Below are 42,410 nucleotides of genomic sequence, written 5' to 3' on the forward strand. Positions count from 1 at the left end.
CCGTGAAAACGGGTGGCTTGTACACCGGCTATAAGCCGCTTCTCTCCAGCGACGTCCAAAGACGTTCGCTGAACTTCGTTCAGGTTATGCTTTCGTTACTTGACTGATGCCCGTAACAACGGGCTTTATTTTGATCTGAATCCACCATCTGAAAACGGATCTTCATATTTCTTAACACTCAATTTATCGAGCGCTATGTCATTTTTCTCTTGCTCGCGTATATATTTCGCTACAGTTTTCTCAGTTAATCCAACTGTACTGACATAATATCCCCTAGCCTAAAACTTACGATTTCCATATTTATACTTTAAATTCGCATGCTTATCAAATATCATCAAAGCACTTTTACTTTTTAAGTAGCCCATGAAATCTGAAATCGCAAGTTTTGGTGGAATAAGCACAAGCATATGGACATGATCTGGCATCAGATGTCCTTCAATAATTTCTACTCCTTTGTATTGACATAGATGACGGAAAATTTCAATTAAATCCTGTCTTATTTTGTAGTAAATGGATTTGCGACGATACTTTGGTGTGAAGACAATGTGATAAACTGTAACTGGTTTTAGCCATAACAGAAAAGGAGATTCTATTGTTCAAATAGAATCATAGAATCCTCAATTTCATTGATATAGCAATAATACTTCCTATAGTGGCTTATCCATATTTTCTGTAACCAAAAAATAATCGTCATCCAAAACATATTGCGGAAAATCGTACAGGCACCTTGGTTCTAAGAAGAGAACCGTCTGATTTGATAATTCAATATACTCTCTTAATTGTTCCAAATCTTTCTTCGATAAATAAGCTCCAGTATTAACAAAAACCAATAACTTCTTTCGCGTTAAGTATTTAAAAACCTGTAATATTTCAAGACACTTTTCAAAAATAGTGTCACTTTGTGTTTCAATCTTAACCCCCAAGGCTTTTATTAATTCTAAAATAGTGATTTCATCATACTCCAAATCTAACTCATTTTCTAAACATTCAAAAGCTATCAACTCTGTTATTGTTGCTGCTAACTTTTCAATCATCGATTTAATTTCTGGCTGTTCATTGAAACACTCTTCTAAATCGGCATGAATCATTTTTAAAATAGTCGGTGAATTAATATCATAACCAAGAATATCAGTAATCAACATTAACTCGGATTGCTTCAATGATTTCAATTTGTCATCAAATAATTTCAGTTTTTCTGCTTCATCATACTGATAGAATTGTTTTACCAAGCTAGAAAATACGGTAACATCCTTAATAACCAAAATGGTCATTTTTTCAAGATTTAATGGGTTATCCAAAAGTGGAAAATTAATCATCACCATGATAACCCTCCCCTAAAAAAACTAAGCGATTATCCGTATTAGCAATACATGTATTTTTCTCACCATGTAAATAAATCATGCGGGCAAATTGTTTCTCTGTTACGGTTAGTAACGTAATATGCCCTTTTTGGGGATTATTTTCCCGTAAACGACCAATCATAGCATTATTTGCTGTACTATTAAGCAAAAGCTTGCTATAAATAGAAAATTGGTGCATGATGAATCCTTCACTCAGTAAAAACTTCCTAAATTTTCGATAGGCTTTACGCTCCTCAGATGTATCCACAGGCATATCAAACATCAAAATCATTCTCATATACCGATAACTCATATCCTAAACTCAGGAACTCCTTTCCCCTCATTATTAAGTGCTTTAATAACTTTTTTAGTATAGTCACTAACAATATTTGACAAGTACATTTCTTTCCCATTATAGGGATAAGTTTCAGAAAATATAGAAAATAATTGTCGCTTGATTTGTCCAAAAGTCTTATGACGATTTTCATAGACGATTCGATCAATTAGAGGTCGAAATGGCTCCATAATATCACTAGCAAAGTTAAACGGATTAAATTGGTTCACATGTTTTAAACCAAATTGAGTCATACAACCACAAATAACGACTTCGCGAGCGAACATGCTAAGTAAAAGGGTATACCCATAATCCAAACTTGCATTAACATCACAATCCTGTTCTCGTGAAAATTGATTTCCAAACAAGGTGTTAAAATAAATTCTTGCCGAATGCCCCTCACGATTGCTAGGATCAAATATTTCCAAACCTTGATATAACTCCATAATGGCTTGGGATTTTTCAAAGTAGGCACACTGTCCAAGGTAATACGATTGATTAAAAATCTTCTGAGCAATAATGTTAGTCCAAACCTCTGCTTTTAACTCCTCATCCCAAGCAATTTGCCGTGCCAACTGCAAACTTGAATCATGTCGTCCATAAAAAGGCATCAATGACGCTGTTGGCAAACGCTTGTCATCACAAAAAATCACTAAAATACGTTCATCAACCAATCGTTTAATCAACATAGTAGACAAAACAATATCTGTTGTCTCTATTAATAAAATATCAATTTCCGATAAATGTATAAGTTCTGTTTTATAAGCATCTTTGAAAATTAAATGGTTATTTTTGTAGGATAATTTAGAATGTGTGTTTACAACTACCGTTCGCCATCCCATAATTCTTCTCCTAATTGGCTTAAGTCAATGCGTGTCTCATAAAGACCTGTGATGGATTGATAGATAAGGGTGGCAGAAAATACTTCATTAGGAGAAGTATAACGTCTTCTATCAATCTTAGTTCCAAAGAAATGAAATTCAGTTGCTGCTTTCATTTGCGTAAAATTCAATAAATTAATAAAGGATTCTGATAAGGAAGTGGCATCAGCATTTTTATTTTTTTCATACAAAGACTTGATCTTTGCAAAATTATTATCTGCTTGAATATACTCTCGATTATAAAATTCAAAAATTGCTAATAATTCCTCAAACGCTTCCTGATGTTCTTCAATACAATAATCACTCGCTTGATTCTCAATGATATTTCCCAAACGTTGCAACTGATACAAAAGTTCTATTAAGTGCTTCGGTAAAGTAATCTGATTTCCTTTTTGTAATTCTCCAGAAGACGCTAGATACCTTCTGCGACCATTTTGAAATTCAAATAGGCTATATTTAGGTAATTTAATGACTTTTTTGATATTAGTATAGCCATTTTCTTCAAGAAAAGCTATCTGATTTTGTTCAAATTCCTTTCGCTCTAAAAGGGAAATTCCTCTCAGTAACCACTGAGGTTTATTTTTCATCTTACCTTTTATGCCACGTGTTAAGATAGCAACAGCATAGGCTTCACTTGGTTCAATAAAGCCACCATATTTTGTAACGTCTAAATAGATACCTTTCGTTTTTCTTGGGATCAGATTATTATTATATCCAACTGCCTTATTAGATGCTTTAAATAAGGCTCCATGATTGGTTTCTGTCTTTCGCACAATGGTTACTGGTGTTTGATAAATAACCTCTTCAACAATTTTCACAACATCTTCTTTTTTCCACAAAATCTCACCAGTTTTACTTTCAATTTTATAGTCTTTGGTAAAGAATTTTAAAATGTTATGATACATGTTCAGACGATCAGTAGCTGATAAGTGTTTCTTATCAAAGATACTTTCATGATAATAATCTCCGTAAACGAGTTCTCTCTTAAGTTTAGGATAGACCGTCAAAACAGCCTTAGCAACCACTGCATTAAGGTAAGCATCGTGAGCATGGTGACAATCATTAAGTTCTCGAATCTTTCGTAATTTAAATTCGCTTCTAAAACGATTGGCAAAGACTGACTTAAGAGTGATAATATCAACCTTTTGGGATCGTTCTCCCTTATCATTGACATTGAATTTTTCATCCAAAATTCTGGCTACGTGCTTAGTGATTTGACGTGTCTCAACTAACTGACGATTAATAAAACCAACTTTGTCCTGCTCAGTTAATGCACCCTTAGTCAAATAGGCAAATTTTCGCTCACTAATAAGACCAGCCTTTTTCAATTGTAACCACCAAGAATAGCGCTTACCCACTACTTCTTGAGATGGCACGTCATCCAATTTCTTACGGTTTTCCTTAGAACTTGTTAAAACTTTATTATCGATAGAGTTATCTTTCAAAAAACTCTGCGGGATGATATGATCCACATCATAAGTAGCAAGGCTTTCTGGGTTGCAATCTAGAGGAGTACCCGTATACATGTCTTTTCCATCTTGAAGATAGTACAAAAGGAGCTTTTCCTTTTGAAGGTCACTGTTATCTTTAATCGGTGATTTAGTTAAAAGATCACTATTTAAATTGTCCAATCCTTCTACAATCTTTTTTAATCGTTGTCGTGAACGATGACGTCCTTGGTTTGTGCCTTGGTTCTCTCTAGCCATTTCGACAACGATTTGACTAGGGTTATACCCCATTACCTTAACCAGTTCATCAACGATATTCAAACTTTGCAAGATCCCCTTTTTGATTTTAGGGCTTCCCGCAATATCATTTACCATAGATTGATAAGTCGTTACATCCTTGAAAAGTTGAGAATTCTTAATGACTTCTTTAAAATCAAGTCCATCATCATTAATCAATTGCATAAAATTACGATTAGTAAAACCATCATCTTTCAAAAAATCTAAGATACTTTTACCAGTTCGTTTATCCTTGATGCCATTAATCAATTTTTCAGAGAATCGTCCCCAGCCAGTGTATTTTTTCCGTGATAATTCAGAAATCTGTTTAGCACTTAAAATACCACTATACCTTGATAATTGTTTTTCAATCATCTTACGATCCTCAAATATCGTCAAAGTATGACTAATATTTTCAAGCATCACTTGATTATCTTCATTGTCTAAAAAGTCTTTACTAAAAATTTTCTTTTTCAAGTCATGATAAGTGGCATAGCTAGCATTGAATTTCTCATCAATCCCTGAAATTTCAACATTTTCATAGCCATCTGCTTTTTCCAAAAAATGCTTCAACGATTTCGCAGAAACATGACGATCCTTTTTGAACAGAGTATTGAAAATTTCCTTTTTTTGACTACCCGTTAAAAACTCCGAATGATGCATGTCTTCAGCGATATATTTCACCTTAGTCAGTTCATTAAAAATCAAAAATTGTTCATAAAGGAGACTGTGACGAGGTAAGACCTTCTCTGTTGGAAGATAGGTGTCATTAACTGTCATTCTATCAATAAAAGCCGTTGCAGATGCACTTAAATCAACTAAATTTTCAAAATTCCACGGACGGATTTTATCATCTGAATTTCTTTTAATCCAAGCAAACTCACTATTTCCACGTGCGAGTGGTCCAACATAGTAAGGAATTCTAAAGGTTAAAATACGCTCAATTTTCTTCTGATTATCCAATAAAAATGGATAAAATTGCCCCTGTCGTCTTAAAATAGCACGCATTTCTTGCAAGTGAACTTGATGGGGAATGGCACCATTTTCAAACGTTCGCTGTTTCAATAAGAAAACTTCCTGATTTATCTTCTCCAAGAATACCTTGCCTTCTGGAATATTTCCAATTAAAGTTTTAGTAAATTTATAAAACTCCTCTTGTGAAACAGGTTTCGAGGTTTGAATAAATTTTCCTAATTTATCTTTTTTGTGAAGACCTTCAACATAGCCCGCATACCCTTTTTGTGATTTATCTTTAAACATAGTATCAAATTGATCAGGAATATGGGTTTTAAAGAAGGCTTTTAAGTCCCTTAAATCGTCCTTGTGATTTTGATAACGTTGCACCATCGATGCAGATAAAGGAGCCTTGGTGGTGTTATCTTTAACTGTCAAAATTGCTGATAAAAGCACTGCATCATAGACAGCCTTAGCAAGGTCAAAAAGGTGTTGCTGATTGTCATCATCAATCACTTCTATCAATTTTTCTAAATCTTCTTCATAGGTATCTTTCGAAAATTGCAACGTCAGTTTTTCTTCTAATTCGTAAACCTTTTTAAAATCCCCTTGATTTCCCACAATTATCTTTAAAAATTGTGCTAATTTCCCAGTGGATTTTTCAGACGGAATCTCTGCTAGTATTAAGTCAACTTTACGAGACTTACTATTCAAACCTGTCAATATTTTCTCAATAACTTGACTGTTGACAACAATCTCTTGACCAAATATAGAATTATACAATTCTAAAAATTCTTGGAATTTTTCTTCAACACCAATATTCTCAAGATTAATAGTGCCTTCTTGAAGAAAATGGCCTCGTGATTTTAAAATATGCGCCAAAGCCAAATAAACAACCCGTAAATCAGCCCGTTTAGTGTTGTCTGCCAAATCACGACGCAAGTGATAAATTGTCGGGTATTTTTTATAAAATTCTTTTTCTTCCGACAATGTTCCAAAAATGGAATACTTCGTAAATTCTTTATCCTCAGCTTTTAGAAAACTTTCGCTTAAACGGTGAAAGAAATTTTCATCAACAAGATTCATCTCATCCTCAAAAATTTCCTGAAGGTACAATAAGCGCTGATGACGACGGTTATAGCGACGTCTTGTTGTTCGATTCAATCTTCTGTCCTCAGAAGTTGTGCCTTCGGAAAATAGCAATGCCCCTAATATCGGTTTCTTGCTGTATTGATGACTGGTATTCCCCATAACGCGCATTTTTTTCGTGATAACCTTATAATTTTCATCAATAATCGAAAATCCAACAGAATGAGTTCCAATATCAAGGCCTATGGAATACGGCTTTCGTTTAGACATCTATCTTCTCCTTTATTTTATCTGAGTTACAATAATTAGGTTCAACAAAACCTCCCCCCAACATTTCAAAAATTGAAATTAAAGCTACCCGTTTAATTCCCTTTCCTCATAACCCATTATTTAAAACCCTAAACTACAACTAAGTTATATAATAATATTTTTGTTTTGTAAACTAAAAATATTATGCTAAAATGTAGTGAAGTTGTAGTTTAGTTTTAGAGCTATTTTTAAATTTCTACTTGATTATTTTTTATAAACGTTGTATAATAATTTCGTTGGGATTATTCAAAATAACATAGCAAGTTAAAATAAGGCTTAGTCCGTATCCAACTTTTAAAAAGGGGAGCACCAGTATTGGTGCTTTTTATATACCTATTTTACCTTTAATACAAAATAAAAACAAGCGCTTTCAAAATGCTTGTTTTCTTTTTTTGAGTTACTACAACAGTTAGTTCCGAATCTAAAAATAAGAGGTCATAATCAATTTATCCTCTTCCAGTAATTAATCGCCCTTTCTTAGAAATTAGACATCAAACCTTCGATAACTTTAGTTAAGGTCAAATCTCTGATAAAAAGAAAATCATTTTATTTCCATAAATTAATTTCCTGCTTAATCAAACCGATATAGTAAGCCACATTAACTTTCTCCAAACTCAACTGATCTATTTCTTCTAATCGTAACTGACGACCAGCCACTTCCTGTAACTGCTCAGATGCCGGTAAGTGGTATTTTTTAAGAAAATCTTGAACAGATGAGTCAGGTTTCTTTTTGGGGCTCTCATAAAATTGTTTATAGGACCAAGCATGATCTGATTGCGAGGCAAAGTAAGCCATAGCAGACTGAACTTCTAAGCACTTGTCTTTTTTATAAAGATACTGGTAACGTTTTTTAAGCGGGTAGATCGGAACCATAAGATATTCTTTTAAGGTATCACTATCACTTTTTTCCAAAGCTGCAAAAACCATCTCCTCTACCAACTCTTCCCTGAAATCACCATAAGTCATAATCATCTGTTGCAAGAGAAAATCTACAAACGGTGGGGTATCAATGTTAGTTGTTACATCTGCGCCATCATGATGATTAAAAGAAGCGCCACGGAAAATCTGCCGCCCCTTACTTTGATCAAAGTAGGTGTAATTATTGGTATCTTTGATAATCAGGTTATCTACTGGACGGTAATCATAGAAAGTTTCCAAAACCTTTAAATGTGCTTCAAAACGCTCTTTCTGAAAATGTGTCGTTTCTAAAAAAATAACTTCATTATTGAGACTGATGGGGCGCATTCCTTCTGAAACCAAAGTAGTTAAAAACCCTACTAACAATAAGTTATGGATTAGTCGCATACTATAAGCATAGCGTGGTGTGTGTAAATTATGTGAAAACGGTGTATCCATCGTTCCTTGAATAGGGTAAAGTAGCCGATTCAGGGCAGGTCGATGATCGGGTTCTTTCTGCCATTTATCCAAAACCTGTCCTAAAGCCTCTTTAAAATAGCTATCTGCAACGATTTCCTTTAAAATCGTTGCTTGAATGTGAGACAAGTCAAGCCTGATGGCTCTTTTATAGCGTAAGGTTTTAATCTGATTAGTCCAACTCTTCTGTGGATTGAAATTTTTTATCTGAAACCCCATAGGCGCAGAAGCTGCGGAGGAAATAACAAAATCACCTAGTTGTGTAATGGCTCCATTTTTACCAAATACCTCGTAGATTGCCTGCTTTGGTTGGCGGTTTTGATAGGCTTGGTAAAGATCTGCCAAACTCCCTTTGAGAAAATAAGTAAAAGGCAAGTATGTCTTGGAAATGTAGACCGATCGTGCATCAGCTAATTTTCCTTGCGTGTAAAAAGATTCGGTTAACTGAGCATCTGTTGTTGTAGCGTTAACAGGGGTAGCAAAATGCCCTGCAAAATTCTTTAATAAATAATACTTTTGCCGAAAAACCCTTTGAAACTCTTTCGTTTGAAAAATAATTTCCAAATGTTTCAGATAGTCCTTTGTTGATTCTGCAGGTCTCAACTGAGCCTGAATTTCCAGTCGGTCAAAACGATTGTGATAGATTCGTCCATCAAAAGTTTCTATATCCAACATGAGAGGTTGGGTCAATAAATCTAGGTAGGCTTGGTAGTAAGTTTTGGAAACCTCCCGTAAAATCTGACCCAAGCGCTTACTAGGTGATCCTTTCAAGCTTTGCAGCTCTTGTATTTTTGCCACAAGGTTATTACTAGGTAGCCCTACTTTGTCCAAAGCCTGAAAAGCAATCATGATGGGTTTCTCCACATGCCCACCTCGATAAGAAATCTTATAAAATGTCTGGTTCTGAGTCAGCCAAGCCACCTTGTCTCCAAAACGTGTCCGATTTTCCAAAAAAGAAAAACTGGCATAGACTCCCTGATACCAAAAATGCAGAACGAGATCGTCTGTGACTGTCATCGTGTAATACATAAAATCTGCCATAAGTCTCTCCTTTGGTAGTACATTGTTACTAATATAACACCTTTAATAATTGATATTGCATCGGTTTATTTCATATACCATTAACTTGTTTTCAGAAATCATTTACTGTTTTTTTCTGTTGAATATAATCACTGTTAACGATAATATAGACTAAAAACAAGCATCTTCTAAACGCTTGTTCTCTTATTTTATTATTTTGATACCTACCGCAAACGACTTACATTCTTCCCCATTTAATAGCCACAACTAACCCCCACATGATTATCTCATAGATGAGTAAAAAAAGGATAAAACAGTGCAGAAAAAAGAGTTCTGGGAGAATCCAAATGACGGGATCTTTTAATGGATCAAAAAGCCAACTGCTATCACCAACAAAAAGAATTTGGTGAAATAGTGTGAAAAAATTGTCAAATCCTATCACGCTAATCATAAGTCCGATTACCAAAGGCAAGCTTGCCATCAATATTAGTGGCTTTTTAACTAAAAATAGGGTTTTATTTTTGATTCTTTGGTAAAAATAATTAAATGTGGGATAGAAAAGTGTTAAACAAATGACTTGTGTTAAGTGGAATAAAAACTTCACATCGCTAAAATGCTTGAGTCCATCAGCAGATGACCCAAAACTGGCAAATTGCAGCTTGGTCACAAAAGGATTGGTCAAATAATTGAGCAAACCGTTGTAATTAGAAAGGATTGACTTCTTACTCATAAAGACAACCTGTTCTAACTGTAAGTAGTCCACTTCCAATGGATACAAAATCCAAGCCAGGTAAATGGTAATCAAGATAGCGAGTGCCAATAAGCCAAGCCAACTCATCCAAAAATGGCATTTAGCTTTTATCATCAGAACTCCCATTCATCAAGACTGGATAAGACATGGTTAGGCTGAACCGGTAGACTTGCCACGTCTTCTGGTCTCGTAAAACCGGTAGTTACCAAAATCGTTGCAATGTCATTTTGAATTCCTGCCATGATGTCGGTCAAGTAATTATCACCCACCATTACAACTTCAGATCGGTTAACTCCTAAAATATCAAGCGATTTGTTCATAATAATAGCATTGGGTTTTCCAATGAAAACAGGTTTCACACGTGTAGCTGCTTCAAGTAAAGCGTTCAACGCTCCTGCTCCCGGCATCAAACCACGCTCTGTTGGAATATTTAAGTCAGGATTGGTCCCAATAAAGAGGGCACCTTTTTGTATCGCTAAGGTTGCAATAGCTAACATATCATAGGTAACTTGACTATCTAACCCAACAACTACATACGCAGGGCATTTTGTATCTTCTACATAACCAGCCGCTGCAATAGCTGACTTCAAACCGGTTTCTCCAATAACGTAAGCCGTTTTCCCACGATTCATATCATTCATGTAATCAACGGTTGCCATGGTTGCAGTGTAAATGGTTTCAATACCTGTTTGAACATGAAACTGACTTGCTAGCATGGCTTGGACCATTTCTGGAGTTCTTGTTGTATTATTGGTCACAAGTAAATAAGGAATTCCTTTCATCTGCAAACGTTCAATAAAACGCTCTCCTGCAAGAATACGGTTTTTCCCTTGATAAATGGTTCCGTCTAAATCAATTAAATAACCCTTGTAAGGCACTAGTCTATCTCACTTTCTGTTTTTGGTTGGTTTTGCCACTCAATAATAGCTTGGGCATTCAAATGCCCATCTGATGTGATTTGATGGTAAGAGGTTAAGTGATCTAGCTGATAACTAGATGTAATGTGACCACCCGGTGAAACTTCTTTGATGTATTTTAAGGTCAAACTGACTGGCTGATGCTCTTTTAAAAACGCGTAACCTAAAACATCATACATCCAATCCAAATATTTGCTATTATTCACATGACCATTCATATCAATATCAAAATAACGCACGTAGTAATCACGATTGATAGGATTTTCTAGTGGATGCATCTTAGGGGATCGCTGCACTCTTTTGACAAAATCTACTTTAAATGGGGTAACTAGTTCTTCTGTAATAAGAGCCACTTTACGAGTATTGGGATCTAATAAAGCAAAATAAGCTAAAATATCAACTAATAATACTTGATTTTCATCGTAAACACGAAACTTTCGATAACAGAATAACTTGTTATAGGCAAGGGTTTCAGTTTCAATCGTAATGATTTCCTTAAAACGAGGTAATCGCTTAATACTTACTTGGTAGTCCGTCACGATCCATATTAGTCCGTACATAGCCAATAGATCATTATTACTCCTTCCAAGCCCAGCTGATTGTCTCCCTGAAACACTCAAACAATAATCTAATAAAAGTGGGTATTTAATGTTAGAATTAACATCACATAATTCAAAAGGAACTTTCATATTCTCTTGATACCTTAATCCCATAACTTTTCTCCTACCCCAATATAAACTTCTCAGCGACTGAATCACCTAGAAAAAGACCTTTTTTTGTCATTCTCACAAATGCATCATCTTTAACCAAAAGCCCTTGGTCTTGCAATTCTTTAACAATTAGACCATAGCGATCTGCAAACGACACGCCAAATTTTTTTTGAAATTTCTGGACTGATACACCTGATTTTTTACGCAAGCCAAGAAAAAACTCCTCTTCCATCATCTCTTCCTGGCTTAAAATCTCTTCATTTAACCGTGCATTCCCATTGGCCACGGTCTCTAAATAATGTTGAATGGGCACTCGATTACGATAACGAATACCGTTTAAATAGCCTGATGCTCCCGCACCACAACCAAAATACTCATCATTATTCCAATACACAAGGTTGTGGCGACTTTCAAATCCTGGTTTTGTAAAATTGGAAATCTCATAATGCTCAAATCCATTAGCTTCCATTTCTGACAAAATATAGTCAAACATTTCTGCTTCTAAATCTTCTGTCGGTAGCTGCAACTTACCACGGCGCATTTTGTTCATAAAGACCGTATGGTGTTCTAAAATTAAACTGTAAAGACTCAAATGTGGAATATCCAATGTTAGAGCCTTAGCAACATTTTCTTTAACCTGATCAAGTGTTTGTCCAGGAAGTGCGTAAATCAAGTCAATGGAGATATTGCTAAAACCAGCTTTTTTTAACGCATCAATGGTTGAATAAATTTGAGCTTCATTATGACTGCGACCAATTTGTTTTAGGTGTTTATCATTAAAAGTTTGAACTCCGAGAGAAATACGATTGACTGATGAAGCCTTCAAAACATCAATTTTATCAGGTGTTAAATCACCAGGGTTAGCTTCAATGGTAAATTCTTCCAAGACACCTAAATCCAAATTTTTAGTTAATTCTGTTAGCAGATAGTTCAGTTGCTGAGCCGTGATAGAGGTTGGAGTGCCACCACCAATATAAAGGGTTTTTAAATTTCTTATCTTATAAGAGTCAAATTCCTGGATCAAAGTTCTGAGATAAGCAGCTACAGGCTGATTTTTGATAAAAACTTTTGAAAAGTCACAATAGTAACAAATTTGAGTACAAAATGGGATATGCACATAGGCTGATGTTGGTTTTTTTGACATGCTATTATTATACCACTTTGCAAGAAAATTTGACCCTGTTTAAAACTTTTAATCTCCCCTTTTCCATTTTCGTAAAAAACGGATGCTCTATTTTAGAACTTAGAATTCTTTCAAGAAACAACAAAAATGGCGTGTCGTAAAAACGACACACCATTTTTGTTAACTAACTCCGATTTCTGCACGAATAACATCTGAAATGGTATCAACATAATAGTTCACTTCGTCATGAGTTGGCGCTTCAGCCATAACACGAAGAAGTGGCTCTGTTCCGCTTGGTCTAACAAGAATACGACCATTCTCCGCCATTTTTTCTTGCATTTCTGCAATAATATCTGCAATAGCAGGAACTTCCATGGCATTTTCTTTCATACTATTTTCAACACGGATATTAACTAATTTTTGAGGGTAAATCGTAACCTCATCAGCTAATTCAGAAAGGGATTTCCCCGTTTCTTTCATAATCTTTGTTAATTGAATAGCCGTTAGTTGACCATCTCCAGTGGTATTATAATCCATGATAATTACGTGACCAGACTGTTCGCCACCTAGATTATAACCAGAACGACGCATCTCTTCAACCACATAACGGTCGCCAACGGCAGTAATTTCCTTGTTAATACCATAACTGTCCAAAGCCTTATGGAAACCGAGGTTAGACATGACTGTCGTCACAATGGTATTTTTAGCAAGAAGCCCTTTTTCGGCTAAATATTTGCCAATGATAAACATGATACGATCACCATCAACAATATCACCATTTTCATCAACAGCAATTAAACGATCGCTATCACCATCAAATGCCAGACCAATGTCAGCCCCTGTTTCTTTGACCAATTCTTGAAGTTGTTCTGGATGCGTTGAACCAACACCGGCATTAATATTTAATCCCGTTGGCTTTTCACCGATAACAGCAATTTTGGCATTCAAATCTAAAAAGACATCACGTGCCGAAACTGAGGCAGCACCATTAGCAGTATCTAAGGCTACTGTCATCCCTTCTAAATCAACACCAGTTGTTACTAAAAATTTTTCATACTTACGAAGACCTTCTGGATAATCCACTAAAGTTCCAAGCCCTTCTGCACTAGGACGAGGGAGGTTGTCTGTACTGGCATCTAAAAGGGCTTCAATTTCTAATTCTTGATCATCTGCTAACTTGAAACCATCATTTCCAAAAAACTTAATGCCATTATCAAGAGCTGGATTGTGGCTTGCAGAGATCATAACACCTGCGCTTGCCTTTTCAGTTCTAACTAAATAAGAAACTCCAGGGGTTGCCAAAACACCAAGCTTATAAACCTCAATACCAACGGATAGTAGACCAGCAATCAAGGCTGATTCAAGCATTTCTCCAGAAATACGAGTATCGCGCGCCACAAAAACTTTGGGTCTTTCGGTTTCATGTTGACTCAAAACGTAGCCACCGAAGCGACCAAGTTTAAATGCTAACTCTGGTGTTAACTCAACGTTTGCTTCCCCACGAACACCATCTGTTCCAAAATATTTTCCCATAATTTACACAAGCCTACTGGCTTCCTCCATTCAATTTTCCTAGCTATTATCCATTATTTTTTAGTCGTTGTCAACTGAACGGTCACTACTGACGGCTCAATAGAAACTTGATTGGAGGTCAAATGAACCGTTTTACTAGTGTTTTTGGTAACATCTGAAATATCAACTTTTGCTACAATTTCATCGATAGCATCAAGTGCTTCACGACTTCCCGAAATAAGGGCCGTCTGTTTGGATAATTTGTATTGAATATCAGATAAACTACTATCCATCACCCCAACAGCCTCAACCCTAATCGGAACGGACTTTGTAATTTTCTTGACACCAACAAATAAGTTAGTCTTTGCCGGATCAATAACACTAGCCAAGATAGTACCATCAGCAGATACCGCCTGAAGGGTCACTCGACTACTATAATTAGCATCCAATACTTGATCATCTGGTAATTTAGCAACAACATGGTCAATCAAGGCAATGATCGATTCATCGCTGGTAACTTCAGCCTTGTTAATGCCAGTCTCAATCTTACTAATTTCATAACCGTTAGCAATCTGTTTAGGGTCAACACTACCACGAACCGGGAACGTTTTTGATGCCTTTTTACCGATCGTAACAGAAATTTTATCTGGCGATACCGTAGCTGTCACACCAGAAGGAAGATTTTGCACCTTTAGCGCTACAGTTACTGTCCCTGGTTGACTTTTGGTCAAGTCAGCAACAACTTTAAAATTACGGGTGTCACTATTAACTTCAGCATCTAATTTGATTCGGTTAGTAGAGGTTAGATAAACCTCCGCACCGTAAGAATAACCACTGATAAAGTATTTGTCACTATCATATTTCATATCAATAGGCACATCTTTAAGGGTATGGGTATACGTTTCAATCGAGCTATAAATCTGTGTCCCAGAATTGTTGTGATGATTTGAAGCCGCTGTGAAAAAAAGAAGAATCGCAAAAAAAACAGAAACCAGACCCAACCAAAGGCGACTGTTAAAAAATCGCTTCATTTTACTTTTCCTCCTAAGATTTTTTTATACCATGGTACTATAACACTTGATTCGCTAATTAAATATGTTCTAAGTACTGTCTCAAACTCACTTGCTGTTAAATCATGTAAAAATTGTCCCTTACGTGCAACTGATGTAGCACCCGTTTCTTCAGATACAATAATGGTCAAAGCATCCGAATTTTCAGAAAGACCAATGGCAGCCCTATGCCGAGTTCCAAATTCCTTTGAAATACTCATGGATTCTGACAGGGGCAAATAAGCACAGGCTGCTACAATCTTATTTTGTCCAATAATAACAGCACCATCATGAAGAGGGGTATTGGGAATAAAAATATTAATTAACAGTTGACTCGAAATATCTGCATTTAAAGGAATACCTGTGGCAATATATTCTTGCAAAGTCTGAGTCTGCTCAATAACAATCAAAGCTCCAATTTTCCGTGGTCCCATATAAGCCACCGATTTGATCAAAGCACCAATTAAAACTTCTTCACTGCTGACGGTTTGTTTTTGTAAAAAGACTTGTGTTGACCGACCAAATTTTTCAAGCCCTGTCCGAATTTCTGGCGCAAAAATAACCACCCCAGCAATGACTCCATAAGTAATGACTTGATTCATTAGATAAGCAATGGTGGTAAAATCAATCCATTCTGCGATAAAACGAATAATCAGAAAGAAAATAACCCCTTGCACCAAGGACATAATCTTGGTTCCCGTCAGTGCCCGAATAAAACGGTAAATCAGGTAAGCCACAATTAGAATATCCAAAAGGTGTACAATCACCATCCAGGGATCGGCGAATAAACTTAATAAAAATTTTGTGTTAATACCATATAAATTACTCATACAATTCTCATTTCTATATAAAATAGATACCAATAACATTATATCACGATTCATAATGTTTTTCTCTATCTAAAATTTAGAAACTTATGATAAAATATAAGCATGAAAATAAAGACATTACTCGGTATTAGTGCCGGCAAAATTGCTCAACTGATTTTAACTAAAATGGGACGAGGGTCTACCTATCCTGGGCATCTTGCATTAGCCTGTGACAGAAGTATCTTGAATACCCTAGCTAAAGATTATGAAATTATTGTCATCACCGGAACGAATGGCAAAACCTTAACCACTGCTTTAACGGTTGGTATCCTAAAAGAAGCGTTTGGAGAGGTGCTAACCAATCCAAGCGGTGCCAATATGATTTCAGGAATCACTTCCACTTTTTTAGCTGCTAAAAAAGGGAAATCGGGTAAAAAAATTGCAGTTTTGGAAATTGATGAGGCTAGTCTTGCTAGAATCACGACCTACCTAAAACCGAGCCTTTTTGTTTACACGAATATCTTTAGGGATCAAATGGATCGCTATGGGGAAATTTACACAACCTATCAAATGATCATAGACGGTGCTAGCAACGCACCCGAGGCAACGATCTTAGCCAATGGCGACAGTCCCATCTTCTCTTCAAAAGAATTGGTCAATCCTATCAAATATTACGGTTTTGATACAGCTAAGCACGCTCCACAATTAGCACATTACAATACCGAAGGAATTTTGTGCCCAAAATGCGAGTGCATTCTTCAGTATCGCCTTAACACTTATGCTAATTTAGGAGATTTTGTTTGCTTAAATTGCCACTTCCAAAGACCTCAGTTGGACTATCAATTAACAGCACTAACAGCCATCACTAACCAACATTCTGAATTTATGATTGATGGACAAGATTATAAAATTAACGTTGGTGGTCTGTATAATATTTATAACGCCCTCGCCGCTGTCGCTGTCGCTGAATTTTTCGGTGTTTCGCCTGAGAAAATCAAGGCAGGTTTCAATAAAAGTAAAGCAGTCTTTGGACGTCAAGAAACGTTTAAAATTGGTGAGAAATCTTGTACCCTTGTCCTCATTAAAAACCCTGTTGGAACCAGTCAGGCGCTTGAAATGATCCAGTTAGCAGATTATCCCTTTAGCTTATCTGTCTTATTAAATGCTAATTATGCTGACGGAATTGACACTAGCTGGATCTGGGATGCTAATTTTGAACTCATTACCCAGATGCCAATTACCCAAATCCATACGGGTGGTGCTCGTCATTCTGAAATGGCTAGACGCCTTCGTGTAACAGGATTTGATGAAAGCAACATATCACAAGTTGAAAAACTTGAAGAGATAATACAAACGATTGAAAGTCAAGAAAGCAAGCATGCGTATATTTTAGCAACCTATACTGCCATGTTAGAATTCCGAGAACTTCTTGCCGATCGTCATATTATTGCAAAGGAGATGGCATAATGACCTATACTTCACTAAAATCTCCCGAAAATCAAGACTATATCTACGACTTTCATATTGCCCACCTCTATGGTAATCTCATGAATACTTATGGAGACAATGGCAATGTTCTTATGCTCAAGTACGTTGCAGAAAAATTAGGTGCCAAAGTTACTGTTGATATTGTTTCAATCAATGATTCTTTCACTCAAAATCATTATGATATGGTTTTTTTTGGTGGAGGTCAAGATTATGAGCAAAGCATTGTTGCCAAAGACCTTCCCTCTAAAAAAGCTGCACTTGCTGATTACATTGCTAACAACAAAGTCGTTCTAGCTATTTGTGGCGGCTTCCAACTCTTGGGACAATATTATATCCAAGCTAACGGGGTTAAAATTGATGGACTTGGTATCTTAGGTCATTACACGCTTAATCAAAATAACAATCGCTTTATCGGTGACATAAAAATTCATAATGATGAATTTAATGAAACCTATTATGGGTTTGAAAATCATCAAGGTCGTACCTTCTTAGCCGATGACGAAAAGCCACTTGGACGCGTGATTTATGGAAATGGCAATAACAAAGAAGACCAAACCGAAGGCGTTCACTATAAAAATGTTTTTGGTAGCTATTCCCATGGACCTATCCTTTCTCGCAATGTCAACTTAGCTTATCGACTCGTGACAACAGCACTCAAAAAAAAATATGGATCTGCGATTTCTCTAGCCAGTTATGAGGAAATCCTCAAAAACGAAGTAGCTGAAGAATATGCTGATGTTAAAAGTAAAATTTCTTGATTGGGCTTCATTTTGCCTATTATAATCTTAAAAATCTAATTCCTATAATAAAATGAACTATTTGGGCACTAATTATAATTCTAAAGGTGTTCACTGATTGTTGTGCTTTACTCTAGCATTGTTAAAAGCCCGTCGCAAAACGGGCTTTTAACATATCCCAAATTCTTCAAATCCATAACCAGATTATTACGGTGGTTTCTTCTTGATTTCTAGTAAAAATGAAACTATTTACTCGCATCCCCAAAAGAGGACTGTTCATTCTAAAAGGTAATTTTTTATCGCTTATTGTTGATAGATAATCTGACCATTTGAAACCGTATATTTAACAACTCCTTTGAGGGTTTCACCAATAAACGGGGAATTACTCGCTTTTGAGGCAAAGTTTTCAGTAATGACACGCTCCTCTTTATCTGCAAAAATCACCAAATCTGCTGGACCATTCTCTGCTAGATAACCCGCCTCAAAGTCATAGAGGGAGGCTGGATTAAGCGTCATTTTTTCTAAGAATGACATGAGCGTGAGATGACCTGGTTCAACTAAGTGAGTTAGACCTAGTGATAAGGAAGTTTCTAATCCAGTCATTCCAGATGGCGCTTGGGTAATATCCTCAACTGCTTTTTCCTCTTTATGATGCGGTGCATGGTCTGTGGCAATAATTGAAATCACACCAGATTTCAAGCCTTCAATAACAGCTAAACGATCTCTTTCTGTTCGTAAGGGAGGATTCATTTTCGCATTGGTACCTGCTAAGAGTAAGAGATCTTCCGTTTTGGAGAAATGTTGTGGTGCCACTTCAGCTGTTACCTTAGCACCTAATTGCTGAGCAAAGGCAACTACTTGAACAGACTCAGCCTTAGACAAATGTTGAATGTGGACATGAGCCTGCCTATCATAAGCAATCATAACGTCCCTTGCAATCATACTATATTCCGCTACACCTGTTGCCCCACAAAAATGAAACTGATCTTTAGCAATATGCTCGTTGAAACCAAGAATACCATTTAACTTGGGATCCTCTTCGTGGAGCGCAATAAAGGTTTGGTTAGCATTAGCTAGATCAAATGCTTCTTTTAACACTTGAGAGTTTTCCAATGGAATGCCATCATCAGAAAAGCTAACTGCTCCTGCCTCCAGCAAAGCCTTAAAATCCGTTAGCTCTTGTCCATTAAACTGTTTGGTCACGCTAGCATTGGTATAGATATGAACCTTTTCTTTAGCAGCACTGGTTAAAACTTCTTGCAAAGTTGTCACATCAGAAATAACAGGGTTAGTGTTTGCCATCATGACAACTGTTGTTACACCACCAGCAGCTGCAGCTAAAGCACCCGTATGAATATCTTCTTTATGTGTCTGACCAGGTTCTCTAAAATGCACATGAATATCTACCAAACCTGGAGCAACGATAAGACCACTTGCATCAATCACCTTAGCCTCTTCACAGTTAATTTCTGGGGCTATCTTAACAATTCGTTTGCCATCAATAAGAATATCTGCCACTTGGTCTCGTTGTGATTTTGGGTCCATAACCCGACCATTTTTGATGAGTAACATGCTCTCTCCTTTCGCTCTTATCTCTTTTACTTACAACACTTTAATATTCTCCAAGGTGAAAAATTCTGTTAAGACTAAGCCTTCTTCAAGAAACATTAGCCTCTAACTGAAGATTCAATGACAATTAATAACAACTTTGTTAACCGGTCGTCAGGCTTATCTAAATGGTCTGTATCCCTTGTCAGACTAAGTGTTGTTGATACCAGTAAACCACAATAAATACCCAAAATTTCAAATCAGAACACTTAATTGCCGTTTATCATCGTCTCCTATTTCAACCAATCAATGGGACTTAGCCCTTCTTTTGCTAAAATAACATTGGCTCTTGAAAAAGGTTTGCTGCCAAAAAAGCCTCGATAAGATGACAAGGGGCTTGGATGGGGACTTTCGATAACATAATGCCTAGGATTACTGATCAAGGCTTTTTTCTTTCTTGCATAGGCTCCCCATAAGATAAAGACAACTGGACTGTCTTTTTCGTTCAAAACCTTAATGATAGCATCAGTAAAAGGTTCCCAAATCAAGCCTGCATGCCCATTTGCCCGCCCCGCCGGAACTGTTAAGCAAGCATTCAAAAGCAACACCCCTTGACTCGCCCAAGTGCTTAAATCATGATGGTCACGAGTCCCAATATCATCAGCAAGTTCTTGTAAAATATTTTGCAGAGATGGAGGCGCAGGAATCTCTTCTGGAACAGAAAAAGATAAGCCTTGCGCCTGTTTTGGACCGTGATAAGGGTCTTGCCCCAAAATCAAGACTTTAGTCTCTTCTAATGGTGTCGCCTGCAATGCTTTAAAAACAGTTTCTCTAGGTGGATAAACAACTCCTGATGAATAAACATCATCTAAAAAACGATTGATTTGACCGTAATAATGGTCTGGTAAAAAGACTTTAATTTTCTCATGCCAAGTTGAATGTTTCATAAAGTTCCTTTCTAAAATGGTTTGCGTGGAATGATAAAAGCTTTGTCTGTTTTTAAAAATCCCAATTTAGGATAATATTCCAAAGCTGATGGTGCTGAAAGTAAAACCATCGCTACATCTTCTCCTAGATTTTGAGACATCATTTCAACTAATTTTTTCCCCACTCCTTGACCTTGATAAGATTTATCTACTGCCAAATCCGAAAGATAACAAACATATGAAAAATCTGTTAAGGCTCGAGCGATTCCAATTAAATGCCCTTCATCCCAGGCAGTCCAAATATAATTGGAGTGCTCTAACATTTTAGTAAGTCTAGCAATATCATCAACTGGTCTATTAATACCCGATACGTTTAGGAGATTTGAAAAAGCTTCCACTGAAATGCTTTGAACTTGTCGAAATAAAAAGGTATCTGTCATCATTTTCCTCCCTTACTGAAACGTAACATTTTGATAGTACTCATAAGTCATCACTTATTAATTTCCTTTCTAGTTTAGCATATTTTCACTAGAAAAACCTTGAAAATAATCTATTTTCAAGGTTAATATTCGTCTTTCATACTACTTTAAGTTAACGCCAGCTTTTTTTCTAAGAATTCTTGGGAACATTCTATTAGAAAAGTGATCAACCAATAGATAAAGGCAATCAAAACATACATGGACATGTAATCCCATTCTCTACCACCAATAATTTTAGCATTTTGGAAAATATCTGGTACGGTAATCATGGCAGCCAACGATGAACTTTTTACCATATCAATGATAACATTTCCTAAAGGTGGTATAGCAATGCGAAAAGCCTGTGGAAGGATAATTTTTTTCACCACGGTAGAATAAGGTAGCCCCAGAGCTGTAGCTGCTTCCCATTGCCCTTTATCAATAGCTTCTATCGATGAGCGAAAAACTTCTGAAATGTAAGCTGCACTAACCAACGAAAAGCCAATATAGGCACATAGTAAGGCAGGTAATTCTACACCATAATAGGGTAACCCAAAATAAAGCACAAAGAGAACAACCATCATCGGAACACCACGCATTATAGAAATATAGGCGCTCACGACATAACGCACAAACAGGCGATTTGAACGCCCTAGCAAAGCTAATAACAGACCCATTAAAAGCCCTGTAAAAAAACTAAGCAAAGAAATCCCTATGGTATAAGGTAAACCCATTAACACAAATCCTAAATTGTTTAACATTAAGGTGATGTTAATCATTTTATTCGGACTCCTTTAACACTTTCTCTTAATCAACACCACTTGTATCAATAACTGGTATTTTCTTGTCTTTACCAAAGGGTTTAGTCAAATCTTGCCCAGCATAGTAGGTTTTTGAGATTTTTTTCAAACTACCATCTTTTTTCATGTCATTGATAACAGCATCAATTTTTTTCTTGAGACTATCATCTTTCTTGCTCATCACAATTCCTTGTTCTGTTGGATTGTATTGAACATCGCTCATTTTCACATTAAGCTTTGGATTCTGTGAAGTCATGTAATCCACAAAAAGTTTTTGAGCAGGGTAGTCATTAGGAATGAAGTCAGTTCTGCCATTAGCCACATCATTAAGGTAAACATCACCTGTCACATTATCATAAGTGACTAATTCAGCCCCTTGTTTTTTAGCAACTTTCATGTATTCTGTTCCAGAAGCGCCTGCTGCTTTTTTGCCCTTCCAGTCACTAAGGTCTGCTTTAGATAAATTTGAAGTCCCGTCAGCACGTACAATCATGCCACCGACCCCATATTTATATGGTGTAGAAATGTTATACTTTTTTTGGCGTTTTGGCGTAATGTCAAAATTATTAAGGGAAATATCAACACGACCACTATCAACTGAGGTAAAAGCTTGATCAAACCCTGTTTCAACAAATTTGACTTTAATGTCAAGTCGTTTTCCGATTTCTTTAACCATGTCCACTTCATAGCCAACAAGTTCATTCTTATCATTATAGAAAGAAGTTGGTTGGTAAGTTCCAGGGGTTGCTACTTTTAAAACCCCTTTTTCTTTAACCCTATCCCAGCTTGATTTTTGTGATTTATGTGAAGCACACGCTGTTAATAAAAGACTAACTAGACCGATAGAAAGTAAGGTAACTGATTTCTTCATAATGACTCCTTTTTTTAGCATAAGGATAGTATAACATCCAAGTACGCTGAAGTTCATTGTTAACGCTCACAACACTTGAAAAGCTAATCTATAATAGAGTCACTCTGTTTTATAATATAATTAATCTGGCACCTTCAATAGTCCCTGTGTTTCAAACTGTTCTGCTATTGCTAACAATAAGTCTTCTCTTCCCTTAGCCGCTATCAGTTGAATCCCCATCGGTAAGCCTTCCTTGGTTTCATAAGTTGGCAAACTAATTGCAGGCTGCCCAGTCAAATTAGGGAGAGCAGTATAGGGATTAATTGCTAAACTCTTGTCAAACATCGCTTCTACTAAATTTAATCGCTCTTCACTGCTAAAAGTTTCGGCATGGGCTAACTGACCCATTAAATCAGAGTCGGGAACCAAAACACCATGCTTAGGGGCTGGTGTATCGGTTGTAAAGGTCAGCAACAAATCATAATTTTTATGAAAGCTAGCCATAGATGCACTATAAGCATCCCACTTTTGAAGTACTTGGGAATACTGCCATGCTGGAATGCTTTTACCCGACTGATAAATAGCCCAAGTCATGGTCTCCATATCATCTTGTGTCACAAGACGTCCTAAAGAGTTTTCAATCTCTGCAAACATCGCGGCTGTCTCAACACCATTCATCATATAATAACTTCTAATGACTTCCGTCATCTTTAAAGGAAAAGTATTCAATGAAACAAGTTGATGCCCTTTTGAAGTTAACCACTGTATCGCTTGTGCCAAGGCTTCTTGAGTATCATCTGACACTGGTTTTCCATTGATTAAACGATCATAAAAAGCAATTCTCAATGGCCTATCCAGTGACCTAAAGAGTTTTTCTTTTGATAATGTTGCCAGTGGAAAAGGGCTTTCCATTTGTTCCACCTGCAAATGGTAAAGCAGATTTCTTGTGTCTCTAACTGACTTTGTTAAGGCAAAATGAACAGATGCACCTTGCCAACCTCGATAATATCCCGGACCAACAGGCATCCTACCTCTACTTGGCTTCAATCCAATGAGACCATTGAAAGAAGCTGGAATCCGAATAGAACCACCGCCATCACTAGCAGGAGCCAGTTGACTAATTCCAGAAGATACCAGGGCTGCCGCTCCACCAGAAGACCCTCCAGCATTTCGGGTTCTATCTCTCGGTAAATTAACTGGACCATGTAAGCGGCTATCACTAATATTTTTAAATCCAAATTCAGGTGTGTTAGAACGTCCTAAAATAATAAACCCAAGTTTTTCTAATCTTTCCACAAAAAAATCAGTTTTATTTGCCCTGTAATCCTTGAATAAATGAGATCCTGACGTTGATAACTCTCCTTTTTGCTCTTGCCCTAAATCTTTCAAAAAAATCGGCACGCCGGCAAAGGGTTCATCTGAAAATTCTCTCTGACTAGCTTCTTCAAGGGCTAATTCAAAGCGCTCCGAAGTAATAGCATTTATATTTGGATTGCATTTTCGAGCTTTTTGAATTGTTTCTTTTACAAGCTCTACCGGACTAAGAGCGCCAGAACGCACTGCCATAGCCATAGCAGTGGCATCATTAACCGTCATGATTGATTTCCTCTCTGATTCTTTCTATAAGCCATTTTATTTAATCACAAATGAAAGAAAACTACCATCAAAAACAGTTCTAACAAATGGTTTATTCGTCTTAAGGTTATCAAAATAGGGAACAAGATTTGCTTTGTTCCCTTGTGTTTTCTAGCTTCTAGGTGATCTTAGAGCCGTCCAATAATAAGCCACTTCTTGATAACCTTGGTGCTCATACATGGCACGATTTTCCTCTTCAGAAATCAAAATGACCTTCTCAAATCCACGACTAGCTTCCCACTGAAGAGACGTTCCAATCCCTTGACCACGATAGGCTTCATCAACAAAAAAGTCATCAATCTCCACATAGTCATCGAAGAACCAAGCTGTCACATCACCAATAATCTCGTCATCTTTTATAGCCAAATAAACCTTAGAACCATTCTCTAAGAGATTTGTTTGAGTATCTGCCTTCATCTGATCTGCATAAAGTTGACCATACTGAAGTGCCTGTCGATATTTCATAGCCACATAGGCATCCAGACGGGTCTCATCCAAAAGCACAATCGACACGCCTTCTACAGCCCTTGGTACAAGCTTTAGATTGACTAACAAATTGGTAAAGATGATATGCTTTTCAAGCTTAAAGTCCGTTTCTTTAAGGTAATGGCTGAGTTCCTCAGTCAGCTCTGCATTTTCCGCAAAAAAGACGAAAGAATAATCTGAATGGTAGTCCATCTGCTCTGCTGCCAAATAAGCCATGTCTCTCTTGAAGTCATGGAGTGAAGGCATATGTTTATAGCTAATATAGTTTGAAAAATAGCACTCAGAGGTCACTGCATTTTTGAAGTACTTGTAACGAACCGTTTCTTTAAAAACTGGCTCACCACTTTCCATTAACGTTTTATAACTCACTATTTTCTCCTCTTAGAAAGAGACTTAGTCTAGCCATGTCTCTTGGTTTTCTTTAAATTTTTTCAAGAGTTGCAAACCATCAGCTGTGATATAGCCTTGAATGTTAGCAACTTTGATGAGTTCTGTATAGTTTGACAAGGTGACCAGTTTTACCCCAGCACTTGCAAAATTCTTTTCTGCCTTTGATAGTTCATAGGTAAAAATAGCAACCACACCAAGGACATCTCCCCCTTCACGTTTTGCAGCTGCAACAGCATCAAGAACTGAGCCACCTGTTGAAATCAAATCTTCAATAATAACCATTTTTTGTCCTTTGGTTACTCGTCCTTCGATTTGATTTCCAGCCCCATGATCCTTTGGTTTAGAACGAATATAAGCAAATGGTAAGTTCATCTTGTCTGCAACAATGGCCCCATGCGGAATACCTGCCGTTGCTGTCCCAGCAATGATTTCAACCTCTGGGAAAACTTCTTTGATTTTATCAACAAAACCATTTTCAATCAAGAGACGTGTTTCAGGGTAAGAAAGGGTGATCCGGTTATCCGTATAAATTGGTGATTTGATCCCTGATGCCCAAGTAAACGGTTCTTCAGGTTTAAGATACACAGCCTTGATATCTAGTAAATCTGCTGCGATTTGTGCTGCTAATGTCATCACATTTATTCCTCCAAAAGTTCAATAGTTGATGTAAAATACTGTTCCAAAAAATAGGTTTGTAACTGGATCGTTTCAATAGTAATCTGTTCGTTTGGTGATGTCAAAACCCACTTATCCTCCACATCATCTTCACGATGAATAATGGCAACTAGTTCTCCTTGAAAATTCTGTAAAGGCTGATTTACCTGTTGAGAAATGATATACACATCTTGTTCTTCACCATCTCCTGCCAACCTATTGGGAATATAGCCATAATTAATGGGGTAATGATTGCCATATTGGTCCTGATAACCAATAGGTCTATCAACGATTGCTTCAAATTGTTTTCTGGGCATTCCATTCCTCTCTAATCATTTGATAGGCTAAGACTGGATTTTCTGCCTGTGTGATGGGACGACCAACAACAATATAGTCAGATCCAATAAAGCGTGCATCAGATGGCGTCATGATGCGTTTTTGGTCACCAATAGCAGAACCCGCAGGACGGATTCCTGGTGTCAGACAAACAAACTCTTTTGAGGTTGCTTCTTTGATACGAGCCACCTCATGGGCAGAGCAAACCACACCATCTAGACCAGCTTCTGCTGTTTTACGTGCGTAGTTTAAAACAGAGTCAGCAAGGCTTGTTTGAATATTTTGGTCAGCCTGCATTTGTTCCTCAGATGTAGAGGTTAATTGGGTCACTGCAATCAAGGTTGGTTTTTCTCCCAATCCGTCACGCGCAGCTTTCATCATTTCGACCCCACCGGCAGCGTGAACAGTCGTCATATCAACACCAAGCTTTGCCAACACCACCATGGCAGAGCGAACCGTATTTGGAATGTCATGGAGTTTCAAGTCCAAGAAAATACGATGCCCCAAGCCTTTCACATAATGAACAACGTCAGAACCACAAGCATAGTAAAGTTCCATACCAACTTTAACGTATAATGTTTCCTCAGACGGAAAAAGAGAAAGAAAAGACTTGACCTCATCAAATGACGAAAAATCTAAAGCGATAATAGGACATTCTTCACGCATAACCTATCCTTTCTGTGACTAGCTTTTCTCAAGCAATTAAAAACCTCGCTTCCAAAGAAACGAGGTAACATCAAACCAAGAGAGAACCCTCTCTTTTTATCTTATGTGCCTTATTCGCCTCTCTGGACGCCATTTAAAGGTTTTATGTAATTTTAATTATTGTATCTTTTTTAACAAAAGAAGTCAACCACTTACCCCCCCTCCCAAAAAGATTTAATCAGTCGTTTGTCATTTCAGCCAAAATAGCTTTGGGACTTTGGTAATGTTTGATAAAGGCTTCCTCTTCCAAATTTACCTTTTTAATATGATCATAGAGCATTTCTGGCACAGGAAGCTCCTTGAGTGATAGGGCGCTAATTTTTAAAGATGAAAAAACATCGATCAAAACACCAAAGACACGAATGCGTTTATCTCCTATAATCGCCTGAAAAACTTCTTTTGATTGACAACGATTAATCAGACCATCAACACCTTTAATCCAATTATCAACGATGTCAAGCGTTTTATTCATCAACTTAAAAGCAGATTCTTCATACCAAAAAGTAGACTCAATTAAGCGCTGTTGTTTGTCTAAAGCATCAATAGCCGCAACAATGTCACCCAATTCTGCCTGAACCAAATGTGCAGGAAATTCTCCTCCAAGTATGGATGGGGTCCTTTCAACCAGCTTCAATTCATCTCGAAAAAGAGTCAAATAGTGAATACTGACCAATAATTTTTGGATTAAGATTTGATGACTACTTTGTTCAGTTACATCCACACGACCACCGCCCTTTGATTAGAAAAAACACAATTGTTAATACTATTAATATAACACAAGAAAAATAAAAGGGCAATGAAATTGCTGAAACGATGCCCCAAAACTTGCCCGTTTTTTTAAGGTTAAAGCCCAAACTATTTTTAAAAATAAGGGATCAAAATCAACCAGTTGATGAACGATTTACACTTGCTTCTTTAAATGTTTTAAGATAGACTGTAGCTATGAGAATCCAACAATTACATTACATTATCAAAATTGTTGAGTGTGGCTCTATGAGTGAAGCTGCCAAGCAATTATTTATTACGCAACCTAGTCTTTCAAATGCGGTTAAAGATTTGGAAACTGAGATGGGAATTACCATTTTTATCCGAAATCCCAAAGGCATTACCTTGACTAAGGATGGTGTAGAATTTCTCTCTTATGCGAGACAAATTATCGAACAAACCTCTCTTTTAGAAGACCGATACAAAAACAACAATACCAGCCGAGAATTATTCAGCGTCTCTTCCCAACATTATGCCTTTGTGGTAAATGCTTTTGTGTCACTCTTAAAGCGGACCGATATGACCCAGTACGAACTCTTTTTACGTGAAACAAGGACTTGGGAAATTATCGAAGATGTCAAAAACTTCCGCTCTGAAATTGGAGTGCTTTTTATTAATGACTATAACCGAGATGTATTAACAAAACTGTTTGAAGACAGCCACCTAACGGCATCAACCTTATTCAAGACCAATCCTCATATTTTTGTCAGCAAATCTAATCCTCTCGCCAGTAAAACGCTCTTAACTACGGAAGATTTGAAAGATTTTCCTTACCTTAGTTACGATCAAGGCATCCATAATTCCTTTTATTTTTCAGAAGAAATGATGGCGCAAATGCCTCACAATAAATCTATTGTTGTCAGTGACCGAGCAACCCTCTTTAATCTGATGATTGGGTTAGATGGCTACACCGTTGCTAGTGGTGTTTTAAACAGTAACCTAAATGGTGATCAGATTGTCGCTATCCCGCTTGACGTTCCTGATAAGATTGACATTGTTTTTATCAAACATGAAAAGGCTAACCTATCAAAAATGGGGGAACATTTTATCAAGTATCTCCTAGAAGAGGTTGCATTTGATAAGGACATTACCTAGGAACACTTTAAAAACACGCTAAAACTGCCATCACGGCATCCATTTTAGCATGTTTTTTTATTTTTAACCTAATTAAACGCGGCAATGGGCTATTCAATTCCTAATGCCATTTCAATGATAGCATTCATCTGATCAAACTAAACATACTAATATTAGTAGAGAGGAATTCTCCGATGGGAGAGAGTACTCACGACTTTTTCTTTGTGTTAAAGGAGAGGTGTCTTGTTAAGTCGTAGGTCCTTTAGGCGCTTGACGTCGTAAAATAAACTGGCAAGGCACCTATTTTAGGTAGAATTTTATCAAAGTATGTGGAACGCTTGACGTCGCGTATTGAAAATGAAATCACTAAAACATGAAATCATTCAAGACAAACCAGGTAATATCATGCGTGCAGTATTTGGGATTGATGTGAGTAAAGCAAGTTCAGAAGTAGCTATAGTAATCAATGGCGAGAAGGTTCATGGCTATACCATGTCTAATGACGCCATCGGTTTCAACCGTCTTCTGAGTGACTTGAACTCTGTCCAAACCCCTAAGATTGTCTTTGAGACAACAGGCGTCTATTCTTGCTTTCTCGAGAACAATGGCTGCGCTTATTCACGTCTTAATCCCTTAGAAGGAAGCAGCTAGATAGCTTCAACTAAGCCACATACGATTGCCTCTATACATCGTCTTCTAAAGAACTAATGTTTTAACATCTTTAGGTAACGAGGATAATACTAATAAATCCACCACACTTCTCGTCGTCACATTCCGAACTTGTTTTTTAGAAAGATAAGCATTGAACAGGTCATGATTGGCATTTCCCATCGCTTGAAAATTCCAAGTGTCATATTGATCATTCTTGGAATCAACAATATAGTCATTAAAATTAGGGATTTCTGCCTGTATTCACCTTAAAAAAAGACGATAAAGAATTAGCGATACTGATCTGACAAAATCAATAATTTCTCCATTTTTAACCTTAACTTCTAAATCTAAGATATAATTGGCAATGGTATTTCCCCTCAATCTGTCTATTTTCTAGTGTATGCTCAAAAAGGTAGGCCAGATTTAATTCACGCCGTTCCTTTAACATTTCCAATAAATAAAGAGCCTGTTTAGGAAAATCTGGTAACGTTCTTGCAATGTTAAAAGCGTGATTATAAGCATAGACATCCAAAAGGATGCCTATCGTATTTTTATCAGTCATTTGTAATTAAAGTTTCCAAGCCAACCATCATCATATCCGTAAAAGTTGTTTGACGTTCTGCAGCAGTTGTGTCCTCTGTGGGATCATTCAAATTATCAGAAATCGTCATGATTCCAAGTGCTTTAACACCATATTTCGCAGCTAAATAATAAAGAGCGGCAGCTTCCATTTCAATAGCTTTGACCCCCATTTTTCCAAGAGCCATATGACGTTCAGGCATATTAGAATAAAAGGTATCAGAAGAAAGCACGTTGCCAAGGTGAACTGTTATCCCCATCTCTTTAGCAATATGATAAGCTTTGTCAAGCAAGCCAAAATCAGCAATTTGGGGAAAATCAAACTCTGGGAAATCATTACGAATAATGTTTGAATTAGTTGCTGCTGCTTGTGCAAGCACCAATTCACGCACATGAACATCAGGATCAATAGCACCTGCCGTCCCTACACGAATTAATGTTTTAACCCCATAGTCAACAATCAATTCACGGGCATAAATCGAAATAGAAGGCATCCCCATTCCCGTCCCCATAACAGAAACACGGTGGCCTTTGTAAAATCCAGTATAGCCAAACATATTACGAACTTCATTAAAACAGACAGCATCTTCCAAAAAATTTTCCGCAATAAATTTAGCACGTAAAGGATCTCCCGGAAGGAGAATTTTATCCGCAATATCACCTTTGGCAGCAGAGATATGAATAGACATCAGTTACGATACAAAGAGCTGTAGCTTTAACAAACTCAGCTCCCTGTCCTTTCTTTTTTGTTTGGATAATCTTGGTGAATAAAGAAATCGAAATCTGTATTCTTTTCAGTTTACATCTTTAATCATGTGTCATTCTTAATCAGACCTCTTAAATTACAATTCAGAAAGAATAGCCTTGACAAGACCTTTGAAATCCTCTTTGATCTGTTGTGTCACTTCAACCACTTCTTCGTGGTTCAATTCTGATTGGAAACCAGCTGCAAAATTAGTAATGGCTGAAATCCCCAACACTTTAAGCCCTGAATGTGCTGCAACGATAACTTCTGGAACCGTTGACATCCCTACTGCATCTGCTCCCAATACCTTAAAAGCACGAATTTCTGCTGGTGTTTCATAAGTAGGACCAGTTAACCCCATATAAACACCATCTTCTAGCTTAATGCTCATTTTTTCAGCGACTTCGTGGGCTTTCTCACGGTAAGTTGCTGTATAGGCATCTGACATATCTGGGAAACGTGGACCAAAATCATCTAAGTTTTCTCCAATTAGTGGGTTATTTCCGGTCATATTAATATGGTCTGTGATAGCCATCAAAGTACCTGGACCGTAGCTAATCCCACCCGCTGCATTGGTTACAAGGACACCCTCACAACCAAGAGCTTTCATGACACGAACAGGGAATGTCACCACATCAAGTGAGTTTCCTTCATAAAAATGGAAGCGACCTTGCAAAGCGAGCACTTTACGACCTGCCAAATCACCATACACTAATTTCCCAGCATGACCAACCACTGTTGATTTGCCCCAGTTTGGAATATCAGCGTAGTCAATCACAATCGCATTGTCAACTTCTTCAGCCAATTCCCCTAGACCTGATCCAAGAATCAAGCCAAATTCTGGTGCAATCACACCTTTAGCTGCTAAAAAGTCTTTTGTTTCAATAATTTTCGTCATTAATGTCATAAATTTCTCCTTCTACAAAATGGGGGTAATAATCTCTCTATCCTTTTTCACAAAAGAGCTAGAAAAAGTAACTGGAAGAATCTCCAAAAATCTCTCAAAAAGCTGACAACGTTTCATTCCTTTGCTCGAAATAAGGACGATTGATTAGAGGATCAATCATTATAGCCTCTAGGCTTCTTCTGAAACTGATAATCAGCTAACCCATGCATGATGATCAACAGTTACTTTCAAAAACTCTCATACCGTCAATCTCATCCCTTGAAAAAGCTCAACTAGCTTTTAACAGATCGATGGTAGCTACAAGCCGTCGATAACTATTGGCTCAATTCCTACATGTCGAGTCATAATCCAAACATGGCGGGATATTTTCCGCAGTTAGGGCTTATGATAACTGATGATTTCTTCCACAACAAAGCAATGTCTTTCTTAAATTAAATGATTTAGGAACGATTTTCCGATCATAGCGGTACTAACACCAAAGTTCTCCGCAACAGTTGCTGAAATATCCGCAAAATGACCTTGTGGAATAACTCCTGTTCCTGTAAAGGATGCGGAATACGCTAATAATGGAATATATTCACGTGTATGGTCAGTACCTGCATATGTTGGATCATTACCATGATCAGCAGTAATAAGAAGTAAGTCATCTTCTTTCATATTAGCAATAATTTCAGGTAAACGCTTGTCAAACTCATGCAAACAATCGCGATAACCTTCTGGATCGCGGCGATGACCAAAATTAGCATCAAAATCAACTAAGTTCGTAAATGAAAATCCTTTTGTAAATTCAGGTAATTGAAGGGTCTTGATTAAGGTATCAACCCCATGACTATTTGACTTATTGTGTCCCATATCGTTGGTAATTCCGGAACCATTGAAAATGTCATTAATCTTACCAACAGCGTAAGTTGGTACACCAGCGTCAGCTAATTTATTCAAAACAGTGTCTTGGAAAGGAGAAACCGCATAGTCATGACGATTGGACGTACGAGTGAAATTTCCTACTTCCCCAACATAAGGACGTGCAATGATACGACCTAAAAGAGCAGGACGTTCAAGGGTGATGGAACGTGCGTATTCACAAATCTTATAAAGCTCCTCAACAGGAATAATGTCTTCGTGAGCTGCAATTTGAAGCACTGGGTCAGCTGATGTGTAAACAATCAATTCACCAGTTTCCATTTGTCGTGGACCAAAGTCATCAATGACCGCAGTTCCTGAATAAGGTTTATTAGCCTCACGAATAATCTTACGACCAGAAAACTCTTCAATTTTAGTAAGAATCTCTTCGGGGAAACCATTCCAAAAGGTATCAAATGGTTCTGTAATGTTCAAGCCCATGATTTCCCAGTGACCTGTCATGGTGTCTTTACCAAGAGATACTTCTTCCAATTTGGTGACATAACCAGTAGGAGTTTCTTCTACTGGAACTGTCTTTAGGGGAACTGGACGAGGGATATTTCCAAGACCAATTTTTGCCATATTAGGAACAGACAAACCTACCGTTTCTGAAATATGACCGAGTGTGTCAGAATCCGTATCAGCTACACCTGCATTAAAGAATTTGTCAGAATCCGGTGCTGCACCAATACCGACAGAGTCTAAAACAACTAAGTGAATACGATTAAATTTTGACATAAGTCTCCAATCTAAGGGAGGTTACGGTTAGCTCCCTAAAACCTATAAAATATTTTTAACACTGTTAAAGCTAGGACTAGACTGCTTTTGGGGCTTCTAAAACAGTAACCCCATCTTTGCTTGCTACAATTACTTTATCAACCATGCCATTAAAAAGACCGTGCTCAACAACACCAACGGTCTCATCCAACAAATGACCAAAAGCCACTGGATCCTCAATGCACCCCAAATCAAGGTCAATAATATAATTTTTCATGTCAGTCACAAGACGATCCTTACCTTTCATTCGGAAAGAAGGTTTGTAGCCAGCTTTTTCAAAGACACGGAACAATCTGTCAGCACCATACTGAACAACTTCGACAGGTAATTTAAAGGCACCCAAATGCTCTACCATTTTAGACGCATCAACAACCCAGATGTATTCTTTTGTCGGTGTTGCGACGATTTTTTCCATCAATAAGGCTGCTCCACCACCTTTGATACCATTAAAGTCTTTGTCAACTTCGTCGGCACCATCAACGGTGAGGTCAATGCTATCAATATCATCTACCGATTTCAAAGGAATACCTAGGTTTTCTGCCTGTTTGGTTGTCACACTCGAAGTCGTTACACCAACAATCTGTAATCCCTCTTCGTTAACACGACGGCCAATTTCTTCAACAAAATAGTAGGCTGTCGACCCCGTACCAAGTCCAACGGTCATGCCATCTGTCACATATTGCGCAGCTGTGACACCAGCAACTTTTTTTAGCGCTTCCATGATTCCTCCTTAATGTCATCATTGTGTCCTAGGATTTTATTATACCATGAAAGCGCCAACTTGTTAATGAAAATATCTGATTTTATTATCATTTCTGATGTATCCGTAGCGATTGGTTTGTTGTCTTACACCAAAGCAGTGTTGCTCTCAACTATCAATGAAAACCCAAAAAGACAGACCTTGCTTGATCTGTCTTTCTAAAACTGTATTTTGGTTTTATTTTTGAAAAAAGATTAGTATTCTCTATATTTAGCAGATAGAGTAAGTAGCCCCGCACTAGTCATCACTGCAACCGCTGCCGCTGTGAAGAATGGGTTAGTGGTTTCGCCAGTAGCTGGCAAGTGTTTTACTGATGTAGAGTTAACAACTGGTTTAGCCAGTTTTTGTTCCTGATGTGGGGTTTGAACCTGTGAAGTGCCAGCCCCTTTTTGGCTTTCAGAAGGGGTCACCTGTGGGGTTGGTTTTACTTCTGGAGTTTGAGGTTGACTTGGAACTTCAGGTTTTTTTGGTTGTTCTTCTGGTTGGCTTGGAACCTCAGGAGTCTTTGGTTGTTCTTCTGGTTGGCTTGGAACCTCAGGTTTCTTTGGTTGTTCTTCTGGTTGATTTGGAACCTCAGGTTTTTGAGGAACTTCTGGCACAGCTGGAGCACCAGTATCGCCCTTGTCGCCTTTTTCACCCTTAGATCCTTGCTCCCCTTGATCTCCTTTTGGTCCTTGAGGTCCCATTGGTCCAGTTTCTCCTTGGATTCCTTGGTCGCCTTTATCGCCTTTTGGTCCGACTTCTCCAGGATCTCCTTTAGGACCTACTGGTCCTGTTGCCCCGGTATCTCCTTTGTCACCTTTCGGACCTTGTTCCCCGCGCTCACCTTGGGCACCGTCTTTGCCGTCTTTACCATCTAGTCCATCTCGACCAGCTGCTCCGGCGTCTCCTTTATCTCCTTTTTCGCCTTTAGCACCATCTTTGCCAGCTTGACCAGTATCACCTTTAGGTCCTTGCTCTCCTTGAGGTCCCATTGGACCAGTTTCTCCTTGGATTCCTTGGTCACCTTTATCGCCTTTTGGTCCGACTTCTCCAGGATCTCCTTTGTCACCTTTTAGACCTTGTTCACCGCGTTCGCCTTTCTCTCCTTTCTCACCTTTTAGACCTTGTTCACCGCGCTCACCTTGGGCACCATCTTTTCCGTCTTGTCCAGCTGGACCAGCTTCCCCTCTTTCACCACGATCTCCCTTGGCACCAGGCTGCCCTGCTGGTCCCTGTGGTCCGGTTTCTCCTTTAGCACCAGTTTCGCCTTTTGGTCCTCGCTCTCCACGTGGACCGGTGTCACCTTTCGGACCTTGTTTACCAGGAACTCCTGGTCTTTTCTCTAACTCCTTTAATGCCTCATGAACAGTCATACCAACAGTACCATAGGCAGTAAATAGTTTATTTAAGTATTTTTCTAATTCCTCTAAATACTTCTTGATACTACCTGTGGTCCAATCATTTCCTAAAGCACCACCTGTTCGACCTGATTGTAACATCTTCGCCACTTGTGGCATCCCAGTTCCCTCAGAAATAGCCTTCTGTATAGCTCCATCAACCCTACCAACAACTTCAGAACTACTTGCCTGCACGGTTGTCCCCACAGCCATTAACAAAACGGCAGCTGAGGTTAAGCCGTAACGGCAGGCTAATTTGTTAATATGTCTTTTTTTCAAAACAATCTCTCCTTTAATTCACTTTAATCAAAAATTACTCACATTTAACCGCAAGTAATCTCTAATAATTTTTACTAAATAATTATATAAAATAAATAAGCGGCACAAAATAGAAGAATCCTTTTTTTCGGGGGGGGGGGGGTAAAAATGTGTTTTGAAAAACGGTCTATTTCAGTAAAACCACATTCATTTGATAATCCATCCCATTGCCTAAGCGTAATTCAAGAACACGAGGAAAAGATATATAAGATCTCGTTTTTTACTGTAATCTGCTAATACTAGTATCTGCGTTTGATTCCGATTAAACGGTACTGTAGTAATACCTTGCTTTATGGCATGACTTGTTTTAAAATAGAGGACATGAGTATAACTAAAGAATTTGATACCATTGCGGCTATTTCAACACCCCTTGGTGAGGGGGCTATTGGCATTGTTCGCCTATCAGGAACTGATGCCCTCGCTATCGCTAAATCGGTTTTTAAAGGCAAGGATTTAAATCACGTGGCTTCACACACCATTAATTACGGGCATATCATTGATCCCAAAACAGGTGATATTATTGATGAGGTCATGGTTTCCGTTATGTTAGCCCCTAAAACCTTTACCCGTGAAGATGTGATTGAGGTAAATACCCACGGTGGTGTTGCGGTTACTAATGAAATTTTACAACTACTGATTCGTCAAGGAGCACGAATGGCTGAGCCGGGTGAATTCACGAAACGAGCCTTCTTAAATGGTCGTGTAGACTTGACACAAGCCGAGGCTGTCATGGATATTATTCGCGCCAAAACCGATAAAGCGATGACTATTGCTGTAAAGCAACTAGATGGTTCACTATCTCAACTCATCAATCATACCCGCCAAGAAATCTTAAACACCTTGGCGCAGGTTGAGGTCAATATTGACTATCCTGAATACGATGATGTCGAAGAAATGACAACTGCCCTACTACGTGAGAAAACCCAAGAATTTCAAAGTCTGCTGGAAAATCTCCTACGAACAGCAAAACGAGGGAAAATTTTACGTGAAGGTTTATCAACTGCTATTATTGGACGCCCAAATGTTGGAAAATCCAGTCTTCTCAACAATTTGTTACGTGAAGAAAAAGCGATTGTTACTAATATTGCTGGAACAACTCGTGATGTCATTGAAGAATATGTCAATATTAACGGTGTCCCGCTCAAATTAATTGATACTGCTGGAATTAGAGAAACCAATGATTTGGTAGAACAAATCGGTGTCGAACGGTCGAAAAAAGCCTTACAAGAAGCTGATCTTGTCTTACTTGTTCTCAATGCTTCTGAACAATTAACTGATCAAGATAGGGCTTTGTTGGCTCTCAGCCAAGACAGCAATCGCATTATTCTGCTAAACAAAACTGACTTAGAGCAGGTCATTTCATTAGAAGAACTGCCAGAAGAGGCTATTCCTATCTCTGTTTTAACCAACCACAATATTGAACAAATTGAACACCGTATCCATCAACTCTTCTTTGACAATGCTGGATTAGTCGAGCAAGATGCAACCTATTTATCAAATGCTCGCCATATTTCTCTCATTGAAAAAGCTATCCAAAGTCTAGAAGCTGTTAATGAAGGTTTGGTTCTTGGCATGCCAGTTGATTTATTACAAATCGATTTAACAAAAACATGGGAAATTTTGGGAGAAATCACAGGTGATGCTGCTCCAGATGAGCTCATTACCCAATTATTTAGCCAATTTTGTCTTGGAAAATAAAATTGCTTCCCTCTCCCTCAAAATAAGTCAAACAAATTAGATTGAAGGAAATCTCACCTTGAGTTAATTTCTTCAATCTTTTTTCTATCCACAGGATAAGTGAAAACTCCTAGAAATGTTGATATGGCAACACTTCTAGGAGTTAGTATCGTTTTTTGTTTTCTCATAAAATGGACTTGTTTATAAATATTATGGACATTCTAAGAAACTCAGAGAAGTTTCTTTTTGGGCTATTTAATCAATTCATAAATAGCTTCAGCGTAAATAGCCGCCGAGCGATAAATATTTTCTAATGGCATGTATTCATTGGCTTGGTGCATGGTATTTTCATCACCTGGGAACATGGCACCAAAGGCGACACCACGATCAAGCAAGCGTCCAAAAGTGCCCCCACCAATAACTTGTTCATAACCTTTGAGTCCTGTTTGTTTTTCATAAACCGCAAGTAAAGTTGACACAAGCTCATCCTCCATTGGCACATAGTGAGGAATATGCTCATGCTCAGAAAGAGTCACTTTTGTTAAACCAGGAAGTTTCTCAAGACCGGCTTTAAGGGTAGCGGCATCAGTTCCTTTTGGATAGCGGAAATTTAAGGCAATGGTATTATCTTCTGAGCGGTTATCAAATTTAAAAACACCAGCATTCATGCTCAAGGTACCCATACGATCATCAGCATAAGCAAGACCAAGTTTTTCAGCTGCAAAATCCTCATGAAGTACGTCACCTGCTACATGTAAATAATCTCTAGCAGCCCCTTCAAAAGTAAACTGAGTCAAGAATTTAGCCAGGAGTGTCGCTCCATTAATTCCCGCTTCTGGAGTTGACCCGTGAGCAGACTTACCAATAATTGTCACTTCAAACTGACCATCAGATTCTATAACAGAACCTGCAACACCATGCTCAGATAAAAATTGTTCTAAAGCTGCTTCAAGAATATCGAGGGCATGCGGTGCTGTAATCAGCGCAGTTGCTGACTCAGGAACCATATTTTCACGCAGACCACCTTCAAAGCGGTGCAAGACAAAAGCACCCGTATTGGCACCGGCAAAATGAAGGTATTCGGTGATATTGCCTTTTTCACCATTAATAATCGGAAACTCTGCATCTGGTGAGAAACCAAAGTCAGGATCTTTCAAGCCATTATGGGCAAAATAATAATCCATATCACCCCAACCGGACTCTTCGTCTGTACCAACAATGAAGCGTACTCTTTTAGAGACAGGAAGCCCTAATTCTTTAATAATCTTAAGAGCATAGTAACAAGCCATTGTAGGTCCTTTATCATCAGAAGAGCCTCGTGCGTAAATCCGGTCGCCTTTAATCACTGGCTCATAAGGATCCGTATCCCAACCACTGCCGGCCGGCACCACATCAAGATGAGCAAAAATGCCTAAAACTTCATCTCCTTGACCAAATTCAAAGTCACCAACATAATTATCAATATTGCGAGTTTGATAACCGTCACGTTCCGCCATTGCCAAGAAATGCTCTAAGGCCTTAACTGGACCAGGACCAAAGGGATGCTTTTCATCAGAAAGGCTGTCATCACGTTCAGAACGAATGCGTAATAAATCAATCAAGTCCGCTAACATGGCTTCTTTGCGTTTATCAACTTCTGCTTTAAAATTAATTGTTGTCATCATATTCTCCTTTACAATTTAGCTTTTATCCTATCACCTATAACGATTAAAAGTTATGACTGACCAAACAGGAATGCATCTTTACCGTCTTTCAATGACTTCATCCACTGGTAAACGATAGCTAGGGTCTGGTTTGTCATCACTATAGCCTACTGTAATCAATAATTCTGGACGAAAGCGCGGATCAATATTTAAAATAGCATTGGTTGCTGATTTGTCAAAGCCAAGAATTATATTTGATGCAATCTTCTGGTCAGTCAAAGCAAGCACTAAATTCATCGCAACAATACCAGCATTAATCGCCAAATACTCACCCGTCTGTACATCATTAAAAGAGGCAAAACGTGGTGGTAGAGTCTCCATATAGTAACCAATTAAATCATCTGGCAATGATTTAACACCGATCCGAGCAATTTTACGCGAGCGTAAAGCCAAATCAGTATCAGAAAAAAGTGCGACAACGTACTGTGCTTGCTCTACCTGACGTTTATTGGCTAATGGTAAATCCTTGGCAAGTTCCGCTTTTTTGTCCTGAACAACAACAAATTTCCATGGTTGAATATTATTAGCACTTGGAGCTAGGGTCGCAATCTCAATAGCTGTTCGTAAATCCTCGTAGTCAACAGGCTTATCATTAAAGGTTTTAATGGCATGTCGTTTTTTGTTCAATTCTAGAAATTTCATCTAAAAAACATCCTATCTAATTCTGATTTTTGATACCTTTTCATTTTACCATAAAAAGAAGTTATGACCTCTTAAAAATGACAATTTTCAAACGACTGTCTTATTTAATCGCTCGCCATATATTGCTTGATGGCTTCTGCAACTGTTTTAGGAATACCAAGTTCTTGAATCTCTTCACGACTGGCTGTCGTAATAGCTGTGATGGTTTTAAAGTGTTTGAGAAGAATTTGCTTACGCTTTGGTCCAAGTCCTGGAATATGATCCAGCTTCGAAGAGAATGAATTCTTGCTGCGTAGTTGCCTGTGAAAAGTTATTGCAAAACGGTGAACCTCATCTTGAATGCGTTGCAATAAGAAAAATTCTTCTGAATGACGCTGCAAAGCCACCACTTCAAGAGGATTTCCAAAAAGCAATTCGTGGGTTTGGTGCTTGTCGTTTTTCCGAAGCCCGGCAATCGGAATTCTAAGCCCGAGTTGGTTTTCAATCACATCTCGTGCCACATTGACTTGCCCTTGCCCCCCATCAATGATAATTAAATCTGGTTCCTGTAGCCCCTCATTTTTCACACGACTATACCTGCGGTAGATCACTTCACGCATACTAGCATAATCATCAGGTCCTACAACTGTTTTGATTTTAAATTTACGATAATCTTTTTTGCTTGGTTTGCCATTAACAAAAACAATCATGGCTGCAACTGGGTTGGTTCCTTGGATATTAGAATTGTCAAAAGCCTCAATCCGTACAGGTTTAGAAATTCCGAGCAAATGGCCTAGATTGTCAACTGCTCCACTGGTTTTTTTGACATCTTTTTCTAAAAGATCAAATTTCTGTTGGAGACTGACGCGTGCATTCTTGGTTGCGAGCGCCACCAATTGTTTTTTCTCACCTCGTTGTGGTTTGATAATCTTTGTTGGTACAATAGCAGCAACTAGTTGATCGTCAATAGCTGTTGGAATAAAAACTTCTTTGGGAATAAAATGATGCTTATCACGGTAGAATTGTCCCATATAGGTTAAAAAATCTTCTTCCGCATCGTTATAGTAAGGAAACATATTGACATCCCGCTGGATCAATTTCCCTTGACGAACAAAGAAAACCTGGACACACATCCAGCCCTTATCAACAAAATAGCCAAAAATATCACGGTCTTGCAAATCCTTGCTCATCACCCGTTGTTTAGTTCGCATAGTCGCAATTCCAGAGATCAAATCACGGTATTCTGCTGCTTGCTCAAATGCCATTTTTTCAGAGGCTACTAGCATTTTACAGCGCAAGCTCTCAATAATTTTGTCGTCTTTGCCATTTAAAAACTGTTTGACGTCTTCAACCAAACCATCCCAGTAAGCTCTATCTGTGTGGCAAATCGTATGGGCATGACATTGACCTAAATGGTAATAAAAACATACTTTATTGACTGGGTTTTTACATTTCTTAAAGGGAAAAATCCTATCAAGTAATTTTTTAACCTCATTGGCGGCATAGGAATCCGGATAAGGACCAAAATATAAACCGTCATTTTTCTTAATTTGTCTCGTAATGAGCAAGCGAGGATAGAGGTCATTAGTGATTTTGATAAAAGGGTAAGATTTGTCATCTTTTAATTTAATATTGTACTTGGGCATGTTCTCTTGAATCAAATTGATTTCTAACAGAAGTGCCTCGATATTTGATTCCGTGACAATAACTTCAAAATCTGCAATTTCAGACACCAATAATTCTGTTTTGGTATCATGACTTCCCCGAAAATAAGAACGGACACGATTCCTTAAATTCTTCGCCTTACCAACATAAATAATGCTTCCATTTTTATTTTTATGCAAATAGCAACCGGGACTATTAGGCAAAAGCTCTAGTTTATGTTTAATCAGTTCATTCATGTCCTTATTTTATCAAATTTTCATCGATTTGACCCTCAAAAAGAAATCACTAATTTCTCCTTTTTTATAATCTCTAGACACATGAGACCTAGCGATAAAGTAAATTTCTATGGACACCACCGATTGTCTCTTATCTGCCATTTAAGAACATTGGACCAGTATCAATACTATGATCTTATGCAATCTCTTAGATACATCAATACTATTGCTTTCCTGCTATTGTCATGATAAGTTAAGTAAGACTATTAGTAACAAAAAATCCCATCACAAAAAGCGATGAGATCTTTTTTAAGATTTCTCTGTTAAGGTGTTGTTATTGATTTTAGTCATTATAAAAAATAGGAGACAAATTCCAATAGAATTTGTCTCACAGCCTTGTAATCAAGAAAATAACTTGATTACATTACTCTAATAAATACTATAATACTATTTAAAATTATATGGAGAGAGATTTTAAATACCTTATTAGAGTAATTACACCAGTAGTACTGGAGAAAAGTTTAATGACATTTTAGGTCAAATGATTAATCTTCCTTTTTCTTGCCAGTACTTAATAAACCTATTGAAGCAATAATCGCTAAAGCGGCAACATTAAAGAATTGGCTTCCATTATCACCAGTAGCAGGCAATTTTTTAGCCTCACTAATCGCAGTTTTTCCAGTATTTGACAGCATAGGTGTCACTTTTGGATCGTTCTTATCCGCATCTGTACGTGGATCTACAACCTTAACCGTCACATCAACC

General features: G+C 37.7%; 37 protein-coding genes and 3 pseudogenes. 6 read left to right on the top strand and 34 right to left on the bottom strand.

The window, feature by feature from the left end:
* Positions 1-125 precede the first annotated feature (125 nt).
* From tnpA to cdaA, 13 genes and pseudogenes are all read right to left on the bottom strand, one after another.
* Positions 126-593 (bottom strand): annotated as a pseudogene (tnpA, locus tag H346_RS09790) (IS200/IS605 family transposase).
* A gap of 54 nt (positions 594-647) precedes the next feature.
* Positions 648-1,322 (bottom strand): type II-A CRISPR-associated protein Csn2, encoded by a 675-nt coding sequence (gene csn2, locus H346_RS0105670; RefSeq protein ID WP_027970234.1) that lies wholly within the window; start codon positions 1,320-1,322, stop codon positions 648-650.
* Positions 1,309-1,653 carry a CRISPR-associated endonuclease Cas2 gene (gene cas2, locus H346_RS0105675; protein WP_027970235.1) on the bottom strand — a complete coding sequence of 115 codons (345 nt, stop codon included), beginning with the start codon at positions 1,651-1,653 and terminating at the stop codon, positions 1,309-1,311. The genes csn2 and cas2 overlap by 14 nt, the downstream gene beginning before the upstream one ends.
* Positions 1,650-2,516: a type II CRISPR-associated endonuclease Cas1 gene (gene cas1, locus H346_RS0105680; RefSeq protein WP_027970236.1), complete on the bottom strand. Its 867-nt coding sequence runs from the start codon at positions 2,514-2,516 to the stop codon at positions 1,650-1,652. The genes cas2 and cas1 overlap by 4 nt, the downstream gene beginning before the upstream one ends.
* Positions 2,498-6,592, bottom strand: coding sequence for a type II CRISPR RNA-guided endonuclease Cas9 (gene cas9 / locus H346_RS0105685; RefSeq protein WP_027970237.1), 4,095 nt, complete (start codon positions 6,590-6,592; stop codon positions 2,498-2,500). Before cas9 ends, cas1 begins: the two co-directional genes overlap by 19 nt.
* A gap of 585 nt (positions 6,593-7,177) precedes the next feature.
* Positions 7,178-9,046, bottom strand: coding sequence for a hypothetical protein (locus tag H346_RS0105690; RefSeq protein WP_027970238.1), 1,869 nt, complete (start codon positions 9,044-9,046; stop codon positions 7,178-7,180).
* Between the two features lie 217 nt (positions 9,047-9,263).
* Positions 9,264-9,890, bottom strand: coding sequence for a TIGR01906 family membrane protein (locus tag H346_RS0105695; RefSeq protein ID WP_027970239.1), 627 nt, complete (start codon positions 9,888-9,890; stop codon positions 9,264-9,266).
* Positions 9,890-10,654, bottom strand: a complete 765-nt coding sequence (locus tag H346_RS0105700; protein WP_027970240.1) for a TIGR01457 family HAD-type hydrolase — start codon at positions 10,652-10,654, stop codon at positions 9,890-9,892. The genes H346_RS0105695 and H346_RS0105700 overlap by 1 nt, the downstream gene beginning before the upstream one ends.
* Positions 10,654-11,406 (bottom strand): acyl-[acyl-carrier-protein] thioesterase, encoded by a 753-nt coding sequence (locus tag H346_RS0105705; RefSeq protein ID WP_027970241.1) that lies wholly within the window; start codon positions 11,404-11,406, stop codon positions 10,654-10,656. Before H346_RS0105705 ends, H346_RS0105700 begins: the two co-directional genes overlap by 1 nt.
* A gap of 10 nt (positions 11,407-11,416) precedes the next feature.
* On the bottom strand, positions 11,417-12,547 hold the full coding sequence (gene hemW / locus H346_RS0105710; protein ID WP_027970242.1) for a radical SAM family heme chaperone HemW: 1,131 nt from the start codon (positions 12,545-12,547) through the stop codon (positions 11,417-11,419).
* Positions 12,548-12,706: 159 nt separating this feature from the next.
* Positions 12,707-14,059, bottom strand: a complete 1,353-nt coding sequence (gene glmM, locus H346_RS0105715; RefSeq protein WP_027970243.1) for a phosphoglucosamine mutase — start codon at positions 14,057-14,059, stop codon at positions 12,707-12,709.
* A gap of 53 nt (positions 14,060-14,112) precedes the next feature.
* On the bottom strand, positions 14,113-15,069 hold the full coding sequence (locus tag H346_RS0105720) for a CdaR family protein (protein WP_027970244.1): 957 nt from the start codon (positions 15,067-15,069) through the stop codon (positions 14,113-14,115).
* Entirely contained in the window at positions 15,066-15,917 is an 852-nt protein-coding gene (cdaA, locus tag H346_RS0105725) for a diadenylate cyclase CdaA (protein ID WP_027970245.1), read from the bottom strand. The genes H346_RS0105720 and cdaA overlap by 4 nt, the downstream gene beginning before the upstream one ends.
* Positions 15,918-16,019: 102 nt before the next feature.
* On the opposite strand from cdaA, the gene murT reads away from it, so the two are divergent.
* Both murT and gatD read left to right on the top strand, forming a co-directional pair.
* Complete coding sequence (murT, locus tag H346_RS0105730) at positions 16,020-17,363, top strand: lipid II isoglutaminyl synthase subunit MurT (RefSeq protein ID WP_027970246.1); 1,344 nt, start codon at positions 16,020-16,022, stop codon at positions 17,361-17,363.
* Positions 17,363-18,142, top strand: coding sequence for a lipid II isoglutaminyl synthase subunit GatD (gene gatD, locus H346_RS0105735; protein WP_027970247.1), 780 nt, complete (start codon positions 17,363-17,365; stop codon positions 18,140-18,142). Before murT ends, gatD begins: the two co-directional genes overlap by 1 nt.
* Before the next feature lie 282 nt (positions 18,143-18,424).
* Here the strand turns inward: gatD and H346_RS0105740 are convergent, their stop codons facing one another.
* The 11 genes from H346_RS0105740 to H346_RS0105790 form a co-directional block, all read right to left on the bottom strand.
* Positions 18,425-19,693, bottom strand: a complete 1,269-nt coding sequence (locus tag H346_RS0105740) for a dihydroorotase (RefSeq protein ID WP_027970248.1) — start codon at positions 19,691-19,693, stop codon at positions 18,425-18,427.
* Positions 19,694-19,962: 269 nt separating this feature from the next.
* Positions 19,963-20,616 carry a uracil-DNA glycosylase gene (locus H346_RS0105745; protein ID WP_027970249.1) on the bottom strand — a complete coding sequence of 218 codons (654 nt, stop codon included), beginning with the start codon at positions 20,614-20,616 and terminating at the stop codon, positions 19,963-19,965.
* A gap of 11 nt (positions 20,617-20,627) precedes the next feature.
* Complete coding sequence (locus tag H346_RS0105750; RefSeq protein ID WP_027970250.1) at positions 20,628-21,035, bottom strand: GNAT family N-acetyltransferase; 408 nt, start codon at positions 21,033-21,035, stop codon at positions 20,628-20,630.
* A gap of 146 nt (positions 21,036-21,181) precedes the next feature.
* Positions 21,182-21,832, bottom strand: coding sequence for an amino acid ABC transporter permease (locus H346_RS0105755; protein ID WP_027970251.1), 651 nt, complete (start codon positions 21,830-21,832; stop codon positions 21,182-21,184).
* A gap of 28 nt (positions 21,833-21,860) precedes the next feature.
* Positions 21,861-22,724 (bottom strand): transporter substrate-binding domain-containing protein, encoded by an 864-nt coding sequence (locus H346_RS0105760; protein WP_027970252.1) that lies wholly within the window; start codon positions 22,722-22,724, stop codon positions 21,861-21,863.
* A gap of 120 nt (positions 22,725-22,844) precedes the next feature.
* On the bottom strand, positions 22,845-24,299 hold the full coding sequence (locus tag H346_RS0105765) for an amidase (RefSeq protein WP_027970253.1): 1,455 nt from the start codon (positions 24,297-24,299) through the stop codon (positions 22,845-22,847).
* A 150-nt stretch (positions 24,300-24,449) separates the two neighbouring features.
* Complete coding sequence (locus H346_RS0105770) at positions 24,450-25,193, bottom strand: GNAT family N-acetyltransferase (protein WP_027970254.1); 744 nt, start codon at positions 25,191-25,193, stop codon at positions 24,450-24,452.
* A 24-nt stretch (positions 25,194-25,217) separates the two neighbouring features.
* Positions 25,218-25,847 (bottom strand): orotate phosphoribosyltransferase, encoded by a 630-nt coding sequence (pyrE, locus tag H346_RS0105775; RefSeq protein WP_027970255.1) that lies wholly within the window; start codon positions 25,845-25,847, stop codon positions 25,218-25,220.
* 5 nt (positions 25,848-25,852) lie between these two features.
* Positions 25,853-26,185 carry an inorganic diphosphatase gene (locus H346_RS0105780; protein WP_027970256.1) on the bottom strand — a complete coding sequence of 111 codons (333 nt, stop codon included), beginning with the start codon at positions 26,183-26,185 and terminating at the stop codon, positions 25,853-25,855.
* Positions 26,166-26,870 (bottom strand): orotidine-5'-phosphate decarboxylase, encoded by a 705-nt coding sequence (pyrF, locus tag H346_RS0105785; RefSeq protein WP_027970257.1) that lies wholly within the window; start codon positions 26,868-26,870, stop codon positions 26,166-26,168. The genes H346_RS0105780 and pyrF overlap by 20 nt, the downstream gene beginning before the upstream one ends.
* 217 nt (positions 26,871-27,087) lie before the next feature.
* Positions 27,088-27,630, bottom strand: coding sequence for a hypothetical protein (locus tag H346_RS0105790; protein ID WP_027970258.1), 543 nt, complete (start codon positions 27,628-27,630; stop codon positions 27,088-27,090).
* Between the two features lie 221 nt (positions 27,631-27,851).
* Here H346_RS0105790 and H346_RS0105795 point away from each other — a divergent pair, with 221 nt between their 5' ends.
* Positions 27,852-28,769, top strand: coding sequence for a LysR family transcriptional regulator (locus tag H346_RS0105795; protein ID WP_027970259.1), 918 nt, complete (start codon positions 27,852-27,854; stop codon positions 28,767-28,769).
* 384 nt (positions 28,770-29,153) lie between these two features.
* A pseudogene (locus H346_RS0105800) lies at positions 29,154-29,387 on the top strand (IS110 family transposase); the annotation flags it as partial.
* A 63-nt stretch (positions 29,388-29,450) separates the two neighbouring features.
* Here H346_RS0105800 and H346_RS10260 read toward each other — a convergent pair.
* The 5 genes and pseudogenes from H346_RS10260 to rpiA all read right to left on the bottom strand — a co-directional run.
* A pseudogene (locus H346_RS10260) lies at positions 29,451-29,961 on the bottom strand (LytR family transcriptional regulator); the annotation flags it as partial.
* Positions 29,954-30,667: a purine-nucleoside phosphorylase gene (gene deoD, locus H346_RS0105810; RefSeq protein WP_027970262.1), complete on the bottom strand. Its 714-nt coding sequence runs from the start codon at positions 30,665-30,667 to the stop codon at positions 29,954-29,956. The pseudogene H346_RS10260 and the gene deoD, both read right to left, overlap by 8 nt.
* 153 nt (positions 30,668-30,820) lie before the next feature.
* On the bottom strand, positions 30,821-31,630 hold the full coding sequence (locus H346_RS0105815) for a purine-nucleoside phosphorylase (RefSeq protein ID WP_027970263.1): 810 nt from the start codon (positions 31,628-31,630) through the stop codon (positions 30,821-30,823).
* Between the two features lie 426 nt (positions 31,631-32,056).
* Entirely contained in the window at positions 32,057-33,268 is a 1,212-nt protein-coding gene (locus H346_RS0105820) for a phosphopentomutase (RefSeq protein ID WP_027970264.1), read from the bottom strand.
* Between the two features lie 76 nt (positions 33,269-33,344).
* Complete coding sequence (gene rpiA / locus H346_RS0105825) at positions 33,345-34,028, bottom strand: ribose-5-phosphate isomerase RpiA (protein WP_027970265.1); 684 nt, start codon at positions 34,026-34,028, stop codon at positions 33,345-33,347.
* A 66-nt stretch (positions 34,029-34,094) separates the two neighbouring features.
* Here rpiA and H346_RS10945 point away from each other — a divergent pair, with 66 nt between their 5' ends.
* Positions 34,095-34,229: a hypothetical protein gene (locus H346_RS10945; protein WP_279614480.1), complete on the top strand. Its 135-nt coding sequence runs from the start codon at positions 34,095-34,097 to the stop codon at positions 34,227-34,229.
* Positions 34,230-34,261: 32 nt separating this feature from the next.
* On the opposite strand, the gene H346_RS10950 is transcribed toward H346_RS10945, so the two are convergent.
* Positions 34,262-35,725, bottom strand: a complete 1,464-nt coding sequence (locus H346_RS10950; protein WP_051188361.1) for an LPXTG cell wall anchor domain-containing protein — start codon at positions 35,723-35,725, stop codon at positions 34,262-34,264.
* 360 nt (positions 35,726-36,085) lie between these two features.
* On the opposite strand from H346_RS10950, the gene mnmE reads away from it, so the two are divergent.
* Positions 36,086-37,462, top strand: coding sequence for a tRNA uridine-5-carboxymethylaminomethyl(34) synthesis GTPase MnmE (gene mnmE, locus H346_RS0105835; protein WP_027970266.1), 1,377 nt, complete (start codon positions 36,086-36,088; stop codon positions 37,460-37,462).
* A gap of 230 nt (positions 37,463-37,692) precedes the next feature.
* On the opposite strand, the gene pepV is transcribed toward mnmE, so the two are convergent.
* The 4 genes from pepV to H346_RS0105855 all read right to left on the bottom strand — a co-directional run.
* Entirely contained in the window at positions 37,693-39,102 is a 1,410-nt protein-coding gene (gene pepV / locus H346_RS0105840) for a dipeptidase PepV (protein WP_027970267.1), read from the bottom strand.
* 81 nt (positions 39,103-39,183) lie between these two features.
* Positions 39,184-39,786: a nitroreductase family protein gene (locus H346_RS0105845; protein WP_027970268.1), complete on the bottom strand. Its 603-nt coding sequence runs from the start codon at positions 39,784-39,786 to the stop codon at positions 39,184-39,186.
* Between the two features lie 104 nt (positions 39,787-39,890).
* Complete coding sequence (gene uvrC, locus H346_RS0105850) at positions 39,891-41,666, bottom strand: excinuclease ABC subunit UvrC (protein WP_027970269.1); 1,776 nt, start codon at positions 41,664-41,666, stop codon at positions 39,891-39,893.
* A 524-nt stretch (positions 41,667-42,190) separates the two neighbouring features.
* The coding region (locus H346_RS0105855; protein ID WP_027970270.1) for an LPXTG cell wall anchor domain-containing protein at positions 42,191-42,410 on the bottom strand (220 nt) is incomplete at its 5' end.

Source organism: Streptococcus castoreus DSM 17536 (assembly GCF_000425025.1).
GTDB classification, from domain to species: domain Bacteria; phylum Bacillota; class Bacilli; order Lactobacillales; family Streptococcaceae; genus Streptococcus; species Streptococcus castoreus.

What these genes read in the sequence shown, in the direction of transcription:
- csn2 (WP_027970234.1), bottom strand. Translation starts at nt 1,322, where the DNA reads ATGGTGATGATTAATTTTCCACTTTTGGATAACCCATTAAATCTTGAA.
- cas2 (WP_027970235.1), bottom strand. Translation starts at nt 1,653, where the DNA reads ATGAGTTATCGGTATATGAGAATGATTTTGATGTTTGATATGCCTGTG.
- cas1 (WP_027970236.1), bottom strand. Translation starts at nt 2,516, where the DNA reads ATGGGATGGCGAACGGTAGTTGTAAACACACATTCTAAATTATCCTAC.
- cas9 (WP_027970237.1), bottom strand. Translation starts at nt 6,592, where the DNA reads ATGTCTAAACGAAAGCCGTATTCCATAGGCCTTGATATTGGAACTCAT.
- H346_RS0105690 (WP_027970238.1), bottom strand. Translation starts at nt 9,046, where the DNA reads ATGGCAGATTTTATGTATTACACGATGACAGTCACAGACGATCTCGTT.
- H346_RS0105695 (WP_027970239.1), bottom strand. Translation starts at nt 9,890, where the DNA reads ATGATAAAAGCTAAATGCCATTTTTGGATGAGTTGGCTTGGCTTATTG.
- H346_RS0105705 (WP_027970241.1), bottom strand. Translation starts at nt 11,406, where the DNA reads ATGGGATTAAGGTATCAAGAGAATATGAAAGTTCCTTTTGAATTATGT.
- hemW (WP_027970242.1), bottom strand. Translation starts at nt 12,547, where the DNA reads ATGTCAAAAAAACCAACATCAGCCTATGTGCATATCCCATTTTGTACT.
- glmM (WP_027970243.1), bottom strand. Translation starts at nt 14,059, where the DNA reads ATGGGAAAATATTTTGGAACAGATGGTGTTCGTGGGGAAGCAAACGTT.
- H346_RS0105720 (WP_027970244.1), bottom strand. Translation starts at nt 15,069, where the DNA reads ATGAAGCGATTTTTTAACAGTCGCCTTTGGTTGGGTCTGGTTTCTGTT.
- cdaA (WP_027970245.1), bottom strand. Translation starts at nt 15,917, where the DNA reads ATGAGTAATTTATATGGTATTAACACAAAATTTTTATTAAGTTTATTC.
- murT (WP_027970246.1), top strand. Translation starts at nt 16,020, where the DNA reads ATGAAAATAAAGACATTACTCGGTATTAGTGCCGGCAAAATTGCTCAA.
- gatD (WP_027970247.1), top strand. Translation starts at nt 17,363, where the DNA reads ATGACCTATACTTCACTAAAATCTCCCGAAAATCAAGACTATATCTAC.
- H346_RS0105740 (WP_027970248.1), bottom strand. Translation starts at nt 19,693, where the DNA reads ATGTTACTCATCAAAAATGGTCGGGTTATGGACCCAAAATCACAACGA.
- H346_RS0105745 (WP_027970249.1), bottom strand. Translation starts at nt 20,616, where the DNA reads ATGAAACATTCAACTTGGCATGAGAAAATTAAAGTCTTTTTACCAGAC.
- H346_RS0105750 (WP_027970250.1), bottom strand. Translation starts at nt 21,035, where the DNA reads ATGACAGATACCTTTTTATTTCGACAAGTTCAAAGCATTTCAGTGGAA.
- H346_RS0105755 (WP_027970251.1), bottom strand. Translation starts at nt 21,832, where the DNA reads ATGATTAACATCACCTTAATGTTAAACAATTTAGGATTTGTGTTAATG.
- H346_RS0105760 (WP_027970252.1), bottom strand. Translation starts at nt 22,724, where the DNA reads ATGAAGAAATCAGTTACCTTACTTTCTATCGGTCTAGTTAGTCTTTTA.
- H346_RS0105765 (WP_027970253.1), bottom strand. Translation starts at nt 24,299, where the DNA reads ATGACGGTTAATGATGCCACTGCTATGGCTATGGCAGTGCGTTCTGGC.
- pyrE (WP_027970255.1), bottom strand. Translation starts at nt 25,847, where the DNA reads ATGACATTAGCAGCACAAATCGCAGCAGATTTACTAGATATCAAGGCT.
- H346_RS0105780 (WP_027970256.1), bottom strand. Translation starts at nt 26,185, where the DNA reads ATGCCCAGAAAACAATTTGAAGCAATCGTTGATAGACCTATTGGTTAT.
- pyrF (WP_027970257.1), bottom strand. Translation starts at nt 26,870, where the DNA reads ATGCGTGAAGAATGTCCTATTATCGCTTTAGATTTTTCGTCATTTGAT.
- H346_RS0105795 (WP_027970259.1), top strand. Translation starts at nt 27,852, where the DNA reads ATGAGAATCCAACAATTACATTACATTATCAAAATTGTTGAGTGTGGC.
- deoD (WP_027970262.1), bottom strand. Translation starts at nt 30,667, where the DNA reads ATGTCTATTCATATCTCTGCTGCCAAAGGTGATATTGCGGATAAAATT.
- H346_RS0105815 (WP_027970263.1), bottom strand. Translation starts at nt 31,630, where the DNA reads ATGACATTAATGACGAAAATTATTGAAACAAAAGACTTTTTAGCAGCT.
- H346_RS0105820 (WP_027970264.1), bottom strand. Translation starts at nt 33,268, where the DNA reads ATGTCAAAATTTAATCGTATTCACTTAGTTGTTTTAGACTCTGTCGGT.
- rpiA (WP_027970265.1), bottom strand. Translation starts at nt 34,028, where the DNA reads ATGGAAGCGCTAAAAAAAGTTGCTGGTGTCACAGCTGCGCAATATGTG.
- H346_RS10945 (WP_279614480.1), top strand. Translation starts at nt 34,095, where the DNA reads ATGAAAATATCTGATTTTATTATCATTTCTGATGTATCCGTAGCGATT.
- mnmE (WP_027970266.1), top strand. Translation starts at nt 36,086, where the DNA reads ATGAGTATAACTAAAGAATTTGATACCATTGCGGCTATTTCAACACCC.
- pepV (WP_027970267.1), bottom strand. Translation starts at nt 39,102, where the DNA reads ATGACAACAATTAATTTTAAAGCAGAAGTTGATAAACGCAAAGAAGCC.
- H346_RS0105845 (WP_027970268.1), bottom strand. Translation starts at nt 39,786, where the DNA reads ATGAAATTTCTAGAATTGAACAAAAAACGACATGCCATTAAAACCTTT.
- uvrC (WP_027970269.1), bottom strand. Translation starts at nt 41,666, where the DNA reads ATGAATGAACTGATTAAACATAAACTAGAGCTTTTGCCTAATAGTCCC.